Consider the following 52,603-nt stretch of genomic DNA (forward strand, 5'->3'; position numbering starts at 1 on the left):
TGAATCCGTCCATGGAGGCTCTTACGCGGCATCCATGCCGCGTAAGGTCCCGCGACGGTGAGCGGGCAAGGACCAGTTGAAACGGTCGGTGTGCATGGGAAGAGCAGTGCTGGATGCGCCTCGTTGAATCACCAAGCAGCGGTTCCAGGTCTGATGTATACCGCACGACAGACGGCTTTTCAGATGAGCGCCGACCAATTGTCTGGTGCGGTGCCCTTGCCGGTTGCGGGACCGTGTGGCGGCATGGATGCCGCCACCGAGCCCCCAGGGACGGGTTCACGGCGTGTCTCGCAAGCGGTGAGGGCACCGCGCCCTCGACGCTGGGGCTTGGCTGCAAGGCCCTTGCCCGCCCACCATCGCGGGACACGCCGCAAGTACGTCCCTGTAAGCTCTTACGCGGCATCCATGCCGCGTAAGGTCCCGCGACGGTGGGCGGGCAAGGACCAGCACAGATGGTCGGTGTGCGTGGGTTTCAACAGCGCAACCGACGCACTCCGGTGCGGTGTCATCGTTGATTGCGTCGCATCGACATGCGGCGAGCAATCAGCGGCCGATCACCAACTCCACGGGCGCGGCGGCCGGCAGTTCCACCATCACCGGCACGCTCTCGACATCATCGGCCTGGCGCATTGCATTGCCACTGCGCGATAGCCTGGCAAGCACCTGCACGGTGTCCAGCGACGACAGCGTGCGCGTCGGCATCGGGCTGTCGCCATCGTCCAGGGTGATGGTCAACGGCAGCTCGCTCAGCGCGTGTTTTTCCACCGCCACCGGCATCGGCGTGTCTGCGGCGCGCGCAATCACGAAGACGCTGGTGTCGCCCGGCAACCCGGCGCGTTTGGCGAACTGCGCATCCAGCGTCACGCGCACCTGGATGCGTTTGCCGCTGGTTGCATCGGCAGCAGGCGCAGCCGGTGCCTGGATCGGCGCCAGCTTGGCTTCCTGGCGCGCGGCGTTGATCTGTTCGAGCAGGCCCGGGCGGGTCGCGGCATCGACCACGCGCAGCAACGGCTCCCAGGTCTCGCTGGCCTTGGCCGGCTGGCCGGCCTGACGCTGCACCACGCCCAGGAACCAGCGTGCGCGTTGATGGTCCGGTTGCACCGCCAGCGCATGTTCCAGCAGACGCATGGCCTGCGGATCCGGGCGCCCGCTGTCGTCGGCGAGCATGCGCGATTGCGCGCCAGCCACCAGTACGTCCGGCTCGTCCGGACGCAGCGCGACCGCGCGCGCAAACGCATCGCACGCTTCGGCGAATTTCTGTTGGCTGGACAGCGAGCGCCCCAGCAACACCCAGCCTTCGGCCTGGTCGGGGTTACGCGCCAGGGCGCTGCGCAGTTGCACGATGGCCTCGTCCAGGGTGCGTGGCGTGGCCGGGCGGTCGGCCACCTGTTCGATCGCCGACGGCGTGCCGACCAGCCAGTACAACGCCGCGCTTGCGGCCAGCAACAGCAGCGCCACACTGGCCGCCAGGCTGCGCGTCTGGCGCCACAGCGGGCGCAGCGCCACGCCGAAGGCGAGCAGCGCGATAATGGCAACCGCAAGGACGAAGCCGACCATCACCACTCCTGCTCATCGGCGGGCAACGCGGGCGCGGCAGCGCTGCGTCGGCGCACCAGCAAGACAACCGCGCCGGCCCCCAGCAGCAACACCAGCAGCGGGCCGAACCACAGCAGCCAGGTGCGCGATTCCACCTGCGGGCGATACAGCACGAACTCGCCATACCGGGCAACCAGGAACTGGCGGATCTGCGCATCGCTGCGACCTTCATGCATCAGCGCCAGCACTTCGCGACGCAGGTCCTGGGCGATCTGCGCATTGGAATCGGCCAGCGACTGGTTCTGGCACTGCACGCAGCGCAGCTCGGCGGTGAGGGCATGGAAGCGCGCCTCTTCCTCGGCCGAGGCATAGCGCAGCGGTGCCGGGTCGCCGACCGGCTGGGCCAGGGCCAGCCAGGGCAACAGCAGCAGCGTCAGCAGCCAGGCGCGCATCATTGCTTGGCGTGCAGGTCCGGTGCGGCACTGGGCGAGCGCTCGATCTTGCTCAGCACCGGAATCAGCTGCGTGTCGATGACGGACTGGGTGAGCATGCCGCTGTACTTCCAGCGCACCACGCCGCGCCCGTCGACCAGAAAGGTCTCCGGTGCCGCGGCGATGCCGAAGTCGATCGCGGTGCGGCCATCCTTGTCGGCAACCACCAGCAGGTACGGGTTGCCCAGTTGTTCCAGCCAGCGCAGCGCATCGGCTTGCTCGTCCTTCCAGTTGTAGCCGATCACGCGCACGCGCTTGGTCAGCGCAAAGCGGCTCAATACCGGATGCTCCTCGCGGCAGGCCGGGCACCAGCTGCCCCACACGTTGATGATGTACGGTGCGCCGCGTAGTTCGCGCGCGTGCACCACGATGCTGGGGTCGTGCAGCAGCGGCAGCGCGAACTCCGGCGCGGGCTTGCCGATCAGCGCAGAGGGCAGGGCATCGCGATCGTCCTGACCGGAGCGCACCACCGCATAGACCAGCAGCGCTGCCAGTGCGAGCAGCAGCGCGATGGCACCCACCAGAACCGCAGTGGGCAGGCGGGGTGAACGTGACTCAACCATCTTGGATCTCCGGAGAACGACGAAAACGCCGGTCGGCCGCGGTGACCAGGCCGCCGAGCGCCATCAGCAGCGCTCCCAGCCAGATCCAGCGGACGAACGGTTTGAGGTGGACGCGGACCGCCCAGGCCTGATTGCCCAGGGGTTCGCCAAGCGCGACATACAGGTCGCCGAACGGGCCGGGACGGATCGCCGCCTCGGTCAAGGTCTGCCCGCCGCTGGCGTAGCGGCGTTTTTCCGCATGCAGCAGGCCCACCGGCGCATCATCCTCGAACACCTGCAGGTTGGCACGGTCGGAAACGTAATTGGGCCCGCGTAGTTCTTCGACATTATCGAAGTGCAGCGCGTAGCGGCCGATCTGCATCTGCTGCCCCGGCGCCAGCGCGACCTCGCGCTGCAGGCTCAGCGATTCCACCAGCAACGCACCGGCCAGGAAGACCGCCACGCCCAGATGCGCGAGCACCATGCCCAGCATTTCGGCGGTGAATTTACGGCCCTTGGCGGCGCGCCGTGTCCACAGGAAGCGCAGCGTGCCCAACAGCACCCAGGCCGCGCCGGCCACGCCGATCGCCGCCTTCCACTGCCCCTGCGGCGCGGCGAACCAGGTCAGCACGCCCGCGGCAACCGCCAGTCCGGCCCAGGGCGCGAGCATCGCCAACGGGCGCGAGGCCTGCTCGCGCTGCCAGCGGGTCAGCGGGCCAAACGGCAACAGCGCCACCAACGGCGCCATCAGCACCACGAACAAGGTGCCGAAGTAGGGCGGGCCGACCGACAACTTGCCCAGGCCCAAGGCGTCGGCCAGCAACGGATACAGCGTGCCCAGCAACACCATCGCGCAGGCGCAGGTGAGCAACAGGTTGTTCAACAGCAACAAGGTTTCGCGCGAGCTGCCGGCAAACGCGCGGCGCGGATCATCGACCAGCGACAAGCGGGGGGCGCGGATCGCGTACAGCACCAGCGAGCCACCCACCACCGCCAGCAGGAACACCAGGATGAACAGGCCGCGCGAGGGATCGGCCGCAAACGCATGCACGCTGGTCAGCACGCCCGAGCGCACCAGGAAGGTGCCCAGCAGCGATAGCGAAAACGCGGCAATCGCCAGCAGCAAGGTCCAGCTGGCGAAGCTGCCGCGCTTTTCGGTGACTGCCTGCGAATGCAGCAACGCGGTGCCCACCAGCCACGGCATGAAACTGGCGTTTTCGACCGGGTCCCAGAACCACCAGCCACCCCAGCCCAGTTCGTAATACGCCCACCAGCTGCCGAGCGCGATGCCGACGGTGAGCATCGCCCAGGCCACATTGGTCCATGGCCGGGTCCAGCGCAGCCAGCGCGCATCCATGCGGCCTTCCAGCAACGCGGCGATGGCAAAGGCGAATGGCACCGCAAAGCCGACATAGCCGCAGTACAACATTGGCGGATGGATGATCAGCCCCGGATCCTGCAACAGCGGATTCAGATCGGCGCCTTCCAGCGGCACCGGCAACAAGCGCGCGAACGGATTGGAGGTGAACAGCAGGAACGCCAGGAAGCCGATGCTGACCAGCGCCATCACCCCCAGCACGCGCGCCACCACCTGCGCAGGCAGCTGCCGCGACCACAGCGCCACCGCCCCGGTCCACAGCGCCAGCACCAGCGTCCACAGCAGCAATGAACCCTCGTGCGCACCCCACACCGCCGAGTAGCGATACATCACCGGCAGCAGGCTGTTGGAATTCTCGGCAACATAGCGCACCGAAAAATCCTGCACCAGGAAAGCATGCGTCAGCAGCGCGAAGGCCGCCGCGATCAGGCCCAGCTGCACCAACGCGGCTGGCCGCGCCACTGCCATCCAGCTGCCGCGTCCGCGCTGCGCACCGGCCAGCGGCAACGCGGCCTGCAGCAGGGCCACCAGCAACGCCAGGATCAGCAGGAAGGTACCGAGCTCAGGCAGCATCGGGTCGGCGCGTCGTTGAGCATGCAGTGGTGCAACGAATGCAAGCGCAATGCAGAGGCGTCGTCCATGCAGCGTTTGCAAGAGCCAGCCCATGCACGGCGACGTTGTCAGCCACACAGCGACCGCGCAAGCCATCGCCCTGCAGGAATGCCAACGTCCTGACGGATCCCATCAACGCAGCGCTCCAGCCTGGTCCGCGGCCGCCGGCACATCGTGCTTGCGGTGCGCGTTGCCCATCTTGTCGGCGACTTCCTTCGGCATATAGGTCTCGTCGTGCTTGGCCAGGATTTCTTCGGCCACGAACACGCCTTGTTGCATGCGACCGGTCGCCACTACCGCCTGTCCCTCGCGAAACAGGTCCGGCAGGATGCGGTCGTAGCGTACCGGCAACTGCGCATCGCCATCGGTGACGCGGAACTGCGCTTCCAACGAACCGGAGGCGCGTTGGAACGAGCCTTTCTCCACCATGCCGCCGAGCCGGAAGCGCGCATGCTCGCCGGCGTCGCCACGCAACACTTCCGACGGTGTGTACAGATAGGCCACGTTGCGCTGCAGTGCCATCGCCACCAGCGTGGTCGCCAGGCCGCCGGCCAGTACCAGCGCAATCACCAGCCAGATCCGGCGGCGCCGTTGCGGGTTCACCGGCTCAGCTCCGCATCGGTGGGCACCGCACGCTTGCGCTCGCGCAGGCGCCGCGCCTGCGCGATCTTCAACGCGCGACGCACCTGCCAGCGGCCGGCGATCAGGTCCCACAGCAGCACCAGCACGAACACCGCGTAGGCGGCGATGACGTAGGGCAGGTAGCTCATGCCACGCCCTCCGGCGCGTCGCGCACGATCCAGGCCTTGCCGGCCTCGCGGCGCAGGTTGTCGGCGCGCGCACGCGTCAGCAGCGAACCGGCGAACCAGAACTTGGTGCCGATCACCATCAGCCACAGCGGCAGCAGCATGCTCGCATCAATGGCGGAGGGACCGAGCAGGCGAATGCTCTGGCCCTGATGCAGCGAGTTCCACCACACCACCGAATAACGGATCACCGGCAGCAGCGCCACGCCGACGATCGCCAGCAAGGCGGCCGCGCGTGCGGCCTGACGGCGATCGTCGATGGCCTGATACAGGCCGATCACGCCCAGATACAGGAACAGCAGGATCAGCTCGGTGGTCAGGCGCGGGTCCCAGTCCCACCAGGCGCCCCACATCGGCTTGCCCCAGATGCTGCCGGTCAGCAGGGTGATCACGGTGAACGCGGCGCCGATCGGCGCGCAGGCCATCGCCAGGATTTCGCAGATCTTGATGCGCCAGATCAGCGCGATCGCCGCGTATACCGCCATCAACCCGAACACGAACAGGCTCATCCACGCGCTCGGCACATGGATATACAGAATGCGAAAGCTGTCGCCCTGCTGGTAGTCGGCCGGCACCGCAAACAAGGCCTGCCAGATGCCCGCGCCCAGCAACACCGCGGCCAGCGCGTGGCACCACGGCGCCCAGCGCGCGGTGAAACGGTCGAAGATCGGGGGCGAGGCGAGTTGATGGAACCAGCGGACGACGACGTTCATGCGATGGCAGCAGCCTTTGGAATGGCATTGGCTCTCGAAACAGCAACAGCGCAATGAGCGGAGCATCTTGTCGACAGCGCATCGACCGCACGGCTCAACTCAAGGAAATCCGGATCGCGGCAGCCGCAGCCAGCGGTGCCAACACCACGCCGATCACCAGACCGGCGCCCAGCAACAACAACGCACCCACCGCATCCTGGCCCTGGCCGCTGGCCGCCACGCTGCCGGCACCGAACACCAATACCGGCACGTACAACGGCAACGCCAGCAACGCCACGAGAATACCAGAGCGTTTCATCGTCACCGTCAGCGCCGCGACCACGGCGCCAAGCAGACTCAGAAGCGGTGTGCCCAGCGCCAACGATGCCAGCAGCACCGGTAGTTGGTCATGTGGCAGGTGCAGCAATTCGCCCAGCAGCGGGGTCACCGCGATCAACGGCAGCGCGCTGGTGGCCCAGTGCAGCAGCACGCGCACCGCGATCAGCCACGCCAATGGCACCGGCGCCAGCAGCCATTGCTCCATCGAGCCGTCTTCCACATCGCTGCGGAACAGCGCATCCAGCGACAGCAGGCCGGCCAGCAGCACCGACAGCCACAGCACCGCCGGCGCGGCCTGTGCCAGCAGGTCGGGGCGCCCGCCCAGGCCCAGCGCGAACAACACCACGATCAGCAGGGCGAACAACGCCGGCTGCAAGGCATCGCTGCGACGGCGCCACAGCAGCTGCAGGTCGCGGCTGAGCAGCGCGCGCGCGGCCTGCCACAGCGACGGTTGTGGCGAATGCAGGCTCATGCCGCCGTCTCCAGCGTGAGCATGCGCGTGCGCACCGGCGGCGCCGCGTAGGCGCCGTGGGTGGTGACCAGCGCCGCGCCGCCGCCGCGCAGGTGCGCGGAGATCATCCGGTTGACCAGGGTGATGCCGTCCAGGTCCAGGTTGGCATAGGGCTCGTCCAGCAGCCACAGCGGGGCCGGCGACAACCACAGCCGCGCCAGCGCCAGGCGCTTGCGCTGGCCGGCCGACAGCTGCCGCACCAGCGCATCCTCGTAGCCGGCCAGGCCGACGATGGCCAGCGCGCTGCCGGGCATCTGTTTGGCGCGGCGGCCATGCAGGCCGCACAGGAAGTGCAGGTTCTCCAGCGTGCTGAGATCGGCCTTCAGCCCCGGCAAATGGCCCAGATACGCCATGAAGCGGCTGCGGTCGCCGCGCCGCGCGGTCTTGCCGTCGATCTGGATCTGCCCGCGCTCCACATGCAGCAGCCCGGCCAGCACCCGCAGCAGCGTGGTCTTGCCGGCGCCATTGTCGCCTTGCACCAGCAGCGCCTCGCCGGCATCGACATGGAAATCCAGCGGGCCGAACACCGGCTCCTCGTTGCGGCTGAAAGCCAGCGCGCGTGCCGCCAGCAGCGGTGGCGCAGTGTGCAGCGGTTCGATCATCGGCGCAGCGGGCTCCCGTCGCAGGACGGCATAAGGTGGGCGAGCGGGTGTCATGCCATCGCGGGGAGGCAGCTGGCACGACACGCTGTGAGGCAGGGCGCGCATTGTAGCGACGATGGCCCGCTGCCGGGGGCGCATCGGGCGGGGTGATGTGTCCGGGAACGCTGTTTTGCACCGCCCGGGCGCAACCGCCTGGCGGCTTTGCGTACACTCGCGGTCCCCCCGTTTGCTGCCCGGACAGGCCCGATGCCCCTCACGACCAAGCTGCCCAAGGTGGGCACCACCATCTTCACCGTCATGTCGCAGTTGGCGGCCGAACACGGCGCGGTGAATCTGGGCCAGGGTTTTCCCGATTTCGCAGTGCCGTCGCGGCTGGTCGATGAACTGACCAAGGCCATGGCGGCTGGCCACAACCAGTACCCGCCGATGACCGGCGTGGCGGTCCTGCGCCAGGCCATCGCCGGCAAGGCGCAGCGCTGCTACGGCGCGCAGGTCGATGCCGACAGCGAGATCACCGTCACCAGCGGCGCCACCGAGGCGATCTTCAACGCCATCCACGCAGTGGTGCGCGCCGGCGAAGAGGTCATCGTGCTGGACCCGGCCTACGACTGCTACGAGCCGGCGATCGACCTGGCTGGCGCGCGCGCGGTGCACGTGGCGCTGGACCCGCAGACCTTCGCCATCGATTGGCCGGCGCTGCGCGCGGCGATCACGCCGAAGACGCGCCTGCTCATGATCAACTCGCCGCACAATCCCTCCGGCGCGATGCTGTCTGCCGATGACATGCAGCACTTGACCGAGCTGCTGCGCGGCAGCGACATCTTCCTGCTCTCGGACGAGGTGTACGAACACATCGTGTTCGACGGCCGCCGCCACGAATCGGTACTGCGCTGGCCGGAATTGCGCGAGCGTGCGTTCGTGATTTCCAGCTTTGGCAAGACCTATCACTGCACCGGCTGGAAGATCGGCTACGCGATCGCACCCCCGGCACTGAGCGCCGAGTTCCGCAAGGTGCATCAGTACAACACCTTCACCAGCTTCGGCCCGGCCCAGCACGCGTTTGCCGCGATGATCCGCGACGAACCCGAACACGATGAGCAACTCGGCGCGTTCTATCAGGCCAAGCGCGACCGTTTCCGCGAACAGTTGCTGACCACGCGCCTGCAGCCATTGCCGGTGCCCGGCGGCTATTTCCAACTGGTGGACTATTCGGCGGTCAGCGACCTGCCTGACACCGAGTTCGTGAAGTGGCTGACGGTGGAGAAGGGCGTGGCCGCGATTCCGCTGTCGCCGTTCTACCAGACGGCGCCGCAAGGGCAACGGCTGGCCCGGCTATGCTTCGCCAAGAACGACGCGACCCTGGATGCGGCGATCGCGCGCTTGCAGCAGCTCTGACGAGCCGGGATTAGGGAATGGGGATTCGGGAATCGTAAGAGCGGTTGGTCGCTCTCGATCTGAATCTGCACTTGGCCCGATGCCGTAACGCCCTCACCAAACTGCTGTCCGATTCCCTATTTCCGATTCTCCATTCCCGAGCATCAGCATGCACGACCTCCGCATCTCGCTTGTCCAAGGCGACACCCGCTGGCATGACCCGGCCGGCAATCGTGACTATTACGGTGCGCTGCTGGAGCCCTTGGCTGGGCAGACCGATCTGGTGATCCTGCCGGAGACCTTTACCAGCGGGTTCTCCAACGACGCCATCGACAAGGCCGAGGACATGGACGGGCCAACCGTGGCCTGGGTGCGTGCGCAGGCCGCGCGGCTGGGTGCGGCCGTCACCGGTAGCGTGCAATTGCGCGCGCCCGAAGGCGTGTTCAACCGGCTGCTGTGGGCCACGCCGGACGGGGCGCTGCAGTCCTACGACAAGCGCCATCTGTTCCGCTTCGGCAACGAGCATCTGCGTTACGCGGCCGGGCGCGATCGCCTGACGGTGGATTGGAAGGGCTGGCGGATCAATCCGCAGGTCTGCTATGACCTGCGCTTTCCGGTGTTCTGCCGCAATCGCTTTGATGTCGAGCGGCCGGGCCAGCTGGATTTCGATCTGCAATTGTTCGTTGCCAACTGGCCGTCCGCGCGCGCCTATGCCTGGAAGACGCTGCTGCGCGCACGTGCGATCGAGAACCTGTGCTTCGTGGCGGCGGTCAACCGCGTCGGCGTCGATGGTAATCAGCTGCACTACGCCGGCGACAGCGCCGTGATCGATTTCCTTGGTCAGCCGCAGGTGGAAATCCGCGAGCAGCCGCAAGTGGTCACCACCACCCTCAGCGCCGCCGCCCTGGCCGAACACCGCGCACGCTTCCCGGCGATGCTGGATGCCGATGGCTTTGAGATTCGGGATTAGGGATTCGGGATTCGGGATTCGGGATTCGGGATTGGTGCAAGCAGGCAGGGCGCAGCTGCCGGCTTGCTGCCATTGCGAATCCCCAATCCCCAATCCCAAATCCCGTCTACTCACCCAGCTTGATCTCGTAGATCTTCGGCCAACGCTTGCCGGTGACGAATAGCCGATCGTGCTCGGCGTCGTAGGCGATGCCGTTGAGCACATCGTTGCCGGGGTCGGTCAGGGTGTCGGCGTCCGGTACCAGCGCCTGCAAATCGATCCAGGCGATCACCTTGCCGCTGGCCGGGTCGATGCGTGCAATGCGGGTGGTCAACCAGACGTTCGCCAGCAGCTTGCCTTTCACCCATTCCAGCTCGTTGAGATTGTCCAGCGCCTTGCCGCCGGCAGTGACCTTGATGCTGCCGACCTGTTGCAGTGTCTGCGGATCCAGCCGTCGAATGCGGGCAGTGCCATCGCTCATGTACAGGCTGCTGTCGTCGCGGGTCAGTGCCCAGCCCTCGCCGGAATAACTGAACTGCGTGCGTGGTGTCAGCGTGGCCAAGTCGTAGACAAACCCGCGCTGGTTGCGCCAGGTCAGCTGGATCAGGCGGTCGTGCCAGGCCACGATGCCTTCGCCGAAAAAAGGCGCCGGTGTCGTGACCTGCTGCAGGACGCGGCCGGTCTCCAGCTCGACCTTGCGCACGCTGGACCGGCCCAGTTCACCGGTGCTCTCGTACAGGTGTCCGTCGAGATAGAACAGGCCTTCGGTAAAGGCGGCGGTGTCGTGCGGATAGGTGCGCACGACGGTGTAGCCCTGGGTCGGGATCGCTTCGTTGCAATGGGCGAGCGAAGGCAGCAGCAGGGCGGCGAAGAGCAGGCGGTAGGCGATGCGTGGCATGCGGCGATCATCCCACGCCGCCGTTGCAGACGGTTATGGCGCAGGCAGCCAGCCGGCGAATAATGATTCGCTGAACGGTCGCCTGCGCGGTGCCCACACCTTGTCGCGACTGCCACACCGGCGCTGCTAGGCTCGGCGCCACGTTCACCAACCGGAATGCCCACATGATCAAGTCGCTTTCTCTTTTCGCGCTGCTGGGCGCTGCCGCACTCGCACCGCAGGCGCAGGCTGCAGGCAACATCGACTGCAAGCTGTCGTTCAACCTGGAAGGCTGGTCGGTGTTCTACAAGACCGCCAGCGGCACCGGCACCATCACCTGCGACAACGGTGCAGTGATCCCGGTCAAGATCTCCAGCAAGGGCGGTGGCCTGACCGTCGGCAAGTCCAAGATCGTCGGTGGTCGCGGCACCTTCTCTGGCGCCTACAGCCTCAATGATCTGTTCGGCACCTATGCGGCGGCCGAAGCGCATGCCGGCATCGTCAAGTCCAGCACCGCACAGGTGGTCACCAAGGGCGACATTTCGCTGGCACTGGCCGGAACCGGCGAGGGCGTGGATCTGGGTGTCAATGTCGGCAACTTCGTGATCGAGCGCCGCAAGTAATCGTCGGTCGAGCGCGCGGTGCCTCAGCGCTCGCGGGGCACGCCGTGTATTCATCCATCAGAGCGCAGATCACAACCGACCTGGCCGCGCTTTGACCTGGACGTCTTGCGTGATCTGAGCAGCAACGAAAAACGGCCCTTTGCAGGGCCGTTTTTCATGTGCGTCCTGTCAGCTTAGCGACCGCGATTACCGCCGCCGCCCGGCGGACGACCACCCGGGCCGCCGGGACCACGCGGCGCGCCGCCCGGACCACCGGGACCGCGATTGCCGCCCGGACCACGGTTGCCACCGGGGCCGCCTGCACGTGCACCGCTCGGGCGGCCGGCTGCCGGACGTGCCGCGCCATACGGGCTGAAGCCCGGGTTGGCGTGGTCGGACGGGAAGCTCGGTGCATTGCCCGGATGACCGTACGGGTGCTTGCGCTGACCCTGGCCTTGGCCCTGCGACTGGCCCTGTCCGCCACCGGCGCCGCCGCGCCCTGGGCCACCTGCACCGGGACGTGCATTGCCCGGGCCGCCGCCTGGACGCGCGCCACCCGGACCCTTCTTCGCATACGGGCGCGCCTGGCCGGTGCCGGGGCCACTCGGGCCGGCATTGCGGTGACCGCTGGGGCCGGTACTCACGCCATCGGGCACGTACCAGCTGCGGAACGCAGCCGGGTTGCCGTCCGGCAGGGCACGGTCGCCCTTGCCGGGAGCGCGCTGCTTGAACGGGCGCTGCTGCGACTGCTTGGCCGCCGCTTCGCCGCTGACGGTGAGGCCGCCGCGGAAACCGCCCGGCTTGCCACGGCCACGGCCGCCGCGATCCTCGCGCAGATTGTCGAAGCGACGCAGCTCACGGCCTTCGTCGGCGCCGGAGGTCTGGCCGTTGACATAGGCATTGCTGCGACCATCGCGCGAGACGTGCACGGTGGACTTGGCGGCGCGGCGCTGGCCGATCACCGGCTGCAGCGTCAATGCCGACGGCGCGCCTTCTTCCAGCTTGAGTTCGGCGCGCAGGGCATCGACCTTGTCCTGCGCCACTTCGATCGACTGCCCACGCAGCAGCTCGCGCGGCAGCGAGATCTTGCCGTAGCGGCTGCGCTTGAGGCGACTGACCTGGCAGCCCTGCGACTCCCACAACCGGCGCACTTCGCGGTTGCGGCCTTCCTTGACCACCACGCGGAACCAGTCGTGCGAGTCGGTGCCGCCGATGCGTTCGATTTCATCGAACTTGGCGCCGCCGTCTTCCAGCAGCACGCCGCGCGACAGGCGCTCGATGATGGCGTCGGAGACCTTGTCTTCGCCTTCCGGCGCACGCACGCGCACCACGTATTCGCGCTCGACCTCGTAGGAGGGGTGCATCATCGCGTTGGCCAGCTCACCGTCGGTGGTCAGCAGCAGCAGGCCGGTGGTGTTGATGTCCAGGCGGCCGATCGCGATCCAGCGCGAGCCTTTCAATGCCGGCAGCGACTCGAACACGGTCGGGCGGCCTTCGGGATCTTCGCGCGTGGTCACTTCGCCTTCGGGCTTGTTGTAGATCAGCACGCGTGCCGGCTCGGTCAGCGCGCTGGCCACGAAACTGCGGCCATCGAGCTCGATCTTGTCGCCGCTGCGCACCGACATGCCGGTCTGCGCGACGGCGCCATTGACCTTGATCAGGCCATCGGCAATGCGCTGTTCCAGCGCGCGGCGCGACCCCAGGCCGGCCTGGGCCAGCACCTTGTGCAGGCGCTCTTCCAGCTTGGGCGCTTCGGGCGCGCTGTCGCGCTTGAGGGAAAGCTTGTTCAACGACAGCTTGCGGGGGGTGTCACTCATGTGTCTGGCTCCGGCCGACGCGTTGCGGGTCGGCCTCTGGGTCGGAATCGGCTTCGTCAACAGCCACGGTCGTCGTCGCGACGGCGTTGTCTTCGTCTTCGTTCACTGCTTCCGCGCGCGTTCCCGGCGCGGTGTCGGGGTCGCCCTCACGGGCGTCATCTGGGTCCAACGGGTTCGGGTCCTGCGCCGAGGCATGCTCGGGGTGTTGCGGTGTTTCGTTACTCAACTCATCGGCGCTGGCGTGGTCATCGACCGCGGCGGCGTGGTGTTCGTTTTCTTCGTCGACTGCAGTCGCGGTGCTGGCGGTCTGATCGTCGACATCGACATCCATCTCGGCATCTACATCGGTATCCACATGCGCTGCGTCATCGGTGTCGCTGGTTGCGTCGGTCGTGCTGTCCGGCGCCTGCAATACATCCGCATCGCGGCGTTCCGGCGCATCCTCGCTCGGGTCGGCGTCAGCGCCAACATCCGCTTCCGACTCCAGGCCAGCCGCAGCGGCAGTCGCCGCATCGGCGCCGGCGCCGTATGCATCCGCCATCTCCGCATCGGCGTGCGCTTCCTGACCTGCTTCAGCATGCTCCGCATCCATCGCTGCCGACGCCGGGACCGCGCCATCCAGTTGCCCGTCGCGGTCCAGCGGCAGCTGCGGTTCCAGCTCGGCGATGTCCTTCAACTCAGACAATGGCGGCAGCTCGTCCAATCGCTTGAGCCCGAAGTAATCCAGAAAGCCCTTGGTGGTGCCGAACAGGGCCGGCTTGCCGGGCACATCGCGGTGGCCCACCACGCGGATCCACTCGCGTTCTTCCAGCGCCTGGATGATGTTGCTGCTGACCGCCACGCCGCGTACCTGTTCGATCTCGCCGCGGGTGATCGGCTGGCGGTAGGCGATCAGTGCCAGGGTTTCCAGCGTGGCGCGGGTGTACTTGGTGCGGCGCTCGGTCCACAGCCGGGCAACCCAGCCATGCACCTCGGCCTTGACCTGGTAGCGGAAGCCCGAGGCCACCTCGACCAGTTCCACGCCGCGCTCGGCGCAGCCCTCGCGCAGCAGTTCCAGCGCGCGCTCGACGCTGCCGGGCGGCGCCGGCTCTTCCTCGGGAAACAGTCCCTGCAGCTGCGCCAGCGTCAGCGGCTGGCTGCTCGCCAGCAGGGCGGCTTCGATAATGCGGGTGATCAACGCTTGATCCATTCGGTGATCGGCTTCAGATAGGTTCGTTGGCGGCATCGCTGTCATCGAATTCGCTGGAGAATTGCAACGGCGCATTGGTATTGCCCAGCGCCAGCGACTTCACGTAGATCGGCGCCAGCGGCGCCTCCTGCACGATGTCGAGCAATTGCTCCTTGGCCAGTTCGAGCAGCGCCAGGAAGGTGACCAGCACGCCGAGCTTGCCTTCTTCGGACGTGAACAGCGATTCGAAGCGATAGAACCTGCCATCGTCCAGACGGCTCAGCACATCGCCCATGCGCTGGCGCACACTCAGCGCCTCGCGCTTGATCGCATGGCCGGTGAACAGTTCGGCGCGCTTGAGCACGTCGTACAGCGCCATCAGCATTTCTTTCAATTCCACCGGCGGCGGCAGCTTGACCGCGGCGCGCTCGGGCAGATGCGCCTGCACCGGCGCGCTGTCGCGGCCCATGCGCGGCAGGGTGTCCAGATCCTCGGCGGCCTGTTTGAAGCGTTCGTATTCCTGCAGCCGGCGTACCAGCTCGGCGCGCGGATCGTTCTCTTCGCCTTCCTGGCTGGGCGGGCGGGGCAACAGCATGCGCGACTTGATCTCGGCCAGGATCGCGGCCATCACCAGATATTCGGCCGCCAGTTCGAAGCGCAGCTCCTGCATCACGTTGATGTAGTCCACGTATTGCCGGGTGATCTCGGCGACGGGGATATCCAGGATGTCCAGGTTCTGGCGGCGGATCAGATACAGCAGCAGGTCCAGCGGACCCTCGAAGGCATCCAGGATGACTTCCAGCGCGTCCGGCGGAATATACAGATCCTGCGGGATCTGCAGCACCGGTTGCCCATGCACCACCGCCAGCGGCATTTCCTGCTGCTGTGGCGGTGCGCTCGTGGCTGGCGGATTCGCGTCGTGCGCGAGTTCGGAATTCATCAGGTCGACATCGGGTCTTACGGTCGCCGGCCGCGGTCTGGACCGCGCCTGCAGGGCTTTGCCTTGAAGTTATTGCAATCAATGTCGTGCCCGTGCCGGCACGATCCTACAAATCCACATACAACGTGCGCCGCGTGGCATGCGGCGACGGGACAGCGAGGAGGTCGTCTACGCGGGTCGGCGGTGGGCAGCGAATCGGTCGTCGAATGAGGCATGGGGCCTGGGCCGACGGGCCGCTGCGTCCGATTGCGTGTGCAGTGGTGTCAAGGGTAATGCGTGCGCGGGGCCGGTGTCCAGCGCCGAGGCGGCTAGAATCCCAGGGCTGATCTTTACGTTTTTTGGCGAGGTGGCGGATGTGGTACGTAATCGAAGGGTATGACCGGGCCGACGCACTGGCGGCGCGGCAGCAGGCGCGACCGGCGCATCTGGCCCGTTTGCAGGCGCTGGCGGCGGCAGGTCGCTTGCTGGTGGCCGGCCCGTGCCCGGCGATCGATGCCGAAGATCCGGGCCCGGCCGGTTTCAGCGGCAGCGTGGTCATCGCCGAATTCGACGCGCTGGATGACGCCCACGCCTGGGCCGATGCCGATCCGTATGTGGAGGCGGGCGTGTATGTGCGCACCGAGGTCCGCCCGTTCCGCCGGGTGCTGCCATGAGCCGGGTCGAGCGGATCCGCGCCGCGCTGCAGTCGGCCCTGGCGCCGACCGAGCTGGAGGTGGTGGACGACAGCCATCGCCATGCCGGGCATGCCGGTGCGCGCGACGGGCGGGGGCATTTCAATGTGCGCGTGGTCAGCGCCGCCTTCGCCGGCAAGCCGCCGCTGGCGCGTCACCGTGCGGTCTATGCCGCAGTCGGCGAGATGATGCAGACCGATATCCACGCGCTGTCGATCGAGGCCTTCGCGCCGGACGAGGCGGGATAACCACATCGATCAAGCCGCCGTCGTAGGAGCGCACCCGGGCGCGACAGGGGTTATCGGTGATGCTCGTCGCGCCCGGGTGCGCTCCTACGGGGTCGACCGTTCCATGCTTAGCGGACCGCCCCAACCGTGATCGCCGTCGGCCTTCATCCGTGGACATATGGGCAGTATTTGTTGCGTCGCAACACAGTGCTTCACGTATTCATCACCTGCAGATGCTTGATCTGTAAGCGTTTTCACGGGCGTGAAGACAGGGGTTTACGCCCTCGTATGAAAACGCTTACAGTCCGCGCCAGTTTTGGGAACTCGGTCGCGGAGGGCGACACGAATGGCCAAGGGTGCGGTCACCATCAAAGATGTCGCTCGGGAAGCACAGGTCTCCGTTGCAACGGTGTCGCGTGCGCTCAATGGGCATGACAACGTCGCCGGGCCGGTGCGCCAGCTGGTGCAGGACGTGGCCGCGCGGCTGCGCTACAGCCCGCATGCGGCAGCGCGCAGCCTCAGCAGCCGGCGCACCCAGACCCTGGGCGTGGTACTGCCGGATCTGTACGGCGAATTCTTTTCCGAACTGATCCGCGGGATCGACGGCGCAGCGCGTGCTGCCGGCCAGCATCTGCTGGTGTCCAGTTACCACGGCGACCCGGAAGCGCAGGGCAGGGCATTGCAGTCCATGCGCGGGCGGGTGGATGGTCTGCTGGTGCTGTCGCCGTATGCCGAGCAGCCCGGGTTCCTTACCGACAACCTGCCGCAGGCGCTGCCCACGGTGCTGATCAACGCGCATGTGCCGGGCAACGCTTATCCGGTGCTGAGCATCGACGACCATGCCGGCGCGATGGCGATGACCGCGCACCTGCTGGCGGCCGGGCATCGGCGTATCGCCTTCATCGGCGGGCCGGCGCTCAACTTCGATGCGCGCGAACGCCTGCGCGGCTTCCGCGACGCGATCACCGCACATGGCGACACCGCGCAGGGCATCGAATTCCCTGGCGACTTCGACGAGGCCTCCGGCCACCGCGCCGGGCAGGCGATGCTGGCTGACGGCGCGCTGCCCGATGCAGTGTTCGCCGCCAACGACATGACCGCGTTGGGCTGCCTGTACGCCTTTGCCCAGGCCGATGTCTCGGTACCCGGCGATGTGGCATTGGCCGGCTTCGACGATATTCCGCTGGCCCGTTTCGTCCATCCCGCGCTGACCACGATGCGGGTCAGCATTGCACGCCTGGGCGAGCAGGCGATGACCCGGCTGATGCGGCTGGTGGACCAGCCCGGCCACGACGACGGCATCCGCCAACTGCTCACGCCCGAGCTGGTGATCCGCGCCTCCTGCGGCGCGGGCGAGCCCGGCCTCTGAGGTTCCAGTCCCTGACCCTTTCGCGGACGTCCTGTCCGCTCCCGCTGCCCACCGCAGCGGTCGTTCCTGCAAGCCGCAACGCCACAACAACAATCTGTACCGATCCCTGGAGGGACCAATGCGCCACCACCACCCCCATTCCGCCAGTCCGGCGCGCAAGCTGCTCAGCTGCGCCCTGGCCAGCTGCCTGCTGCTGGGCGCCGCCCCGGCCTTCGCGCAGAGTGCTGCCGCGACGATCCGCGGTCAGGTGACCGTTGACTCGGCACCTGCCAGCCAGGCCCAGGTCACCGCGACCAACCTTGCCACCGGCCTGACCCGCACCGTGCAGGTCAGCAACGGCGGCTACTCGCTCGGTGGCCTGCCGCCGGGTTCGTACCGCCTGGACGTCACCGCCAATGGCCAGACCACCTCGCAGAACGTCACCGTGCAGGTCGGCCAGACCGCGACCCTGAATCTGGGCGTCGGCGGCGAGCCGGCTACGGCAGAAGCTGGTAACGCCACCACGCTGGACGCGGTGCAGGTCAAGGCGCCGCCGGTGCTGGTGGAAACCCGTACCTCCGAGAACGCCACCTACATCTCCAACGTGCAGATCCAGAACCTGCCGCGTGCCACGCGCAACTTCCTGGAACTGGCCGACACCGTGCCGAACGTGCAGTTCACCCGCGATGCCAACGGCACCACCAAGGTCCGTTCGGGCGCCACCTCGGCCGAAGGCACCAACGTCTATATCGACGGCGTGAGCCAGAAGAACTACGTGCTCACCGGCGGCGTCAGCGGTCAGGATTCCAGCCGCGGCAATCCGTTCCCGCAGTCGGCGATCGGCGAATACAAGGTCATCACCTCCAACTACAAGGCCGAGTTCGACCAGGTCAGCGGCGCGGCCATCGTGGCCTCGTCCAAGTCCGGTACCAACGATTTCCACGGCAGCTTCTTCTGGGACACCACCAACGACAGCTGGCGCGAAGAAAGTCCGCTGGAAAAGCGCGCCGGCGTACGCGACGACTTCGAGGAAACCCAGTACGGCGCCACCTTCAGCGGTCCGATCCTCAAGGACAAGGCGCATTTCTTCGTCGCCTATGAAGCCAAGGAATACACCACCCCGAACGTGGTGATCCCCGGTTCGATCTATTCGGACCGCGTCGATCAGCTGCCCACGCAGTTGCAGCCGCTGGTCGCCACCTACAGCACGCCGTTCAAGGAAGACCTGTACTTCGCCAAGATCGACTGGACCATCGGCGACAACAGCCTGTTCGAGCTGAGCGGCAAATACCGCAAGGAAGACGAGCTCAACGACGTCGGCGGCACCTCGACCCTCGAGCATGGCAGCATCAACGGCCAGGAAGAAAAGCGCGCCAACCTGCGTTGGCAGTACAGCGGCGCCAACTTCCTCAACGAGGCCAACCTCAGCTACGAGAGCGCGTTCTGGAACCAGGCGCCGATCAACAACGGCAACGGCTACATCCTCAGCTACACGCCCAACCGCGGCAACGAGACCGATGTGCTCGCCGCAGGCGCCGGCAGCAGCTTCCAGCGCAAGGGGCAGAAGGGCTGGACCTTCCAGGACGACCTGACCTTGAACAGCCTGGAATGGCATGGCGCGCACACCGTCAAGATGGGCGTGAAGTTCAAGAGCATCGATCTGGATTCCACCCAGTTCAATCCGGCCAACCCGCAGTACTACTACAACATCCTCAGCGATGTGGAAAGGCCGTACCGGGTGCGCTTCGGTGCGCCGCTGGTCGAAGGTGGCGGCTCGGTGGTGTCCAAGAACAAGCAGTACGGCATCTATCTGCAGGACGACTGGGAGGTCAACGAGCACTGGACCCTGAACCTGGGCGTGCGCTACGACTACGAAGAAACCCCGGCGTTCCTGGACTTCGTGACCCCGTCCGACGTCGCCGGCGCCTTGCAGAACTGGACCAACCTGCAGAATGCCAACTACGACATCAACAACTTCATCAGCACCGGCAACAACCGCAAGGCGTTCAAGAATGCCTGGCAGCCGCGCCTGGGTGCCTCCTATGACCTGTTCGGCGATCAGGCCCACGTGATCTACGGTGGTGCCGGTCGTGCCTACGACCGCAACATCTTCGACTACCTGGCGCTCGAGCAGCTCAACAACTCGTTCAATTCCTACAGCTACTACTTCACCAGCGCCAACAATCCGGCCTGCCTGGGCGACCCGTGCACCGCATGGAATCCGGCCTACAACACCCAGGAGGGCCTGAACACGCTGACAGCCAGCAGCACCGGCGGCGGCGGGCGCGAGGTCTACCTGATCGACAACAACATCAAGACCCCGTATTCGGACCAATTCAGCATCGGCATGCGCAACATGGTGCCGCTGTGGGGCCAGGACTGGTTCACCGACGTAACCCTGAGCCGCATCGAAAGCCATGACGGCTTCGCGTTCGTGCGCGGCAACCGCCTGCCGGACGGGTCGTTCTTCCAGCCGGGCACCACCTCCGGCTCGCCGACCGACGGCCCGGATGGCTACAGCGCCATCGTGCTGGGTACCAACGGGGTGGAAACCCGCAACAACCAGCTCGCCCTGCAGGTTGAAAAGCCGTTCGACGAAGAATCCGGCTGGGGCCTGACGGTGGCCTACACCTATTCCGATGCCAAGGAGAACCGCCAGTTCGGCGAGCACTACGCACTGGATCGCGAACGCATCGAGGACTATGGCTGGCGTGAGGCCGGCGGCATTCCGAAGAACCGCCTGGTGGTCACCGGCATCTACGAGCTGCCGTATGAGATCAAACTGTCCGGCAAGCTGTCGCTGGCCAGCCAGACCGCGCGTTATGGGCAGAATTGCCTGGCCGGCAACGACCAGTGCTACATCGTCCAGTTCAAGCCGGACGGCACGCTGGGCTACAAGGAGTTCAGCATCGCTGCAAATAAAGAATGGGATACCGGCGGCGGTGTCAAATTCAACGTGCGTGCGGATATCCTCAACGTGTTCAATTGGGTGAACTACGCCAACTTTAACGGCGAGACCGGGACACTCGGAGACTTGAACACGGCTTACGGCACCCCGACCGGTGTGCTGGCGTCGCCGATGCGTACCTTCCGTCTGGCCTTCGGCCTGAACTGGTGAGGTACCCGACCGCCCCGGCAGCTGCCGGGGCGGTCGAACTCGGCGCTTGGATAGGGTAGGTTGGCGTGCGAGATGTAATCGATTACACGAGTGGGGGGCGGATGAACAGGGGCAGGACTTCGTATTGGTTGACGATTCCACTATTGCTGGGCGCGCTGGTGATGGCGTCCTGCAAACAGGCAGAGGAGCCCAAGGTGGCCGAAAAGAAGGCGCCGGTGAAAGTCATCCTGGTGGAAGCGCAGCTGCCACCCAAGCCGGTCAAGCCGGCGCTGCCGCCGCTGTTCTCGGACATCGAGCGCCGCACCTTCCAGTTTTTCTGGGATACCACCAACGAACTCAATGGGCTGTCGCCGGATCGCTTCCCGTCGCGCCCGTTCGCCAGCATCGCCTCGGTGGGGTTCGCGCTGACCGCGTATCCGATCGGGATCGAGAATGGCTGGGTCAGTCGCAATCAGGCGATCGACCGCACCTTGACCACACTGAAATTCTTCCGCGATGCGCCAATGGGGCCGCAGCGGACCGGTAGGGCCGGGTACAAGGGCTTCTACTACCACTTTCTGGACATGCAGCAGGGCAACCGTTACGACAGCTGGGTCGAGCTGTCGAGCGTGGATACCGCGCTGCTGATGATGGGCGTGTTGTTCACCCAGTCGTATTACGACGGCGACGACCCGCGCGAGAAGGATATCCGCCAGATCGCCGATGCGCTGTACAAGCGCGTGGACTGGCGCTGGCTGCAGCAGCGCGCACCGCTGATCTCGATGGGCTGGTTCCCCGAGAGCGGTTTCATCGACCACGACTGGATGGGCTACAACGAGGCGATGATGCTGTACATCCTCGCGCTCGGCTCGCCGACCCATGGCGTGGATGTGGATGCCTGGACCAGCTGGACCCGCACCTACAACAACGATTGGGGCGTCTACCAGGGCCAGGAATACCTGTCCTTCGGCCCGCTGTTCGGTCACCAATACAGCCATGTCTGGATCGATTTCCGCGATATCCAGGACCAGTACATGCGCGAACGCGGCATCGACTATTTCCTCAACAGCCGCCGCGCCACCCTGGCCCAGCGCGATTACGCCATCGACAACCCGATGAAGTGGAAGGACTACGGCGAGAACGTCTGGGGTCTGACTGCCGGCGACGGCCCGCAGAACACCAGCCAGGAATACCGCGGCGAGCAGCGCCAGTTCCGCCATTACTCCTCGCGCGGCGCCGGCCTGCGCGAGAATTTCGACGACGGCACCATCGTGCCGTCGGCTGCGATCTCCTCGATCGTGTTCGCCCCGGAAGTGGTGATCCCGGCCACCGAGGAGATGCACAAGCGCTATGGCGACTTCCTGTACTCGAGCTACGGCTTTCTGGATTCGTTCAATCCCAGCTTCAACTACGACATCCCGCTCAAGACCGGGCGCATGGTGCCGGACCGCGGCTGGGTGGCCAGCGACTACATCGCCATCGATCAGGGCCCGATCCTGGCGATGATCGCCAACTACCAGAACGAATTCGTCTGGACCGTGATGAAGAAGAACCCCTACATCCGGGCCGGTCTGGAACGCGCCGGCTTCACCGGCGGCTGGCTCACCCCCGAAGGCGAGCCGCAGCCGGCGCCGCAGAAGGACGAGCAGAAGGCCGCCGCGCGTTCGCTGGGCATGGCCGAGTCGCGTGCCGCCGCTGCCCAGGCCCAGCAAGACCCCTCGCAACGCCAAAACTCCACGCAACGCCCCAAACCCGAGTAATCCGTGCGCCTTTTGAAACTGTTGATACTGTCCGCCGCACTGTGTCTGGGTGTGGCGGGATGCGAACGCTCCGATCCAGGCAAGACCACCGTGCGCTTCTGGGCCATGGGCAAGGAGGCCGAAGTGGTCGCCGAGCTGGTGACCGACTTCGAGAAGCAGAACCCGGACATCCACGTGGATGTGCAGAACATCCCGATGACGGCAGCGCACGAAAAATTGCTGACCGCCTTTGCCGCCGATGGCTTGCCGGATGTGTGCCAGCTCGGCAACACCTGGCTGCCGGAGTTCGCCCTGCTGGACACGCTGGAACCGATGCAGCCGTACGTGGCGCGTTCCAGGATCGTCGACCCGCAGGATTATTTCCCCGGCGTGTGGGACACCAACCTGGTCGACGGCACCTTGTATGGCGTGCCGTGGTACGTGGACACCCGGCTGCTGTTCTATCGCAAGGATCTGCTGCGCGAGGCCGGTTACAGCGAGATGCCCAAGACCTGGGCCGAGATGGAGCAGGTGATGGCGGCGATCAAGCGCAAGGTCGGCCCGGACCGCTACGCCATCCTGATGCCGCTCAATGAATTCGAGCAGCAGCTGTCGTTCGCACTGCAGCAGGACGACCGCCTGCTGCGCGACCACGACAACTACGGCAACTTCCGCGGCGAAGGCTTCCGCAAGGCGCTGGGCTTCTACGACACCATGTACCAGAAGGGCTGGGCACCGAAGGTCTCCGAGACCCAGGTTTCCAACGTCTGGTACGAGTTCTTCAACGGCTATTACGCGTTCTATTTGTCCGGCCCGTGGAACGTGCGCGAGTTCAAGCTGCGCCAGCCGCCGGGCATGGAAGGCAAGTGGGGCACCGCGCCGCTGCCGGGACCCAACGGCCTGGGCGCGGGCATCGCCGGCGGTTCCAGCCTGGTGATCTTCAAGTCGTCCCGGCACAAGGATGCCAGCTGGAAGCTGATCGAATACCTGTCGCAGCCGCAGGTGCAGGCGCGCTTCCACGCCATCATCGGCGACCTGCCGCCGCGTCGCAGCACCTGGAAGTTGCCCTCGCTGGCCAACGACGAACTGGCGCATGCCTTCGGCGACCAGCTGGAGCGGGTCAAGGCCACGCCCAAGGTGCTGGAATGGGAGCGCATCGTGCAGGAAATGCGCCTGGTGACCGAGCGCGTGGTGCGCGGTGGTCAATCACATGAGGCGGCCGTGCAGGAACTGGATAAACGCGTGGACGAGATTCTGGCCAAGCGCCGCTGGATCTTCGAACAGGAGGGCGGGCATGTCGGTCCGGCCGGTGAATCGGCAACGCCTTCGGCGACACCCGCCGCAGCGCCAGCGCCTTCAGCAGGCAAGGGAGCGGCACGATGATGAAGCGTAATTCCGTTGCCGGCTGGGTGTTCGCCGGCCCGTCGATCCTGGTGCTGGGCATGTTCTTCGGCGTGCCGGTGTTCGCCGCGCTGGTGCTCAGCGTCACAGATTTCGACCTGTACGCACTGGCCGACAGCAGCCATCTGCGCTTCGTCGGCCTGGGCAACTACATCGACCTGCTGCAGACGCCGCTGTTCTGGAAGTCGTTGTGGAACACCACGTACTTCGTGCTGCTCGGCGTGCCGATGTCGATCGGCGTGTCGCTGGGCGCCGCGTTGCTGCTCAACGCCAAGGCCTCGCGCTTCAAGGCCCTGTTCCGCACCGCCTTGTTCGCCCCGGTGGTGACCACGCTGGTGGCGGTAGCGGTGATCTGGCGCTATCTGTTCCACATCAAGTACGGCCTGGTGAACTTCGGCCTGAGCCATCTGGGCATCGCCCCGATCGACTGGCTGGGCGATCCGCGCTGGGCGATGCCGACCATCATGCTGTTCGCGGTGTGGAAGAACTTCGGCTACAACATGGTGATCTTCCTGGCCGGCCTGCAGGCGATCCCGCAGGACCTGTACGAGGCCGCGCGCATCGATGGCGCCTCGCGCTGGAAGCAGTTCCTGCACATCACCCTGCCGATGCTCGGCCCGGTGCTGATGGTGGTCGGGGTGATCACCATTTCCGGCTATTTCCAGCTGTTCGCCGAACCCTATGTGATGACCCGCGGCGACCCATTGCAGAGCACCGTGAGCGTGCTGTACTTCATGTTCGAGGAAGGCTTCAAGTGGTGGAACCTCGGCCGCGCGTCGGCGGTGGCGTTCCTGCTGTTCCTGATCATCCTGGCGGTGACCACCGTGATGCTGCGCTTTGGCCGCAAGAGGGATTTGATATGAGTCGTGATGTCGGCCAATCGCGCTGGAATGCCGTGCTGATCAACGGTGGCCTGCTGGTGCTGGCGCTGGTCAGCCTGGCGCCGCTGCTGTGGATGCTGTCGGTATCGTTCATGCCGACCGGCGAGGCCAGCCGCTTCCCGCCGCCGATGCTGCCCTCGGCGTTCACCACTGCCAACTACCACGAGCTGTTCGCGCGCACCGGCATGGCGCGCAACTTCGCCAACAGCCTGATGGTGTCCGGGCTGATCACGCTCGGCTCGCTGCTGATCAACACCATGGCCGGCTATGCGTTCGCCAAGCTGCAGTTCGTCGGCCGCGAGCGCATCTTCAAGATCCTGATGGCCGCGCTGGTGATCCCCGCGCAGGTGGCGATGTTGCCGCTGTTCCTGTTGATGAAGCAGCTGCATCTGGTCAACAACATTGGCGGGGTGGTGGTGCCGGCGCTGGCGACGGTGTTCGGCATCTTCCTGGTGCGCCAGTACGCGCGCAGCATTCCCGACGAGCTGATCGAAGCCGCGCGCATCGACGGCGCCAGCGAGATGCGGATCTTCTTCCAGATCGTGCTGCCGATGCTCAAGCCGGTGCTGGTCACCTTGACCATCTTCACCTTCATGGGCTCGTGGAACGACTTCATGTGGCCGCTGATCGTGCTGACCGACCAGGAGCAGTACACCTTGCCGGTGGCGCTGGCGGCACTGTCGCGCGAGCACATCATGGACGTGGAGCTGATGATGGCCGGCGCAGTGGTGACGGTGATTCCGGTGCTGCTATTGTTCGTCGCGCTGCAGCGTTACTACATCCAGGGCCTTCTGCTGGGGAGTGTGAAGGGGTGAAGCGAGTGTTCCTGCGACTGTTTGCCATGGCCGCTGTCGTCACGTCCGCGGGCGCGGCGCAGGCGCAGGAGCGCGTGCTCGACGGCTTCAACGACATCGGCGCCTGGCGCCTGGTGGTGTCCAACCAGGTCAGCGGCTCGCTGCGCCCGGTGGCCACCAGCTCCGGCGGGCATGCGCTGTGCCTGGACTACAACTTCAACGGCGTGTCCGGCTATGTCGGCATCCGCCGCAACCTGCCGATCACCTATCCGGACAATTACCGCATCGGCTTTGCGCTGCGCGGCGACTCGCCGTCCAACGACCTGCAGGTCAAGCTGATCGATGCCAGCGGCGACAACGTGTGGTGGGTCAACCGGCCCGGCTTCAACTTCCCGAAGAACTGGACCACCGTCGGCTATCGCAAGCGCAACATCGAAAAGGCCTGGGGCCCGGGCCAGGACAAGCAACTGCGCAGCAGTGCCGATGTCGAGTTCACCATCTATAACAAGGTCGGCGGCAAGGGCACGGTGTGCTTCGACCGTCTGGCGCTCACGCCGCTGCCGCCGGAAGACACCTCGCCGTTGAAGGCCGAGGCCATCACGGACACCGCGCCTGCGCTGGAACAACGCCTGGCCGACGGCAAGCCGGAGACGTTCTGGCTCAGTGGCGCGGTCAAGCAACAGACCGTCACGCTGGACCTGGGCAAGGTGCGCGAATTCGGCGGCGCGGTGGTGCAGTGGGTCCCCGGCTTGCAGGCCTCGCAATACGTGGTGCGCGCGTCCAGCGATGGGCGGGGCTGGCGCGATCTGCGCACTGTCACCGCCGGTGCCGGCGGCACCGACTGGCTGGCGTTGCCCGATACCGAGGCACGTTACCTGCGCTTCGATCTCAAGGACGGCCCCAACTGGCGCTATGGCATCAAGGAAGTGCAGCTGCAGCCGCTGGCCTTCGCCGCCACACCGAACGATTTCATCAAATCGCTGGCCGCGCAGATGCCGCGCGGCAGCTATCCGCGCGGTTTCTCCGGCGAGCAGCCGTACTGGACCATCCTCGGCCTGGATGGTGGCACCGAGCAGGGCCTGATCGGCGAGGATGGCGCGGTGGAAGTGGGCAAGGGCGGCTTCAGTATCGAGCCGTTCGTGGTCACCGGCGGCAAGCTGCTGCATTGGTCCGACGTCAGCAGTGAGCAGAGCCTGCAGGACGACTACCTGCCGATTCCCAGCGTCGACTGGCATCACGACCTGATGAACCTGCGCGTCACCGCATTCGTGCAAGGCACGCCCGATCAGGCGCAACTGGTCGCGCGCTATCAGCTGCACAACACCGGCAAGGACGCGCGTGAGTTCACCCTGGCCTTGGCGGTGCGTCCGTTCCAGGTCAATCCGCCGACGCAGTTCCTCAACACCCTGGGCGGTGTCAGCCGGATCGACCAGCTGGCGGTGCAGGGCGCACAGGTCAGCGTCAACGGCAAGCCGCGCGTATTCGCCGCGCAACCTCCCGATGCCGGCTTTGCCAGTGCCTTCGACAGTGGCATGGACGTCAGCCATCTCACCGCCGCCACGCCGCCGACGATCACCCAGGTCAAGGACGAAACCGGCCTGGCCTCGGGCGTGCTGCTGTATCGCTGGAAGCTGGAGCCTGGCCAACGGCGCGAGGTGGCGCTGGTGATCCCGCAGACCGGCACCGCGCAGTTGCCGGCCGGCTTCGATGCCGACGAGGCGCAGCAGCAGGTGGCCCAGCAGTGGCGCAGCAAGCTCGATCGCGTGCGCATCAGCGTGCCGGCCGAAGGCAAGCCGGTGGTCGACACCTTGCGCACCGCACTGGCGCATATGTTGATCTCGCGCATCGGCCCGCGTCTGCAGCCGGGCACGCGCTCGTATTCCCGCAGCTGGATCCGCGACGGCGCGATGATTTCCGAAGGCCTGTTGCGACTCGGCCGCGAGGACGTGGTGCGCGAATACGTCGACTGGTTCGCCCCGTATCAGTTCGCCGACGGCATGGTGCCGTGCTGCGTGGACGACCGCGGCAGCGACCCGGTGCCCGAGAACGACAGCCACGGCGAACTGATCTTCAATATCGCCGAGTATTACCGCTACACCGGCGACAAGGCATTCCTGGAAAGGATGTGGCCGCACGTGACTGGCGCCTACGACTACATGGAAAAGCTGCGTGCCAGCGAACGTACCGAAGACAACTTCATGCGCAACCCGGCCTTCTACGGAATGATGCCGGTATCGATCAGCCACGAAGGCTATTCCGCCAAGCCGGTGCATTCGTACTGGGACAACTTCTGGGCGCTGCGCGGCTACAAGGATGCGGTGATGCTGGCCGGCGCGCTCGACAAGCCCGACGAGGTTGCCCGCTTCAGCGCCGCACGCGACGAATTCAGTGGCGACCTCATCGCCTCGCTGGGTGCGGCCGTGCGCCAGCACAGTCTCGATTTCCTGCCCGGCTCGGCCGAGCTCGGCGACTTCGATGCGACCTCGACCACCATCGCACTGGCACCGGGGGGCGAGCAGCAACGCCTGCCGCAGGACCTGTTGAGCAATACCTTCGAGCGCTACTGGAAGGAGTTTTCCGACCGCCGCGACGGCAAGCGCGAATGGAAGGACTACACACCTTACGAATGGCGCAACGTGGCCGCATTCGTGCGGCTGGGCTGGCGCGAGCGCGCCTGGGATGCCACCGCGTTCTTCTTCAAGGACCGCGCGCCGCAACCCTGGAACCAGTGGGCCGAGGTGGTCTCGCGCACGCCACGCACGCCGTTCTTCGTGGGCGACCTGCCGCATGCGTGGGTCGCCTCGGATTTCGTGCGCTCGGTGCTGGACATGTTCGCCTACGGACGCGAATCCGACGCCAGCCTGGTCATCGCTGCCGGCACGCCGACGCGCTGGTTCGAGGGCAAGGGCATCGGCATCGCCGAATTGCGCACCCCTTATGGACGCCTCAATTACACCTTGCAGCGCACCGACAAACAGCTGGTGCTGCAACTGCAGCCGGGGCTGATCCTGCCGCCGGGCGGGGTGGTGTTGCCGTGGCCGTACCAGGGCACGCCGGGCAAGGCCAGCATCAACGGCGAATCGGCCGAGTGGCAGAACGGCGAATTGCGGATTCAACAGCTGCCAGCCAATGTGCAGATCGATGTGCCCAGCGCGGTGCGGCGGGCCGAGCGCGCCACGCAATGACTGACGTACCCCGACCGACCCCGGCAGCGCCGGCGCGGCGACGTGCCGGATGGCCGGTCGCGTTGGTGGCGCTGCTGCTGTGCCCTGTTGCTGTACACGCCACGCAGGCCACCCACGCCGTGCAGGTCGCGCAACCTGCGCAGGTCGACAGGCCCGATCGCGCAGAACGCGCATCCCGGGCAGTACCATCGCCCAGCGCAGTGCAGCGCGAAATGACCCTGGTCACGCTCAACCTGCATCACGACCGCGAGGACTGGCCGGCGCGTCGTGCCTATATCGCCAAGGAACTCAGGCAACTGGCGCCGGACGTGATCGCGCTGCAGGAAGTGATCGAACGCCGCGGCAGCGTGGAGAACCAGGCGGCCTGGCTGGCGCGCAAGCTGGGGTACGACTACAGCTTTGTCTCTGTCGACTCGGTCGATGCGTCCAAGCGCTACGGTAACGCGTTGCTGAGTCGGCGCAAGGTGCTGGCCCGGCATCAGCGCCTGCTGCAGCCGCTGGACGATTACCGCGTTGCCGCGCATCTGCAGGTCGATATCGACGGCCAGCCGATCAACGTCTACGTCACCCATCTCAACGAACGTGCCGATGCACGCGGCACGGCCACACGCACGCGCCAGGTCGCGGACCTGCTGGACTTCATTTCCTCCACCAGCAATCAGGCACCGGTCGTGATTGCCGGCGACTTCAACACCGCCGCCGATGCCCTGGATCTGGAAGCGCTACGCAAGGGCTACGGCGACAGCTACGGCAGCGTGCATCGCAACAGCGATGCCACCGTCAGCACCTTGAACCTGCATGTCTTCGACAAGCCGGCGCGGATCGACCACGTGTTCTTCCAGCAGAAGCGCCTGCTCGCCCGCGAAGCACGCATCCTGTTCGACACGCCGTATGCCGAGGGGCGCTGGGCATCGGACCACTACGGCGTCTGGGTACGCCTGCAGCTCGCGCCACAGGCGCAGCCCGCGCCGTAGCCGCACACGCGCCCGAATGCGTAGGTGCGCTCCTACGAGCAGCAACAGATTGCAGCGCCGCCACGCTCACCCATGCAGGCGATTGAAGATCTGCACACCGGCCAGCCACACGCCGGCCATGCTGCCGACATTGGTCAGCAGGAACGTCAGCACCACCCGCGAGACACGATTGCGGTACCAGCCGCGCAAGGTCTGCGCATCGTCGCGTAGCGACAGGAAATCGCCATAGGCCGGCTTGCGCATATGTACTTCGACCAGGGCGGCGAACGCACCGGTCGGCACGCTCAGACGGAACGGCTTGAAGGGCGCCACGACTGCCGCGGTGAGGATGCTCAACGGGTGGCTGCCGGCCAGCAGGCAGCCCAGCGCGGCCAGGCCGCCGGTATACATCGCCCATTGCAACAACAGGTCCGCGCCCATGCTCAGGCCGCCGCGCCAGAACCCGATGCCGATGCCGGTGATGATGACCGCCAGAATGCCCAGCGTGATCCACGGAATGCGCTTGCGCTGCTGCACGTACTCCAGCGATTCGCGCAACGGGCCGGGTGCGGCGGTGTCCTGTTCCAGGTGGCGCGCAAGACCGGCCAGGTGTCCTGCGCCGACCACCGCCAGTATCTCGTGCTGGTCCGTCCTGGCTTCCTCGCGCAGGCGCGTGGCCATGTACTGGTCGCGCTCGGCAATCACGGTTTCGTACAGCTCCGGGCTTTCGCTGGCGAAATCGCCGAAGCTCGCCTCCAGCATGTCGCCTTGCTTGAGCTTCTCGATTTCCTCTTCGCCCACCTCGTCGGCCGCGAACAGCCCACCGAGCAGGCCACCGGCCAGTTTCATCTTGCCGAAGAATCCCAGCCGCCCGGACGCGCGCTTGAAGGTCAGGCCGACCTCGCGATCGATCAGGTGCACCGGCAGACCTTGCGCGCGTGCCAGGTTCACCGCTTCCTTCAACTCCGCGCCCGGCTCGATGCCAAGCTGCTTGGCCAGACGGCGCTGGTAGGCGGCCAGGGCGAGATTCGCCGCAAACAAGGCCACCCGTCCCTTGCGAATCACCTGCACCAGGTCCAGCCGGGCGAGGGCATCCGGGTCGCTGAGCGCCTGCAGGCGCTGTGCGTCCAGTTCCACTGCGACCGCGTCATAGCGGCCGCTGCCGATCGCCCGCTGCACCGCGGCCACGCTGGCGAGTGACACGTGCGCGGTGCCGAGCAAGGTATAGCGCACGCCATCGCGTTCGACGATGCGATGCGGCTGGCCGGACAGCGCATCGTCCAGAACGTGGGTGGTCTGCTCAGTCATGGGGTCATTCATCAGAAGGAGGGGCGGTGTCGCCGGAGCCGGGCGTGCCTTGCAACTGCACGTCGTCCAACCGGCGACCATGCGTGCGGCCGTTACCGGTGAACATTTCGACCGTGCGAAAACCAAAACGTTCATGCAGCCGTCGCGATGCCACGGTGTCGGCAGTGCCGATCACCGCAATCATCCCTCGACAGCCGCGTTGTTTGCAGCGTGCCATCAGCTCGCCGAGCAAGGCCTTGTCGCGGACCTCGCGCAACTCGACAGGCATGCGGTCAGTCGATGTAGCGCTTGAGTAGATCGCCATACGCATCGATGCGGCGATCGCGCAGGAACGGCCAGATGCGGCGCACGTGTTCGCTGCGCTGCAGATCGACGTCGCATACCAGCACCGTCGGGTCCTGTCCCGCTTCGGCGATGAATTCTCCCTGCGGCCCCAGCACATGGCTGTTGCCCCAGAACTGGATGCCCGACGCGCCCAGCGGCGAGGGCTCATGGCCGACGCGGTTGCACGACAGCACCGGCACCCCGTTGGCGACGGCATGGCCGCGATGGCTGAGCACCCAGGCATCGCGCTGGCGCTCCTGCTCGGGTTGCTGGTCGTCCGGATCCCAGCCGATCGCGGTGGGGTAGAGCAGCAGTTCCGCGCCGGCCAGCGCCATCAGGCGCGCGGCCTCGGGGTACCACTGGTCCCAGCACACCAGCACGCCAAGCCGGCCGACCGAGGTGTCGATCGGCGCAAAGCCCAGATCGCCAGGGGTGAAGTAGAACTTCTCATAGAAGCCCGGATCGTCCGGGATATGCATCTTGCGGTACTTGCCGAGCAGGCGGCCGTCCTTTTCGAACACCACCGCGGTGTTGTGATACAGCCCGGCCGCGCGGCGCTCGAACAACGAAGCCACCAGCACCACGCCATGCTGCCTGGCCAGCGCGCCCAGACGCTCGGTGCTGGGGCCGGGGATCGGCTCGGCCAGGTCGAATTCGTCCACCGACTCGTGCTGGCAGAAATACGCACCGTTGTGCAGTTCCTGCAGCAGCACCAGCTTGGCGCCCTGCGCGGCGGCTTCGGCCACGCGCGATTCGATGATGGCCAGATTGGCCTCGGCGTCGCCGTGGTTGCGCTCCTGGATCAGCGCGACGGGAAGGAGATGACGGGTCATGGCGATTGGTCCAGCGAAGTGGCGCACTAAGGTAGCGCGCGATGGCGTAACACCGGCCTGCCGGCCGGAACAGGGAGTGGCTCAGCCCGCCAGCAAACCGGCGGGCAGTTGCATGGTCAGGCAGTGCAGGCTGCCGTTCTGCCAGATCAACGGGCGGCACGGCACCGGCACGATGGTGTGCTGCGGAAACGCTTCGGCCAGCACCGCCTGCGCGCGCGCATCGGCCTTGTCGCCGTAGGCCGGCATCAGCACTGCACCGTTGACGATCAGGAAATTGGCGTACGAGGCGGCCAGGCGCCGGCCTTGATCCAGGATCGGTTCGGCCCATGGCAACACGAACAGGCGATACGACTGCCCGTCGGCCTTGCGCAACGCAGCCAGTTCGGCGCCCATCGTCTGCAGTTCGGTGTAATGCGAATCGCTGGCCACATCGCAGCCCTGGTAGACGATCGCATCCGGGCCGGCGAAGCGCGCCAGCGTATCGATATGCGCATCGGTATCGTCGCCTTCCAGGTAGCCGTGATCCAGCCACAGCACGCGGTCCTGCGCCAGCCATACGGCAAGATCGGTACTCAGCGAATCGCGCGTGCGCTGCGGATGCCGCTCGTGCAGGCACTTCCAGGTGGTCAGCAGGGTGCCGGCACCATCGGTCTCGATCGCGCCGCCTTCCAGCGCAAAGTCGACCGTCTGCACCTGCGAGGGCACGAACACCTGCGCCGCATCCAGCGAGGTGACCAGTTGATCGTCCAGGCTGGCCTCGAACTTGCCGCCCCAGCCGGTGAAGCGGAAATCCATCAGGCGGAAACCGCCGTCCTGGCGCAGCGTGATCGGGCCGGAATCGCGCAGCCAGGTGTCGTTGTAGGCCGCAATCACGAAGCGCACCCGCGCCATGTCCACCCGCGCCGAGCGCAGCCGCGCTTCCGCATAGATCTGCAGATCGTCATCGGCCACGCATACGATCACAGGCTCGAAGCGGGCAATCGCCGTGACCAGCGCGATATAGGTCTCTTCCACCTCGGCAAGGCGCTCGGCCCAATCGGTGCCCGCATGCGGCCATGCAATCAACACGGCGGACTGAGGTTCCCACTCGGCGGGAAAGCGAACGCTATCGGTCATAACCTAACAAACACCTATCAATGCCTAACCGAAGCCAGGCTGTTAATTCAATCCCCGCACATGGATGTGCGGGCTCTTGCGAGGGACTCGCATCAAAGCGGTTTGGGACCGATCTCGTTGGCATCGGCCTGATTGGCCACCACGTCGATCACCCGGCTCTTTTCGAAGTACACGGTGAAGGCCGGATACACCCAGCGGTGGATGGTCGGCCACTGGCGTTTCTGGCCACCGCGTGGATCCAGCTTTTCCTGCGGCGCGCCGTAACGGCCTTCGACCTGGCTCATGCTGTCGCCACGCAGGGGCAGGGCAGGGCAGCGGCAGGCTTTTGCTGTACCCGGTCCACCAGCAGCGTATCGGCCGACGCGACGGCGCTGATCCCCATCAGTGCGATCAGCGGCAGGACAAACAAACGGTTGCGCATGTCATCTACTCCCCAGTGGACAAGATTCGGACGGTGATTACAGCAAAAACTCAGGACAGGCGTGCTTGCAAAGCGGTGTCACTCGGGCGGCGACGGATGTCGGTCAGGTCGACTGTCGCTGGACGCCAGTCAGGCCCTAACGCACCGCCGCCTGCATGTCGCAACAGCTAGCGTGAAGCATCGGCCAAGAAAAAACCGCCCGGAGGCGGCTTTCTCGGGTCTTGCACGCGCGGCGAAAGCTTAGCGCTGACGCGCCTTGAAACGCGGGTTCGACTTGCAGATCACGAAGACCTTGCCGCGGCGGCGGACCACCTTGCAGTCGCGGTGACGGGTCTTCGCAGACTTCAGGGAGGACAGGACTTTCATGGCACACCTCGGCGTAAACGGTTGGATTCGATGGAAGAGTGCCCGCAATCGAGGGTGCACCCGGAATTAAGCCGGCAATTCTAACCGGCTTTTCGTCGTGCTTTCAAGTGGTTGCATCGCAATCCTTGCGAGCGGCGCTACACTACCGGTTGATGACCTTCCGGAAACCTGAATGACCGACCTTTCGCCCGTCCTTACCATCGATGGTCCCTCCGGCGCCGGCAAGGGGACCGTAAGCCGGATCGTGGCCGCCCGGCTGGGCTGGCATTACCTCGATTCGGGCGCACTGTATCGCGCGGTGGGCGTGGCGGCGAGCTGGGCTGACCTGGACGTCTCCGACCCGGCCGCGCTGGTGCGCTGCACCTTCGACACCAGGGTGGAATTCGACGATGCGGGCGAGGCGGGGCTGCGGGTGCTGGTCAACGGCGTGGATGCCACCGGCGAATTGCGCCTGGAAACCACCGGGGCGCTGGCTTCGGCGATTGCGGCCATTCCCGAGGTACGCAGTGCGCTGAAAGAGCGCCAACGCGCATTCAGGCGGGCGCCCGGTTTGGTCGCAGACGGGCGCGACATGGGCACGGTGATCTTCCCCGATGCCGCCTTCAAGGTGTTTCTGACCGCCAGTGCCGAAGAACGTGCGGGCCGTCGCCATAAACAGTTGATGGAAAAGGGTGTTTCGGTTATCTTTGACGACCTGCTGCGCGAGATCATGGCTCGAGATGCCCGTGATGCGCAGCGGGTGGTGGCGCCATTGCGGCCGGCCGAAGACGCCGTGCTGATCGATACCAGCGGAATAGGGATCGAGGATGTCGTCCAGCGTGTGGTCGGGTTGTTAGCCGCTCGCACGTCGTCGTAAGCGTTCCGCAAGCGGGCATGTCCCGCCGACCGTAAGGCGTTCCAAGGCTCCGTCGCACATCCCGTGTGGCGGTTCTACTACTACTTAACCGACTCGCTGTCCGGAGTCGACCAACAGGCTGGGCGCTTGGCATCTGTCGCATCCGACGATCAACGCCCGTGTGTTCAACTGAGTAAAATTCAAATGACAGAATCTTTTGCTGAACTGTTCGAAGCCAGTCAAGCCAATCTGGCGAAGCTGAAGCCGGGCTCGATCGTCACCGGTACCGTCGTGGAAGTGCGCGGCGACGTGGTGGTGATCAACGCTGGCCTGAAGTCCGAAGGCATCGTGCCGATCGAGCAGTTCCGTAATGACGCTGGCGAGATCGATGTCGGCGTAGGTGACCAGGTCAAGGTTGCCCTCGATTCCATCGAGAACGGCTTCGGTGAGACCGTGCTGTCGCGCGAGAAGGCCAAGCGCGCAATGGTGTGGGACGAGCTGGAAGAGGCGTTGGAAAAGAACGAAACCATCACTGGCCGCATCAGCGGCAAGGTCAAGGGTGGTTTCACCGTGGACATCAAGGATGTCCGCGCGTTCCTGCCTGGTTCGCTGGTGGATGTGCGCCCGGTGCGCGACCCGGCCTACCTGGAAGGCAAGGAACTCGAGTTCAAGCTGATCAAGCTGGATCGCAAGCGCAACAACGTGGTGGTGTCGCGTCGTGCCGTGGTCGAGAGCGAGCACTCGGAAGAGCGCGAGCAGCTGATGGACAAGCTGCAGGAAGGCGCGATCCTGAAGGGTGTCGTCAAGAACCTGACCGACTACGGCGCGTTCGTGGACCTGGGCGGTATCGACGGCCTGCTGCACATTACCGACATGGCCTGGAAGCGCGTGCGCCATCCGTCCGAAGTCGTCAACGTCGGCGACGAGCTGGACGTGCGCGTGCTGAAGTTCGATCGCGAGCGTAACCGCGTCAGCCTCGGCCTGAAGCAGCTGGGCGAAGATCCGTGGGACAACATCGCACGTCGTTACCCGGCCAACAGCCGCGTGTTCGGCAAGGTCTCCAACGTCACCGATTACGGCGCATTCGTCGAGATCGAGCCGGGCGTCGAAGGCCTGGTGCACGTCTCCGAGATGGATTGGACCAACAAGAACGTCAACCCGTCCAAGGTTGTGCAGGTTGGTGACGAAGTCGAAGTGATGGTGCTGGATGTCGACGAGGAGCGTCGCCGCATCTCGCTGGGCATGAAGCAGGTTGCCGCCAATCCGTGGGAAACCTTTGCTGCCACCCACAAGAAGAACGACAAGGTGTCCGGCCAGATCAAGTCGATCACCGACTTCGGCATCTTCATTGGTCTGGACGGCGGCATCGACGGCCTGGTCCACCTGTCCGACATCAGCTGGAACACCACCGGCGAAGACGTCGTGCGCAACTACAAGAAGGGCGACACACTGGAAGCCGTCGTGCTGGCAGTCGATCCGGAACGTGAGCGCATCAGCCTGGGCGTCAAGCAGCTGGAGCAGGATCCGTTCGGTCAGTACATGGCCTCCAACCCGAAGGGTTCGAAGGTCGAAGGCGTGGTGCGTGAAGTGGATGCCAAGGGCGCCACGATCGACCTGGCCGATGGCATCGAAGGCTACGTCGCTGCGCGCGACATCGCCAACGAGCGCGTGGACGATGCGACCCAGCACCTGAAGGTCGGCGACAAGATCGAAGCCAAGTTCGTGGGCATGGACCGCAAGGGCCGCACCCTGCAGCTGTCGATCAAGGCCAAGGACGATGCCGAAATGCGCGAAACGCTGGAGGAATACCAGTCCTCCGCTGCGTCGGGCGGCATGACCCAGCTGGGCGCGCTGCTGCGTGCACAGTTGAACAGCAACAAGTCCGAGTAAGCGCGTAGCGCTCGCAAGAGCGTGATGGATCGGCCCGGGCTTGCCCGGGCCGATTCCGATGTGTCAGTCGAAAAAAGCAAGTCTTCCCATGACCAAGTCCGAATTGATTGAAATCCTGGCGCGACGTCAAGCGCATCTGAAGGCGGACGACGTGGATCTGGCAGTCAAATCGCTGCTGGAAATGATGGGGCAGGCGCTCTCCGATGGTGATCGGATCGAAATCCGCGGGTTTGGCAGCTTCTCGCTGCATTACCGCCCGCCACGTCTGGGCCGTAATCCGAAGACCGGCGAGTCGGTCGCGTTGCCGGGCAAGCATGTTCCGCATTTCAAGCCTGGCAAGGAATTGCGCGAGCGTGTCAGCTCCGTGGTCCCGGTCGATCTGCTCGATGCGGCCGACTGAAGCCGGTTCTGCCGCTGCATTTATGTCGGCTCGGTTAAGCTAAGCCTCTTTCGACGGAGTCCGGCCATGAAGGTGTTTCGTTTGCTGGTGATGTTGGCCTTCCTGCTGGTCGGCCTGATCATCGGTGCGGTCAATTCCCAGGACGTCACTCTCGACTTCCTTTTCTCCAGTGTGCACACGACCTCCGGAATCGCGATCATCGTCGCGCTGCTGGTCGGTGTGTTGATCGGTGCCGGCATGGTGCTGGTCAGTGTGGTGATTCCCCTCTATTCCAAACTGCGCCAGGCCAACAAGGCCGTTGCAGTCAGTCGCACCGATGCCAGGCCCATTGCGCCTGCCGCAGTCGAGCCGCGCCCCTTTGATGGACTGTAAGCGCGTATGGACTTTCTGACTGAGTGGATCTGGTTCTTCCTGTTCGTGCCGTTGGCAGCGCTGGGGGGCTGGATCGTTGGCCGCCGCGGTGGCCAACGCCATGGCGATACCCAGGTCAGTCGCCTGTCCAGCACGTATTTTCGCGGTCTGAACTATCTGCTCAACGAGCAGCCGGACAAGGCGATCGAGCTGTTTCTGCACATCGCCGAACTGGACAAGGAAACCTTCGAGACCCAGGTCGCGTTGGGGCATCTGTTCCGCCGTCGCGGTGAGGTCGATCGCGCAATCCGGCTGCATCAGGGCCTGGTGCAGCGCGCCGACCTGACCGATCAGCAGCGCGTGCAGGCCTTGCTCGCGCTGGGCGAGGACTATATGAAGTCCGGCCTGCTGGATCGTGCCGAGACCGTGTTCACCGAGCTTGCGCAACTGGATCAGCGTGCGCCGCAGGCGTTGCGTCATCTGATCGGCATCTATCAGGCCGAGCGTGATTGGGAAAAGGCGATCGACAACGCCACCCGTTACGAAGAAGTCACCGGCGAGCCCATGGGCAAGCTGATTTCGCAATTCGAGTGCGAGCTGGCCGATCGCTATCGCGGCTCGAGCAAGCCCGACGAAGCGCTGCAGGCGGTCGCGCGCGCCTATCAGGCCGATGGCACCTCGGTGCGTGCGGGCATTCTGGAAGGGCGCATCGAGGCCGAGCGCGGACACGATGAAGCGGCCGTCCGCGCGTTCGAACGTGCGGCGCGGCACGATCCGGAATACCTGCCTGAAATCATCCCTGCGCTGATGGCGGCCTATCGCCGGGTGGGCGATATCGCAGGTGCGCGTAATTTCCTGTCGGAAATGACCGAGCACTATCGCGGCATCGCTCCGGTGCTGGCGTTGACGCAGCTGATGGAGGCGCAGGATGGCGTGGCGCCGGCACTGGCCTATCTGGGGCGTCAGCTCAAGGATCGGCCATCGGTCCGCGGCGAATCGGCGTTGATCGACCTGACCCTGGCCGAAGGCAGCGACCCGGTCGGTACCTTGCAGGATCTCAAGCACATCACTGACCAGTTGCTGGTGCGCAACCCGAGCTACCGCTGCACCCGCTGCGGTTTTGGCGCGAAGACGCACCACTGGCAATGCCCGAGCTGCAAGGAATGGGGCACGGTCAAGCCGCTGTTGAACTACGCGGTGGTCTGATGCCGCAGGCCTGGCTGTGGTGGTGTCTGTTGCACCTGACGGGCGCGGCACTGGGAACCTGGTTGTTGCGGCGCTACGCGTTGCATCGGCGTCTGCTCGATCATCCAGGTGAACGCCGCAGTCATGTAGTTGCCACGCCGCGCGGCGGTGGCATGGCAATCGTGGCGGCGCTGCTTTTGGGGTGCGTGGCGGCAGGCGTGTTCTGGCCGGCGGCAGGTTCGATCATCAGTTGGTTCGCTGCCGGGCTGGTGCTGGTGGCCGGGGTGGGTTGGTGGGACGACCATCGTCCGCTCTCGGCCAGGCTGCGTTTTGCGATCCATCTGCTAGCGTCGCTCATGCTGGGCTGGCTGGTCAGCCATCACACCGGCAAGCTCTGGGATGGCGTGCTCACCGCCATGGCGTCGGTGGTATTGATCAATGTATGGAACTTCATGGACGGCATCAACGGCCTGGCCAGCAGCCAGGCGGCCCTGGCTGCCCTGGCGTTTGCCGCGGTCGTGCCGGGTGCCTGGGCGTGGGCCGGTCTTGCCGTCGCCGCATCCTGCGTGGGATTTTTGCCGTTCAACTTTCCGCGTGCGCGCATCTTTCTGGGCGACGGCGGCAGTGGCGCCTTGGGATACGTGCTGGCGGCGTTGCTTGCGCTGACGGTGGCAAGCGGGCAGGTGAGCTGGTGGATCAGCTGGTTGCCGCTGACCGCATTTCTTGTAGACGCCGGCTTCACGCTGCTGTCTCGCATGCTCGCCGGGCAACGTTGGTGGGAGCCGCATGCCCAACATCTCTATCAGCGGCTGGCGCGCAAGCTTGAGACGCACGTTCCGGTAACCGGGATTTACTTCGCTTTCAGCCTCGCTGCCGTCTGCTTGTATGTGTTAATTCGTCATGATGCAAATTGGCTGCAAGTGTCCGGAGCCCTGGTATGGGGCCTGGGTGCCACCGCAATCTGGTTTTTTCTGCGCGATGGATTGCGCAATTCCTGAGTAATGGACTCTTATGATTTCCTGGCGTGATCGTTTGACCAAAGCCCTGCCGCAAGCAGCGGTGGTGCTGCACGACCTGCTGATGGTGTGGGTGTGCTGGCAGCTGCTGCACGCCGGCCGCTACTCGATGCTGCGCGACGCCCCCGATCTGCCGTTATGGGATTGGCGCACCGCCGTCGTTCTGGTCGCGCAAGGCCTGGTGTTCTGGAAAATGGGCCTGTATCGCGGGCTGTGGCGGTTCGCCTCGGTGCCGGACTTGTGGAACATCTTCAAGTCGAGTTTTCTCGGTCTGGTCGCGATCGTACTGGCGCTGTCCTATGACCGACTGGATGGGGTGCCACTGTCGGTGCTGGTCGTCTATCCGTTCGCCCTGTCTGCATTGCTGGGCACGCCACGGCTGCTGTATCGCGCCTGGAAGGATTACCAGATTGCGCACTCCGGCGATGCCGCGCAGCGCGTGTTGATTCTGGGCGCAGGTCGCGCTGCCGAAGGCCTTGTGCGCGATCTGCGCCGCACCGGCGCATTTGTGCCGGTCGGGTATCTGGACGATGCCAACAATCTGCACGGCGCCAAGATCCAGGGTCTCAACGTGCTGGGCAGCCTGGATCAGGCGGCAGCCATCGCCAAGGAAACGGCAGCCAAACTGCTGGTCATTGCGATTCCGTCGCTGGATGCCTCGGGCATGCAGCGTGTGGTGGCCATCTGCGAAAGCACCGGGCTGCCGTTCCGCATGGTGCCCAAGCTGATCAACGTGCTGGAAGGGCGCTCGTTGCCTGGCGAGTTGAAGGAGGTCGCGATCGAGGACCTGCTCAATCGCAAGCCGGTCACCCCGGATTGGCGCTTGATTCGCGACTGGTTGACCAACAAGACGGTGATGGTGACCGGCGCGGGCGGCTCGATTGGTTCGGAAGTCTGCCGCCAGTGCGCCCGTCATGGCGCGCGCCGCATCGTGCTGTTGGAGATCGACGAGCTGGCATTGTTGACCGTCGATTCAGACCTGCGTCGCTTGTTCCCCGATATCGAAGTGGTGCGCGTGCTGGGCGATTGCGGCGACCCTGCCGTGGTCGCGCATGCCTTGAACACCGCACCGCCGGATGCGGTGTTCCATGCCGCCGCCTACAAGCAGGTGCCGTTGCTGGAAGAGCAACTGCGCGAGGCAGTCCGCAACAACGTGCTGGCCACCGAAAACGTGGCGCGCGCCTGCCAGCGTGCACGCATCGAGACCTTCGTTTTCATCTCCACCGACAAGGCGGTCGAGCCGGTCAATGTGCTCGGTGCGAGCAAGCGCTATGCGGAGATGATCTGCCAGAGTCTTGACGCGCGCGATGCGCCGACGCGCTTCATCACCGTGCGTTTCGGCAATGTGCTGGATTCGGCCGGCAGCGTGGTGCCGTTGTTCCGTGAGCAGATCCGCCAGGGCGGCCCGGTCACGGTGACGCATCCGGATGTGACGCGCTACTTCATGACCATTCCGGAAGCCTGTCAGCTGGTGGTGCAGGCCGCCGCCTCCGCTTCGCATGGTGCGATCTATACATTGGACATGGGCGAGCCCGTGCCGATTCGCCTGCTCGCCGAGCAGATGATCCGGCTTGCCGGCAAGCAGCCGGGCAAGGATGTGGCGATCCTCTATACCGGCTTGCGGCCGGGCGAGAAGCTGCACGAAACCCTGTTCTATTCCGACGAAGACTATCGCCCCACCGCGCATCCCAAGATTCTGGAAGCCGGTGTGCGCGAGTTCTCGCACGAGCAGGTGTTGCAGCTGGTGACGCGCTTGCGCGAGGCGGTTAACCGCTATGACATCAAGGCGATGGAGACTGTGCTGGGCAGTCTGATGCCGGATTTTGCAGCTGCTCGACGGAAAGTCGACGCGCGATCTGATACGGTCGTTCCATTCCCCGCACGTGAGGTCAGAAGACTTTAATGAGCAAGCGTATTCGCAAGGCCGTATTTCCCGTCGCAGGTCTTGGGACCCGCTTTCTTCCGGCAACCAAAACGGTGCCGAAGGAAATGCTGCCAATCATCGACAAACCGCTGATCCAGTACGCCGTCGACGAAGCCATCCAGGCTGGTTGCGACACGCTGATCTTCGTGACCAATCGCTACAAGCACTCGATCGCCGACTACTTCGACAAGGCCTACGAGCTGGAGCAAAAGCTCGAGCGCGCCGGCAAGCTCGAGCAGCTGGAGCTGGTGCGGCATGCCTTGCCGGAAGGCGTGCGCGCTATTTTCGTGACGCAGGCCGAAGCGCTCGGTCTGGGCCACGCCGTGCTGTGTGCCAAGGCGGTGGTCGGCGATGAGCCGTTCGCGGTGTTGCTGCCGGACGACCTGATCTGGAACCGTGGTGCAGGCGCGCTGACCCAGATGGCCGATGTGGCCGAGGCCTCCGGCGGCAGCGTCATCGCTGTCGAGGATGTGCCGCACGACAAGACCGCCAGCTACGGCATCGTGGCCACCGATGCGTTCGATGGTCGCAAGGGGCGCATCAACGCCATCGTCGAAAAGCCCAAGCCGGAGGTGGCACCGAGCAATCTGGCCGTGGTCGGTCGTTATGTGCTCAGCCCGAAGATCTTCGAGCTGCTCGAAGAGACCGGCGCTGGCGCTGGTGGCGAAATCCAGCTGACCGATGCGATCGCCGGACTGTTGCAGCAGGAAACCGTCGACGCCTATCGCTTCGAGGGCCGCCGTTTCGACTGCGGCGCGCATATCGGCCTGATCGAAGCCACCGTGCATTTCGCGCTTGAGCACGAGAAGCATGGCGGGCCGGCCAAGGAAATCCTGCGCACCGCATTGGCCGAGGCCGACGCGCGCGGCTGATTGCCTGGGCATCGCCTGCATCCACGAACGACGCCAGATGGCGTCGTTCGTCGTTTGGGACCTCGCTCGGCAAGAACGCTGTGCCGTTGGTGATCGGCACGGCAGGCAACCTCCCAAATGCGCACTCTGGTGCAGGTCAGGGACGCGTGCCTGCCGCTAGAATCCTCGGCATGAGCCAGCCTGCCGAATCCAGCGAACTGATCAACGTGGTGGCGCTGCTGGGTGCTGCCGTGGTCGCCATCCCGGTGTTCCGACGTCTGGGCCTGGGCTCGGTGCTCGGTTACCTGGCCGCGGGTCTTGCGATCGGTCCGTTCGGCCTGGGCCTGTTCGATGACCCGCAGGCGATCCTGCACGTGGCCGAGTTGGGCGTGGTGATGTTCCTGTTCGTGATCGGGCTGGAAATGCGGCCGTCCCACCTGTGGAGCCTGCGCAAGGAGATCTTCGGCCTGGGGACCTTGCAGATCGCGGTGTGCGCGCTGGTGCTGACCGGCATCGGCCTGTTGCTCGGCTTCGCGCCGCCGGTGGCCTTCGTTGCCGCATCCGGCTTCGTGCTGACCTCCACGGCGGTGGTGATGCAGCTGCTGGCCGAGCGTGGCGATGTCGCCTTGCCGCCGGGTCAGAAGATCGTGGCGATCCTGCTGTTCGAGGACCTGTTGATCGTGCCGCTGCTGGCGATCGTGGCCTGGATGGGGGCCAGCGGCGATCCGCAGGCGGCGACGCAACGCTGGCAGGACATCGGCATCGGTCTGGCCTGCATCGTCGGCCTGGTGGTCGCGGGGCGCTGGCTGCTCAATCCGCTGTTCCGCATCCTGGCCGCGTCCAAGGCGCGCGAGGTGATGACGGCGGCAGCGTTACTGGTGGTGCTGGGCGCGGCGCTGTTGATGCAGGTCGGCGGATTGTCGATGGCGATGGGCGCGTTTCTGGCCGGCGTGCTGTTGTCCGAGTCCACCTTCCGGCACCAGATCGAAGCGGATATCGAACCGTTCCGCGGCATCCTGCTGGGACTGTTCTTCCTGGGTGTCGGCATGAGCCTGGACCTGCATGTGGTTGCGGCCGACTGGCAGTTGATCGTGGCCGGTGTGCTGGCCCTGATGGTCGGCAAGGGCGTGTGCATCTACGCGGTGGCGCGGCTGATGCGCAGCGACCATCGCCAGGCGCTGGATCGTGGCGTGCTGATGGCCCAGGGCGGCGAGTTCGCCTTCGTGCTGTTCGCGGCGGCATCGGCTTCCGGCGTCATCGACGCGCAGGTCAACGCCAGCCTGACGGCGATCGTGGTGCTGTCGATGGCGCTGACGCCGTTGTTCGTACTGTTGCAGCGACGGCTGACGCCGGCCGCCAAGCCGTCGCTGGAGGGCGTGGAAGCCGTCAGTGGCCAGACCGGCAGCGTGCTGATCATCGGGTTTGGGCGCTTCGGTCAGGTTGCCAGCCAATCGCTGCTTGCGCGTGATGTGGATGTGACCATCATCGACAACGACATCGAGATGATCCAGAGCGCGGAACAGTTCGGTTTCAAGATCTACTACGGCGACGGCACCCGGCTCGATGTACTGCATGCCTCCGGTGCGCCCAGCGCACGCGCGATCGCGGTGTGCATCGACAACCGCGAGGCGGCCAATCGCATCGTGGAGCTGGCAACGCGCGAGTTCCCGCACGCCAGGTTGCTGGTGCGTTCGTTCGATCGTGAGCATTCATTGCAGTTGGTCGCTGCCGGGATGGATTACCAGATCCGCGAGACCTTCGAGTCGGCGGTGGCGTTCGGTCAGGCGGCCCTGATCGAGCTGGGCGTGGACGAGGACGAGGCGGTCACCATCGCGCGCGAGATCCGGCGTCGCGATGCCGAGCGTTTCGAACTGGAGATTGCGGCCGGCAACACACGTGCCGGCGCTGTGGCAGGGCTGATGTACGGCAATATCACGCCGACCGTGCCAAAGCCCACGCCGTTCACTCCGCCGCGGCGGGAGAGCCGCACGCTCAATCCCGATGCGGTACCGCAGGCCCATCAGGTGGAAGAAGCAACCGGCGACTGAGTCGGGTGTGGTTGGTGAGCGCCGAAACAGGTCCGGCGCTGCGGTGCGGTTGCCTTGGCTGCTTGAGAAAAAAACGTCGGGTAACGAACGGCCGGCGCCAAGACGCCAGCCGGAAGTCGCAAGCTGGGCGACTCAGCCGTGCCGGCGTTGAGCGGCCGCAAAGGCTTCTAGCTGCTCGGGCGTGGCGTCTTTCTGATGCCGCTGTTTCCAGTCGGCAAACGGCATGCCGTATACCGCTTCGCGCGCCTGCTCCTTGCTCATCGGTTGGCCTTGCGCTTCTGCTGCCTCGCGGTACCAATCGCCCAGGCAATTGCGGCAGAAGCCGGCCAAGATCATCAGGTCGATGTTCTGCACATCCGGGCGCTGCTGGTTGAGATGCTGCAACAGACGGCGAAATGCGGCCGCTTCGATGGACGTGGTGATGGAATCGGGTGTCGAGGTGGTGTCGGTCATGGCGGAATCGGGGACAATAGACGGCCTTCGACTCTACACCTGACGCCCCATGACCGTTTCCGCGCCAGCTGCCTCTGCTCCGGCCCGCCTTCTCGATGGTCGCCGCATCGCCGAGGAACTGCTCGACGGGTTGAAGCTGCGCGTGGACGCGCGCCTGGCGGCCGGCAAGGCGCGCCCCGGGCTGGCGGTGGTGCTGGTCGGCGGTGATCCGGCCTCGTCGGTGTATGTGCGCAACAAGCGGCGCGCAGCGGAAAAGGTCGGCATCGAGGCCTTCGACTACGACTTGCCGCAAGGCACCAGCGAGGCCGAGCTGGCGCGGCTGATCGACCAGCTCAATGCCGATCCCAAGATCCACGGGATCCTGATCCAGCTGCCGCTGCCGGGCATCCCCAATGCCAACCGGCTGATCCAGCGCATCGATCCGCGCAAGGACGTCGATGGGTTCCATCCGCAGAATGTCGGGCATCTGGCGCTACGCGAATTCGGCCTGCGCCCGTGCACGCCGCGCGGCATTGTGACCTTGCTGGGTCACACCGATCAGCCGGTGCGCGGCCGCAATGCGACCATCGTGGGCGTGAGCAATCACGTCGGCCGGCCGATGGGCCTGGAGCTGTTGATCGCCGGTTGCACGGTTACCAGCTGTCACAAGTTCACTCCGCCCGAGGTGCTGGAAGCCAGCGTGCGCAATGCCGACATCCTCGTCGTGGCGGTGGGTCGCCCCGGGCTGATTCCGGGCGAATGGGTCAAGCGCGGTGCGGTGGTGATCGATGTCGGCATCAATCGACTGGACGATGGCCGCCTGGTCGGCGATGTCGGTTTCGACGCGGCGGCGCAACGTGCGGCCTGGATCACGCCGGTGCCGGGTGGGGTAGGGCCGATGACGGTCGCCACCTTGATGCAGAACACGCTGGAAGCGGCCGACGCGGCTGGCTGAGGCGCGCACGTAACGCTGCATTGCAGTCGCGTTGTGTCTTCGTGAAGGCTTTCAGGGTAAAATGCCGCGCTTCCCCAAACTCGGGTCCGCCGATGCTCCGCATCCAGGCTGAAGCTCTCACCTACGACGACGTTTCCCTCGTCCCCGCTCATTCGATCGTTCTGCCCAAGGACGTCAGCCTGGAAACCCGGCTGACCCGCGATCTGCGCCTGAAACTGCCGATTCTCTCGGCCGCGATGGACACAGTGACCGAACACCGCCTGGCGGTGGCCATGGCCCAGCTGGGCGGCATCGGCATCATCCACAAGAATCTGACCCCTGCGCAGCAGGCGGGCGAAGTTGCCCGGGTCAAGAAGTTCGAATCCGGCGTGATCACCGAGCCGTTCACGGTGAGCCCGGACACGACCATCGGCGAGGTGCTCAAGCTGACCCGCGCGCGCAACATCTCCGGCGTGCCGGTGGTGGATGGCAGCGAACTGGTCGGCATCGTCACCAGCCGCGACATGCGCTTCGAGAAGAAGCTCGACGATCCGGTCCGCCACATCATGACCAAGAAGGATCGCCTGATCACCGTGCGCGAAGGCGCCAGTGACGAGGAAGTGCTGGAGCTGCTGCACCGCAACCGCATCGAAAAGATCCTGGTGGTCAACGACAGCTTCGAGCTGCGCGGCCTGATCACGGTCAAGGACATCCAGAAGAAGACCGACAACCCCAACGCCGCCAAGGACGGATCCACGCGCTTGCTGGTCGGCGCGGCGGTCGGCGTGGGCGGCGACACCGAGCAGCGCATCGAACTGCTGGCTGCGGCGGGCGTGGACGTGGTCATCGTCGATACCGCGCACGGTCATTCGCAGGGCGTGATCGATCGCGTGGCCTGGGTCAAGAAGGCGTATCCACAGCTGCAGGTGATTGGCGGCAACATTGTCACCGGCGATGCCGCGCTGGCACTGATGGACGCCGGCGCCGATGCGGTCAAGGTCGGCGTGGGCCCGGGTTCCATCTGCACAACGCGCGTGGTCGCCGGTGTCGGTGTGCCGCAGATCACTGCGGTGGACATGGTCGCCGAGGCGCTGCAGGACCGCATTCCGTTGATCGCCGATGGCGGCATCCGCTATTCCGGCGATATCGGCAAGGCACTGGTCGCCGGCGCCTCCACGGTGATGGTCGGCGGCCTGTTCGCCGGCACCGAGGAAGCCCCGGGCGAGGTCGAGCTGTTCCAGGGCCGCAGCTACAAGAGCTACCGCGGCATGGGCAGCCTGGGCGCGATGGAGAAGGGGTCCAAGGACCGCTATTTCCAGGATTCCAGCGATGCCGACAAGCTGGTGCCGGAAGGCATCGAAGGGCGCGTGCCGTATCGCGGCCCGGTCGGCGGCATCGTCCATCAGCTGATCGGCGGCCTGCGCGCGACGATGGGTTATGTAGGTTGCGCAACCATCGAGGAAATGCGCACCAAGCCGAAGTTCGTCACCATCACCGGTGCCGGCCAGCGCGAGAGCCATGTCCACGACGTGCAGATCACCAAGGAACCGCCGAATTACCGCATGGGCTGATGCCCATCCGCGGGATTGGGGATTCGTAACAGCCCGCCGCATCTCCTTCGGCGCGGTGCATCGCTGCCATTCCGCTGTTGCAAATCCCCAATCCCGAATTCCCAATCCCGGCTCTCAATGACCAACATCCATAGCGACAAGATCCTCATCCTCGATTTCGGCGCGCAATACACCCAGCTGATTGCGCGGCGTATCCGCGAGATCGGGGTGTATTGCGAGATCTGGGCCTGGGATCATGACCCGTCGGAGATTGCCGGCTTCGGTGCCAAGGGCATCATCCTGTCCGGTGGTCCTGAGTCGACCACCTTGCCGGGTGCGCCGGTCGCGCCGCAGGAAGTGTTCGACAGCGGCTTGCCGGTGTTCGGCATCTGCTACGGCATGCAGACGCTGGCAGCGCAGCTGGGTGGTGCGACCGAGGCGGCCGATCAGCGCGAATTCGGTCATGCCGAAGTCGATGTGGTGGCCGCCGATGCCTTGTTTGCAGGCTTGACCGACCATGCAGGTTCTTCGCGTTTGAACGTATGGATGAGCCACGGCGACCACGTGTCGCAGGTGCCGCCGGGCTTCACGGTCACGGCGGTAACCGACCGCATTCCGGTGGCGGCGATGTCCAACGAGGACAAGCGCTGGTACGGCGTGCAGTTCCACCCCGAGGTCACCCACACCTTGCAGGGCCAGACCTTGCTGCGCCGCTTCGTGGTCGATGTCTGCGGCTGCCAGACGCTGTGGACGGCGGCCAACATCATCGACGACCAGATCGCGCGCGTGCGCGAGCAGGTGGGCGATGACGAAGTGATTCTTGGCCTGTCCGGGGGCGTGGATTCGTCGGTGGTCGCCGCGCTGCTGCACAAGGCGATCGGCGACAAGCTGACCTGTGTGTTCGTCGATACCGGCCTGCTGCGTTGGCAGGAGGGCGACCAGGTGATGGCGATGTTCGCCGAGCACATGGGCGTGAAGGTGATCCGCGTCAACGCGGCCGACCGCTATTTCGCCAAGCTGGAAGGCGTCAGCGACCCGGAAGCCAAGCGCAAGATCATCGGCAACCTGTTCGTGGAGATCTTCGACGAAGAATCCAACAAGCTGGCCAACGCCAAGTGGTTGGCGCAGGGCACGATCTATCCGGATGTGATCGAGTCGGCCGGCAGCAAGACCGGCAAGGCGCACGTCATCAAGAGTCACCACAACGTCGGTGGCCTGCCCGAGCACATGAAGCTGGGCTTGGTCGAGCCGTTGCGCGAATTGTTCAAGGACGAAGTGCGCCGCCTCGGTGTCGAACTCGGCTTGCCGCGCACGATGGTGTATCGCCATCCGTTCCCCGGTCCGGGCCTGGGCGTGCGCATCCTGGGCGAAGTGAAGCGCGAGTATGCCGAGCTGCTGGCCAAGGCCGATGCGATCTTCATCGACGAACTGCGCAAGGCCGATCTGTACGACAAGACCAGCCAGGCATTCGCGGTGTTCCTGCCGGTCAAGTCGGTGGGTGTGGTCGGCGATGCACGCGCCTACGAATGGGTGATCGCACTGCGCGCAGTGGAAACCATTGATTTCATGACCGCGCACTGGGCGCACCTGCCGTACGACTTCCTCGGCACGGTCAGCAACCGCATCATCAACGAACTGCGCGGCGTCTCGCGCGTGGTCTACGACATCTCCGGCAAGCCGCCGGCGACGATCGAGTGGGAATGATCCCGCGTCTGGCACCGGCTGGCATCTAGTAGCACGAAAAAATATCTAAGTCCTTGTCATTGCAGGATTTTTTGTGAATTCGTTCGGCGCCATCTGGCAATGAATAGCATCGCCAAGCGCCCGTTTTTTCATGGCATGATAGATGGCACTGAGTGCCTCTATGGCATGAGAAGTCGCCGATACCATGTAACCACCTTGCGGATGTTCATGGTATCGAAATCACGTAAAACGATGATTTTATTGTTATTTTACGCAATGATTGGCCGGTTTCTGGATCATGGTATTTGAGTTGAATCAGGCCGAGAACCATGTTGACCGATACCAAGCTCCGCAACCTTAAGTCGAAGGACAAGCTCTACAAGGTGAATGATCGCGACGGCCTCTATGTAGCCGTCACGGCCGCCGGGGCGATTTCGTTCCGCTACAACTACTCGATCCACGGTAGGCAGGAGACCATCACCTTTGGCCGCTACGGTGTCGGCGGCATCACCCTGGCAGAAGCCCGCGAGCGGTTGGGCGAGGCCAAGAAGATGATCGCGGCCGGGAAGTCACCGGCCAAGGAAAAGGCGCGGGACAAGGTCCGCGTCAAGGACGCGGAGACGTTCGGGGCCTGGGCGGAAAAGTGGCTACGGGGCTACCAGATGGCCGATTCCACCCGTGACATGCGCCGCTCAGTCTACGAACGCGAGCTAAAGCCGAAATTCAGCAATCAGAAGCTTGTGGAGATCACCCACGAGGACTTGCGCGCACTGACCGATACCATCGTGGAGCGCGGAGCACCGGCGACCGCTGTGCATGCTCGCGAGGTGGTGTTGCAGGTCTTTCGCTGGGCTATTGAGCGCGGCCAGAAGGTCGAGAATCCGGCAGAGCTGGTGCGGCCGACCACTATCGCCAAGTTCGAGCCGCGGGACCGTGCGCTGACGCCCCACGAGATCGGCCTGATGTATCAGTACATGGAGCGCATCGGCACAACGCCATCTATCCGAGCAGCCGCCAAATTGCTGCTGCTGACGATGGTGCGCAAGAGCGAGCTGACCAACGCAACATGGAGCGAGATCAGCTTCAGTGATGCGCTTTGGACCATCCCAAAGGAGCGCATGAAGCGACGCAATCCGCACCTGGTGTTCCTGTCAAGGCAGGCGCTGGACATCTTCATTGCCCTCAAGACCTTTGCCGGCGGATCGGACTACGTGTTGCCGTCGCGATACGACTCGGACTTGCCCATGAGTAGCGCCACGCTTAACCAAGTACTGACGCTGACGTATCGGCTGGCGCAGAAGGAAGGGAAGTCACTCGTCAAGTTCGGGCCACATGACTTGCGGCGCACTGCAAGCACGCTGCTACATGAGGCCAGCTATAACACGGACTGGATTGAGAAATGCCTGGCGCACGAACAGCGAGGCGTCAGGGCTGTCTACAACAAGGCCGAGTACCGCGAGCAGCGGACGGCGATGTTGCAGGACTGGGCGGACATGATTGACGAATGGACACTGAAGCGGTCGAAGGCTTAAGCCAGAGGATGAGAGTTCGCTCACCTGCCCGAACGTCGAGACTTTGCCTACCCCCGGAGAGGGGCGCAAGCGCCCCTCTCCCAACGGCGCTGCGCCAACCATCGCGGCCTGATCAAGTCCCCGGCGCAGTTGCCGGCGGCTCCCTCTCCCAAAAGCAGGTCAGCAGGGAGTGATATGGCAAGCGCTGGGATGACAAGGCCCTGGCCAGGTCGAAGGTGTCGATCAGCGCACAGTGGTAGAACGGTCATCGTGCGCTACGCGCACAACAGCCCGGCCGCCGTCACTTCACCCGGTGGATCCGCTACGGCAGATCACATAGGCCCGGTCGCATGGAAACACCGTGAGCTTGCGAATCGACTTTGTGCGTGGTGCCCGGTTGTCCAGCTCGATGGCCACGGTCCATCTGCCGTTGCTCACCACCAAGTCAATCACGCCCTGACGATTTCTTTCCAGCTGCATGGGCACCTCCCACGCGACATGCCATGTCCGCCGCTGCAAGCGGCGTGACCACTGAAGCTGGAAGCGGTGGGCTGGCTGGGGCATCTCGGCAATTATCAGGGCGTTGCCGCCCCGAGCCGCGTCACTGCCGGCGCACATTACCGAACCCAAGCGCGGACGCCGCGCCGAACGCCTGGATGCGGAGGCCTTGACCACGCAAATGGTCGATGCGTATGAGGCGCAGGCACTTGAGCTAACCTCTGCCCAGGCAGGCATTGCCGAGGGTCGGCGGGGAATCGTTCCGAGAACAGCCATTTTTCGGGCAAGTCATTGAATTTAAGTGTAATAGCAAGTCTTGTGGCACTCTTGCAAGCATATCGGCCGTCCTGCCGACCCTCCTCCTGATCCTGCGCGATGGGGAAGTTCCATACTGCGCCCCTGGAGAACCGGGCTTTCAACGCTATCAGGCGCGATAAACCAGAATTATTCCGCTTTAGAGCATGGCGGACTTGTGGCTCTGACATAACCCAAAACATTACGTAATCACGTAGTACGTAGCTCGGTACGAAATAGCTGGCCCTGTTCAGCACGATTTCCTGCCGACCGTCGAATAGCCGATTCTCGCGGCCGCAGACGGGAGACCCCCGCAGTTCGGTCCCTCAAATGTCAAAGAGTAGATCTCATCGTCAGAAGCGGCGATGCGAGATCCAGCGGCGGCTGCCGTCATCGGCGGAATTGGCGATGTGGCTCTCAGTGCATCGTCAAAGGTAGCGATGGTCGAGCGTGGCTAAGGGTCGGCAGGGGCTCGTGTAAAAAACCTTTGCTGACAGCTAGTTAGATCACTTTTGCTGTTTTTTATACGAATTCCTGCCGACCTCTGATAGAGTCTTTTTTTGACCTTTGATTGAATGAAATGCTAACTTACGCAATTTGGAACAATAAAGGTGGGACAGGCAAGACAAGCCTTGCCTTCCAGACTATCTGCAAATATGCAAAAAGTAATCCAACGAAACGCATCTTGGCCATAGACATATGTCCTCAGGCAAATATGTCGGAGTTGTTTCTTGGTGGTCTTCAGAATGGCGGTAGCGGTAAACTTCTTGAACGGCAGGGCATGACCCCTCGGTGCAGTATCGGTGGCTACTTCGATTTGCGCATGCCCTCCGCTCACCAGATCCCGAGTTTCAATGCGAAGGAATACATCACCAGTCCGTGGAAGTACAACTCGTCAATCCCGAAGTCTATCGACCTTGTTTGCGGCGACCCGCTACTTGAACTGCAAGCCATAGCAATGAATTCACTGGCAAACTTACAATTGCCAGGGGTAAATACATGGCTCGGGGTAATCGACTGGCTGCGTGACTTTTTGGCTAGTATCGATAGTGACTACGACATTGTCTTTATTGACACAAATCCGAGTTTTTCTATGTATACGCAGATTGCGCTCGCTGCGGCTGATCGCGTTGTGCTTCCGGTGATGGCTGATGACTCATCACGCCGCGCAATCCAGAATGCGTTTTCGCTCATCTACGGCCTCAAGCTTCCTTCAAAGGTATACTTGATTAGCCCCATTCCTCAGCCGGTAGTTGCAGGATCTGCGACGCTGCGGTTGGACAATGGCCCCACCTGAAGGC

Annotated in this window: 47 protein-coding genes and 2 pseudogenes; 28 read left to right on the top strand and 21 right to left on the bottom strand. The window is 64.7% G+C overall.

Annotated features, from left to right (window positions below; all coding sequences use genetic code 11):
- Nucleotides 1–543 precede the first annotated feature (543 nt).
- The 9 genes from LL972_RS15620 to ccmA form a co-directional block, all read right to left on the bottom strand.
- Entirely contained in the window at nt 544–1,557 is a 1,014-nt protein-coding gene (locus tag LL972_RS15620; RefSeq protein WP_228328371.1) for a tetratricopeptide repeat protein, read from the bottom strand.
- Nucleotides 1,557–1,991: a cytochrome c-type biogenesis protein gene (locus LL972_RS15625; protein ID WP_228328372.1), complete on the bottom strand. Its 435-nt coding sequence runs from the start codon at nt 1,989–1,991 to the stop codon at nt 1,557–1,559. The genes LL972_RS15620 and LL972_RS15625 overlap by 1 nt, the downstream gene beginning before the upstream one ends.
- Complete coding sequence (locus LL972_RS15630; RefSeq protein ID WP_228328373.1) at nt 1,988–2,590, bottom strand: DsbE family thiol:disulfide interchange protein; 603 nt, start codon at nt 2,588–2,590, stop codon at nt 1,988–1,990. The genes LL972_RS15625 and LL972_RS15630 overlap by 4 nt, the downstream gene beginning before the upstream one ends.
- Complete coding sequence (locus LL972_RS15635; protein WP_228328374.1) at nt 2,583–4,520, bottom strand: heme lyase CcmF/NrfE family subunit; 1,938 nt, start codon at nt 4,518–4,520, stop codon at nt 2,583–2,585. Before LL972_RS15635 ends, LL972_RS15630 begins: the two co-directional genes overlap by 8 nt.
- 171 nt (nt 4,521–4,691) lie before the next feature.
- Entirely contained in the window at nt 4,692–5,162 is a 471-nt protein-coding gene (ccmE, locus tag LL972_RS15640) for a cytochrome c maturation protein CcmE (protein WP_228328375.1), read from the bottom strand.
- Nucleotides 5,159–5,329, bottom strand: coding sequence for a heme exporter protein CcmD (locus tag LL972_RS15645; protein ID WP_228328376.1), 171 nt, complete (start codon nt 5,327–5,329; stop codon nt 5,159–5,161). Before LL972_RS15645 ends, ccmE begins: the two co-directional genes overlap by 4 nt.
- The gene (gene ccmC, locus LL972_RS15650; protein ID WP_228328377.1) at nt 5,326–6,078 is read right to left on the bottom strand and encodes a heme ABC transporter permease CcmC; all 753 of its coding nucleotides are present in this window, start codon (nt 6,076–6,078) and stop codon (nt 5,326–5,328) included. The genes LL972_RS15645 and ccmC overlap by 4 nt, the downstream gene beginning before the upstream one ends.
- A gap of 94 nt (nt 6,079–6,172) precedes the next feature.
- Nucleotides 6,173–6,868: a heme exporter protein CcmB gene (ccmB, locus tag LL972_RS15655; protein WP_006452115.1), complete on the bottom strand. Its 696-nt coding sequence runs from the start codon at nt 6,866–6,868 to the stop codon at nt 6,173–6,175.
- On the bottom strand, nt 6,865–7,509 hold the full coding sequence (gene ccmA / locus LL972_RS15660) for a heme ABC exporter ATP-binding protein CcmA (protein ID WP_104582508.1): 645 nt from the start codon (nt 7,507–7,509) through the stop codon (nt 6,865–6,867). The genes ccmB and ccmA overlap by 4 nt, the downstream gene beginning before the upstream one ends.
- Nucleotides 7,510–7,755: 246 nt before the next feature.
- On the opposite strand from ccmA, the gene LL972_RS15665 reads away from it, so the two are divergent.
- Both LL972_RS15665 and LL972_RS15670 read left to right on the top strand, forming a co-directional pair.
- Nucleotides 7,756–8,904: a pyridoxal phosphate-dependent aminotransferase gene (locus LL972_RS15665; RefSeq protein ID WP_228328378.1), complete on the top strand. Its 1,149-nt coding sequence runs from the start codon at nt 7,756–7,758 to the stop codon at nt 8,902–8,904.
- A gap of 148 nt (nt 8,905–9,052) precedes the next feature.
- The gene (locus tag LL972_RS15670) at nt 9,053–9,853 is read left to right on the top strand and encodes an amidohydrolase (RefSeq protein WP_228328379.1); all 801 of its coding nucleotides are present in this window, start codon (nt 9,053–9,055) and stop codon (nt 9,851–9,853) included.
- A 106-nt stretch (nt 9,854–9,959) separates the two neighbouring features.
- Here LL972_RS15670 and LL972_RS15675 read toward each other — a convergent pair whose 3' ends face one another.
- Nucleotides 9,960–10,730, bottom strand: a complete 771-nt coding sequence (locus LL972_RS15675; protein WP_228328380.1) for a glutaminyl-peptide cyclotransferase — start codon at nt 10,728–10,730, stop codon at nt 9,960–9,962.
- A gap of 164 nt (nt 10,731–10,894) precedes the next feature.
- Between LL972_RS15675 and LL972_RS15680 the strand changes: the two genes are divergently transcribed.
- On the top strand, nt 10,895–11,332 hold the full coding sequence (locus LL972_RS15680; RefSeq protein WP_228328381.1) for a hypothetical protein: 438 nt from the start codon (nt 10,895–10,897) through the stop codon (nt 11,330–11,332).
- A 173-nt stretch (nt 11,333–11,505) separates the two neighbouring features.
- On the opposite strand, the gene LL972_RS15685 is transcribed toward LL972_RS15680, so the two are convergent.
- From LL972_RS15685 to LL972_RS15695, 3 genes are read right to left on the bottom strand one after another with little or no spacing between them, the layout of a single operon-like run.
- Entirely contained in the window at nt 11,506–13,128 is a 1,623-nt protein-coding gene (locus LL972_RS15685) for a pseudouridine synthase (RefSeq protein WP_228328382.1), read from the bottom strand.
- Complete coding sequence (gene scpB / locus LL972_RS15690) at nt 13,121–14,392, bottom strand: SMC-Scp complex subunit ScpB (RefSeq protein ID WP_429002171.1); 1,272 nt, start codon at nt 14,390–14,392, stop codon at nt 13,121–13,123. Before scpB ends, LL972_RS15685 begins: the two co-directional genes overlap by 8 nt.
- Nucleotides 14,331–15,236 carry a segregation and condensation protein A gene (locus LL972_RS15695; protein WP_166765251.1) on the bottom strand — a complete coding sequence of 302 codons (906 nt, stop codon included), beginning with the start codon at nt 15,234–15,236 and terminating at the stop codon, nt 14,331–14,333. The genes scpB and LL972_RS15695 overlap by 62 nt, the downstream gene beginning before the upstream one ends.
- Nucleotides 15,237–15,589: 353 nt before the next feature.
- Here LL972_RS15695 and LL972_RS15700 point away from each other — a divergent pair, with 353 nt between their 5' ends.
- From LL972_RS15700 to LL972_RS15745, 10 genes are all read left to right on the top strand, one after another.
- On the top strand, nt 15,590–15,889 hold the full coding sequence (locus LL972_RS15700; RefSeq protein WP_228328384.1) for a YciI family protein: 300 nt from the start codon (nt 15,590–15,592) through the stop codon (nt 15,887–15,889).
- Nucleotides 15,886–16,155: a BolA family protein gene (locus LL972_RS15705; RefSeq protein ID WP_228328385.1), complete on the top strand. Its 270-nt coding sequence runs from the start codon at nt 15,886–15,888 to the stop codon at nt 16,153–16,155. Before LL972_RS15700 ends, LL972_RS15705 begins: the two co-directional genes overlap by 4 nt.
- A 325-nt stretch (nt 16,156–16,480) precedes the next feature.
- Nucleotides 16,481–17,503: a LacI family DNA-binding transcriptional regulator gene (locus tag LL972_RS15710; protein ID WP_228328386.1), complete on the top strand. Its 1,023-nt coding sequence runs from the start codon at nt 16,481–16,483 to the stop codon at nt 17,501–17,503.
- A gap of 118 nt (nt 17,504–17,621) precedes the next feature.
- Nucleotides 17,622–20,600 (top strand): TonB-dependent receptor, encoded by a 2,979-nt coding sequence (locus LL972_RS15715; protein WP_228328387.1) that lies wholly within the window; start codon nt 17,622–17,624, stop codon nt 20,598–20,600.
- A 101-nt stretch (nt 20,601–20,701) separates the two neighbouring features.
- Nucleotides 20,702–22,339: a glucoamylase family protein gene (locus LL972_RS15720; RefSeq protein ID WP_228328388.1), complete on the top strand. Its 1,638-nt coding sequence runs from the start codon at nt 20,702–20,704 to the stop codon at nt 22,337–22,339.
- Nucleotides 22,340–22,342: 3 nt separating this feature from the next.
- Entirely contained in the window at nt 22,343–23,701 is a 1,359-nt protein-coding gene (locus tag LL972_RS15725; protein ID WP_228328389.1) for a sugar ABC transporter substrate-binding protein, read from the top strand.
- Nucleotides 23,698–24,582, top strand: coding sequence for a carbohydrate ABC transporter permease (locus LL972_RS15730; RefSeq protein WP_228328390.1), 885 nt, complete (start codon nt 23,698–23,700; stop codon nt 24,580–24,582). Before LL972_RS15725 ends, LL972_RS15730 begins: the two co-directional genes overlap by 4 nt.
- The gene (locus tag LL972_RS15735) at nt 24,579–25,415 is read left to right on the top strand and encodes a carbohydrate ABC transporter permease (protein WP_115046520.1); all 837 of its coding nucleotides are present in this window, start codon (nt 24,579–24,581) and stop codon (nt 25,413–25,415) included. Before LL972_RS15730 ends, LL972_RS15735 begins: the two co-directional genes overlap by 4 nt.
- A 26-nt stretch (nt 25,416–25,441) precedes the next feature.
- Entirely contained in the window at nt 25,442–28,579 is a 3,138-nt protein-coding gene (locus LL972_RS15740; protein WP_228328391.1) for a discoidin domain-containing protein, read from the top strand.
- A gap of 65 nt (nt 28,580–28,644) precedes the next feature.
- Nucleotides 28,645–29,553, top strand: coding sequence for an endonuclease/exonuclease/phosphatase family protein (locus LL972_RS15745; protein ID WP_429002174.1), 909 nt, complete (start codon nt 28,645–28,647; stop codon nt 29,551–29,553).
- Nucleotides 29,554–29,619: 66 nt separating this feature from the next.
- Here the strand turns inward: LL972_RS15745 and LL972_RS15750 are convergent, their stop codons facing one another.
- From LL972_RS15750 to ykgO, 6 genes and pseudogenes are all read right to left on the bottom strand, one after another.
- A complete protein-coding gene (locus LL972_RS15750) occupies nt 29,620–30,852 on the bottom strand; it encodes a TraB/GumN family protein (RefSeq protein ID WP_429002172.1) in 1,233 nt (410 codons plus the stop codon).
- Nucleotides 30,845–31,078, bottom strand: a pseudogene (locus LL972_RS15755) (N-acetyltransferase family protein); the annotation flags it as partial. The gene LL972_RS15750 and the pseudogene LL972_RS15755, both read right to left, overlap by 8 nt.
- Before the next feature lie 34 nt (nt 31,079–31,112).
- Nucleotides 31,113–31,997, bottom strand: a complete 885-nt coding sequence (locus LL972_RS15760) for a carbon-nitrogen hydrolase (protein ID WP_104582525.1) — start codon at nt 31,995–31,997, stop codon at nt 31,113–31,115.
- An 81-nt stretch (nt 31,998–32,078) separates the two neighbouring features.
- The gene (locus LL972_RS15765; protein WP_228328393.1) at nt 32,079–33,113 is read right to left on the bottom strand and encodes an agmatine deiminase family protein; all 1,035 of its coding nucleotides are present in this window, start codon (nt 33,111–33,113) and stop codon (nt 32,079–32,081) included.
- Between the two features lie 92 nt (nt 33,114–33,205).
- Nucleotides 33,206–33,534: pseudogene (locus LL972_RS15770) on the bottom strand (hypothetical protein).
- Nucleotides 33,535–33,774: 240 nt separating this feature from the next.
- Complete coding sequence (ykgO, locus tag LL972_RS15775) at nt 33,775–33,900, bottom strand: type B 50S ribosomal protein L36 (RefSeq protein ID WP_005913193.1); 126 nt, start codon at nt 33,898–33,900, stop codon at nt 33,775–33,777.
- 172 nt (nt 33,901–34,072) lie between these two features.
- Here ykgO and cmk point away from each other — a divergent pair, with 172 nt between their 5' ends.
- The 9 genes from cmk (at nt 34,073) to LL972_RS15820 (ending at nt 44,400) form a co-directional block, all read left to right on the top strand.
- The gene (cmk, locus tag LL972_RS15780; protein WP_228328394.1) at nt 34,073–34,756 is read left to right on the top strand and encodes a (d)CMP kinase; all 684 of its coding nucleotides are present in this window, start codon (nt 34,073–34,075) and stop codon (nt 34,754–34,756) included.
- Between the two features lie 183 nt (nt 34,757–34,939).
- Nucleotides 34,940–36,625, top strand: coding sequence for a 30S ribosomal protein S1 (gene rpsA, locus LL972_RS15785; RefSeq protein ID WP_016903550.1), 1,686 nt, complete (start codon nt 34,940–34,942; stop codon nt 36,623–36,625).
- Between the two features lie 88 nt (nt 36,626–36,713).
- The gene (locus tag LL972_RS15790; RefSeq protein ID WP_016903549.1) at nt 36,714–37,025 is read left to right on the top strand and encodes an integration host factor subunit beta; all 312 of its coding nucleotides are present in this window, start codon (nt 36,714–36,716) and stop codon (nt 37,023–37,025) included.
- 66 nt (nt 37,026–37,091) lie between these two features.
- Nucleotides 37,092–37,397, top strand: coding sequence for a lipopolysaccharide assembly protein LapA domain-containing protein (locus tag LL972_RS15795; protein ID WP_104533506.1), 306 nt, complete (start codon nt 37,092–37,094; stop codon nt 37,395–37,397).
- A 6-nt stretch (nt 37,398–37,403) separates the two neighbouring features.
- Nucleotides 37,404–38,582: a lipopolysaccharide assembly protein LapB gene (gene lapB, locus LL972_RS15800; protein WP_104533505.1), complete on the top strand. Its 1,179-nt coding sequence runs from the start codon at nt 37,404–37,406 to the stop codon at nt 38,580–38,582.
- Nucleotides 38,582–39,559, top strand: a complete 978-nt coding sequence (locus tag LL972_RS15805) for an MraY family glycosyltransferase (protein WP_228328395.1) — start codon at nt 38,582–38,584, stop codon at nt 39,557–39,559. The genes lapB and LL972_RS15805 overlap by 1 nt, the downstream gene beginning before the upstream one ends.
- 13 nt (nt 39,560–39,572) lie before the next feature.
- Complete coding sequence (locus tag LL972_RS15810) at nt 39,573–41,480, top strand: polysaccharide biosynthesis protein (RefSeq protein ID WP_228328396.1); 1,908 nt, start codon at nt 39,573–39,575, stop codon at nt 41,478–41,480.
- A complete protein-coding gene (galU, locus tag LL972_RS15815; RefSeq protein ID WP_228328397.1) occupies nt 41,480–42,373 on the top strand; it encodes a UTP--glucose-1-phosphate uridylyltransferase GalU in 894 nt (297 codons plus the stop codon). The genes LL972_RS15810 and galU overlap by 1 nt, the downstream gene beginning before the upstream one ends.
- Nucleotides 42,374–42,543: 170 nt before the next feature.
- Nucleotides 42,544–44,400 (top strand): monovalent cation:proton antiporter-2 (CPA2) family protein, encoded by a 1,857-nt coding sequence (locus LL972_RS15820; RefSeq protein WP_228328398.1) that lies wholly within the window; start codon nt 42,544–42,546, stop codon nt 44,398–44,400.
- Nucleotides 44,401–44,532: 132 nt separating this feature from the next.
- Here LL972_RS15820 and LL972_RS15825 read toward each other — a convergent pair whose 3' ends face one another.
- Complete coding sequence (locus LL972_RS15825) at nt 44,533–44,853, bottom strand: DUF1244 domain-containing protein (RefSeq protein ID WP_228328399.1); 321 nt, start codon at nt 44,851–44,853, stop codon at nt 44,533–44,535.
- Nucleotides 44,854–44,902: 49 nt separating this feature from the next.
- Between LL972_RS15825 and folD the strand changes: the two genes are divergently transcribed.
- The 5 genes from folD (at nt 44,903) to LL972_RS15850 (ending at nt 50,531) form a co-directional block, all read left to right on the top strand.
- Complete coding sequence (gene folD, locus LL972_RS15830) at nt 44,903–45,787, top strand: bifunctional methylenetetrahydrofolate dehydrogenase/methenyltetrahydrofolate cyclohydrolase FolD (protein ID WP_228328400.1); 885 nt, start codon at nt 44,903–44,905, stop codon at nt 45,785–45,787.
- A 92-nt stretch (nt 45,788–45,879) separates the two neighbouring features.
- Nucleotides 45,880–47,337 carry an IMP dehydrogenase gene (guaB, locus tag LL972_RS15835; RefSeq protein ID WP_016903541.1) on the top strand — a complete coding sequence of 486 codons (1,458 nt, stop codon included), beginning with the start codon at nt 45,880–45,882 and terminating at the stop codon, nt 47,335–47,337.
- Between the two features lie 117 nt (nt 47,338–47,454).
- Entirely contained in the window at nt 47,455–49,020 is a 1,566-nt protein-coding gene (guaA, locus tag LL972_RS15840) for a glutamine-hydrolyzing GMP synthase (RefSeq protein ID WP_166765245.1), read from the top strand.
- Between the two features lie 99 nt (nt 49,021–49,119).
- Nucleotides 49,120–49,308, top strand: coding sequence for a hypothetical protein (locus tag LL972_RS15845; protein WP_228328401.1), 189 nt, complete (start codon nt 49,120–49,122; stop codon nt 49,306–49,308).
- A 20-nt stretch (nt 49,309–49,328) separates the two neighbouring features.
- Nucleotides 49,329–50,531, top strand: a complete 1,203-nt coding sequence (locus LL972_RS15850) for a tyrosine-type recombinase/integrase (protein ID WP_228328402.1) — start codon at nt 49,329–49,331, stop codon at nt 50,529–50,531.
- A 285-nt stretch (nt 50,532–50,816) separates the two neighbouring features.
- Here the strand turns inward: LL972_RS15850 and LL972_RS15855 are convergent, their stop codons facing one another.
- Entirely contained in the window at nt 50,817–50,990 is a 174-nt protein-coding gene (locus LL972_RS15855; RefSeq protein WP_228328403.1) for a hypothetical protein, read from the bottom strand.
- 892 nt (nt 50,991–51,882) lie between these two features.
- Here LL972_RS15855 and LL972_RS15860 point away from each other — a divergent pair.
- Nucleotides 51,883–52,599 carry a ParA family protein gene (locus LL972_RS15860; RefSeq protein ID WP_429002173.1) on the top strand — a complete coding sequence of 239 codons (717 nt, stop codon included), beginning with the start codon at nt 51,883–51,885 and terminating at the stop codon, nt 52,597–52,599.
- Nucleotides 52,600–52,603 lie beyond the last annotated feature (4 nt).

Source organism: Xanthomonas campestris pv. asclepiadis, from assembly GCF_020784175.1.
In the GTDB taxonomy this organism is placed as follows: domain Bacteria; phylum Pseudomonadota; class Gammaproteobacteria; order Xanthomonadales; family Xanthomonadaceae; genus Xanthomonas; species Xanthomonas campestris_D.

Excerpts from the sequence above, each read along its gene's own strand:
- LL972_RS15620 (WP_228328371.1), bottom strand. The coding sequence starts at position 1,557 with ATGGTCGGCTTCGTCCTTGCGGTTGCCATTATCGCGCTGCTCGCCTTC.
- LL972_RS15625 (WP_228328372.1), bottom strand. The coding sequence starts at position 1,991 with ATGATGCGCGCCTGGCTGCTGACGCTGCTGCTGTTGCCCTGGCTGGCC.
- LL972_RS15630 (WP_228328373.1), bottom strand. The coding sequence starts at position 2,590 with ATGGTTGAGTCACGTTCACCCCGCCTGCCCACTGCGGTTCTGGTGGGT.
- LL972_RS15635 (WP_228328374.1), bottom strand. The coding sequence starts at position 4,520 with ATGCTGCCTGAGCTCGGTACCTTCCTGCTGATCCTGGCGTTGCTGGTG.
- LL972_RS15645 (WP_228328376.1), bottom strand. The coding sequence starts at position 5,329 with ATGAGCTACCTGCCCTACGTCATCGCCGCCTACGCGGTGTTCGTGCTG.
- ccmC (WP_228328377.1), bottom strand. The coding sequence starts at position 6,078 with ATGAACGTCGTCGTCCGCTGGTTCCATCAACTCGCCTCGCCCCCGATC.
- ccmB (WP_006452115.1), bottom strand. The coding sequence starts at position 6,868 with ATGAGCCTGCATTCGCCACAACCGTCGCTGTGGCAGGCCGCGCGCGCG.
- ccmA (WP_104582508.1), bottom strand. The coding sequence starts at position 7,509 with ATGATCGAACCGCTGCACACTGCGCCACCGCTGCTGGCGGCACGCGCG.
- LL972_RS15665 (WP_228328378.1), top strand. The coding sequence starts at position 7,756 with ATGCCCCTCACGACCAAGCTGCCCAAGGTGGGCACCACCATCTTCACC.
- LL972_RS15670 (WP_228328379.1), top strand. The coding sequence starts at position 9,053 with ATGCACGACCTCCGCATCTCGCTTGTCCAAGGCGACACCCGCTGGCAT.
- LL972_RS15675 (WP_228328380.1), bottom strand. The coding sequence starts at position 10,730 with ATGCCACGCATCGCCTACCGCCTGCTCTTCGCCGCCCTGCTGCTGCCT.
- LL972_RS15680 (WP_228328381.1), top strand. The coding sequence starts at position 10,895 with ATGATCAAGTCGCTTTCTCTTTTCGCGCTGCTGGGCGCTGCCGCACTC.
- LL972_RS15685 (WP_228328382.1), bottom strand. The coding sequence starts at position 13,128 with ATGAGTGACACCCCCCGCAAGCTGTCGTTGAACAAGCTTTCCCTCAAG.
- scpB (WP_429002171.1), bottom strand. The coding sequence starts at position 14,392 with ATGCGCCGTTGCAATTCTCCAGCGAATTCGATGACAGCGATGCCGCCA.
- LL972_RS15695 (WP_166765251.1), bottom strand. The coding sequence starts at position 15,236 with ATGAATTCCGAACTCGCGCACGACGCGAATCCGCCAGCCACGAGCGCA.
- LL972_RS15700 (WP_228328384.1), top strand. The coding sequence starts at position 15,590 with ATGTGGTACGTAATCGAAGGGTATGACCGGGCCGACGCACTGGCGGCG.
- LL972_RS15705 (WP_228328385.1), top strand. The coding sequence starts at position 15,886 with ATGAGCCGGGTCGAGCGGATCCGCGCCGCGCTGCAGTCGGCCCTGGCG.
- LL972_RS15710 (WP_228328386.1), top strand. The coding sequence starts at position 16,481 with ATGGCCAAGGGTGCGGTCACCATCAAAGATGTCGCTCGGGAAGCACAG.
- LL972_RS15715 (WP_228328387.1), top strand. The coding sequence starts at position 17,622 with ATGCGCCACCACCACCCCCATTCCGCCAGTCCGGCGCGCAAGCTGCTC.
- LL972_RS15720 (WP_228328388.1), top strand. The coding sequence starts at position 20,702 with ATGAACAGGGGCAGGACTTCGTATTGGTTGACGATTCCACTATTGCTG.
- LL972_RS15730 (WP_228328390.1), top strand. The coding sequence starts at position 23,698 with ATGATGAAGCGTAATTCCGTTGCCGGCTGGGTGTTCGCCGGCCCGTCG.
- LL972_RS15735 (WP_115046520.1), top strand. The coding sequence starts at position 24,579 with ATGAGTCGTGATGTCGGCCAATCGCGCTGGAATGCCGTGCTGATCAAC.
- LL972_RS15740 (WP_228328391.1), top strand. The coding sequence starts at position 25,442 with ATGGCCGCTGTCGTCACGTCCGCGGGCGCGGCGCAGGCGCAGGAGCGC.
- LL972_RS15750 (WP_429002172.1), bottom strand. The coding sequence starts at position 30,852 with ATGAATGACCCCATGACTGAGCAGACCACCCACGTTCTGGACGATGCG.
- LL972_RS15760 (WP_104582525.1), bottom strand. The coding sequence starts at position 31,997 with ATGACCCGTCATCTCCTTCCCGTCGCGCTGATCCAGGAGCGCAACCAC.
- LL972_RS15765 (WP_228328393.1), bottom strand. The coding sequence starts at position 33,113 with ATGACCGATAGCGTTCGCTTTCCCGCCGAGTGGGAACCTCAGTCCGCC.
- ykgO (WP_005913193.1), bottom strand. The coding sequence starts at position 33,900 with ATGAAAGTCCTGTCCTCCCTGAAGTCTGCGAAGACCCGTCACCGCGAC.
- cmk (WP_228328394.1), top strand. The coding sequence starts at position 34,073 with ATGACCGACCTTTCGCCCGTCCTTACCATCGATGGTCCCTCCGGCGCC.
- rpsA (WP_016903550.1), top strand. The coding sequence starts at position 34,940 with ATGACAGAATCTTTTGCTGAACTGTTCGAAGCCAGTCAAGCCAATCTG.
- LL972_RS15790 (WP_016903549.1), top strand. The coding sequence starts at position 36,714 with ATGACCAAGTCCGAATTGATTGAAATCCTGGCGCGACGTCAAGCGCAT.
- LL972_RS15795 (WP_104533506.1), top strand. The coding sequence starts at position 37,092 with ATGAAGGTGTTTCGTTTGCTGGTGATGTTGGCCTTCCTGCTGGTCGGC.
- lapB (WP_104533505.1), top strand. The coding sequence starts at position 37,404 with ATGGACTTTCTGACTGAGTGGATCTGGTTCTTCCTGTTCGTGCCGTTG.
- LL972_RS15805 (WP_228328395.1), top strand. The coding sequence starts at position 38,582 with ATGCCGCAGGCCTGGCTGTGGTGGTGTCTGTTGCACCTGACGGGCGCG.
- LL972_RS15810 (WP_228328396.1), top strand. The coding sequence starts at position 39,573 with ATGATTTCCTGGCGTGATCGTTTGACCAAAGCCCTGCCGCAAGCAGCG.
- galU (WP_228328397.1), top strand. The coding sequence starts at position 41,480 with ATGAGCAAGCGTATTCGCAAGGCCGTATTTCCCGTCGCAGGTCTTGGG.
- LL972_RS15820 (WP_228328398.1), top strand. The coding sequence starts at position 42,544 with ATGAGCCAGCCTGCCGAATCCAGCGAACTGATCAACGTGGTGGCGCTG.
- LL972_RS15825 (WP_228328399.1), bottom strand. The coding sequence starts at position 44,853 with ATGACCGACACCACCTCGACACCCGATTCCATCACCACGTCCATCGAA.
- folD (WP_228328400.1), top strand. The coding sequence starts at position 44,903 with ATGACCGTTTCCGCGCCAGCTGCCTCTGCTCCGGCCCGCCTTCTCGAT.
- guaB (WP_016903541.1), top strand. The coding sequence starts at position 45,880 with ATGCTCCGCATCCAGGCTGAAGCTCTCACCTACGACGACGTTTCCCTC.
- guaA (WP_166765245.1), top strand. The coding sequence starts at position 47,455 with ATGACCAACATCCATAGCGACAAGATCCTCATCCTCGATTTCGGCGCG.
- LL972_RS15845 (WP_228328401.1), top strand. The coding sequence starts at position 49,120 with ATGAATAGCATCGCCAAGCGCCCGTTTTTTCATGGCATGATAGATGGC.
- LL972_RS15850 (WP_228328402.1), top strand. The coding sequence starts at position 49,329 with ATGTTGACCGATACCAAGCTCCGCAACCTTAAGTCGAAGGACAAGCTC.
- LL972_RS15855 (WP_228328403.1), bottom strand. The coding sequence starts at position 50,990 with ATGCAGCTGGAAAGAAATCGTCAGGGCGTGATTGACTTGGTGGTGAGC.
- LL972_RS15860 (WP_429002173.1), top strand. The coding sequence starts at position 51,883 with ATGCTAACTTACGCAATTTGGAACAATAAAGGTGGGACAGGCAAGACA.